General features: G+C 57.9%; 52 protein-coding genes, 2 tRNA genes and 1 pseudogene. 26 read left to right on the forward strand and 29 right to left on the reverse strand.

Annotation, left to right across the window (positions count from 1 at the left end; translation table 11 throughout):
• Positions 1-108: 108 nt before the first annotated feature.
• The 6 genes and pseudogenes from FJ145_20130 to FJ145_20155 all read left to right on the forward strand — a co-directional run bounded on the left by FJ145_20130 (position 109) and on the right by FJ145_20155 (position 4,771).
• Positions 109-291, forward strand: a pseudogene (locus FJ145_20130) (integron integrase).
• A 357-nt stretch (positions 292-648) separates the two neighbouring features.
• Complete coding sequence (locus FJ145_20135) at positions 649-1,497, forward strand: hypothetical protein (GenBank protein MBM4263720.1); 849 nt, start codon at positions 649-651, stop codon at positions 1,495-1,497.
• Positions 1,498-1,829: 332 nt separating this feature from the next.
• Positions 1,830-3,110 carry a DUF4185 domain-containing protein gene (locus FJ145_20140; protein ID MBM4263721.1) on the forward strand — a complete coding sequence of 427 codons (1,281 nt, stop codon included), beginning with the start codon at positions 1,830-1,832 and terminating at the stop codon, positions 3,108-3,110.
• Positions 3,111-3,326: 216 nt separating this feature from the next.
• Positions 3,327-3,794, forward strand: coding sequence for a GNAT family N-acetyltransferase (locus FJ145_20145; GenBank protein MBM4263722.1), 468 nt, complete (start codon positions 3,327-3,329; stop codon positions 3,792-3,794).
• Between the two features lie 158 nt (positions 3,795-3,952).
• Positions 3,953-4,075 carry a BrnT family toxin gene (locus FJ145_20150; protein MBM4263723.1) on the forward strand — a complete coding sequence of 41 codons (123 nt, stop codon included), beginning with the start codon at positions 3,953-3,955 and terminating at the stop codon, positions 4,073-4,075.
• A 246-nt stretch (positions 4,076-4,321) separates the two neighbouring features.
• Positions 4,322-4,771: a hypothetical protein gene (locus FJ145_20155; protein ID MBM4263724.1), complete on the forward strand. Its 450-nt coding sequence runs from the start codon at positions 4,322-4,324 to the stop codon at positions 4,769-4,771.
• 203 nt (positions 4,772-4,974) lie between these two features.
• Here FJ145_20155 and FJ145_20160 read toward each other — a convergent pair whose 3' ends face one another.
• From FJ145_20160 to FJ145_20170, 3 genes are read right to left on the reverse strand one after another with little or no spacing between them, the layout of a single operon-like run.
• A complete protein-coding gene (locus tag FJ145_20160) occupies positions 4,975-5,883 on the reverse strand; it encodes an aldo/keto reductase (protein MBM4263725.1) in 909 nt (302 codons plus the stop codon).
• Positions 5,884-5,892: 9 nt separating this feature from the next.
• Positions 5,893-6,288, reverse strand: a complete 396-nt coding sequence (locus FJ145_20165; GenBank protein MBM4263726.1) for a DoxX family protein — start codon at positions 6,286-6,288, stop codon at positions 5,893-5,895.
• A gap of 27 nt (positions 6,289-6,315) precedes the next feature.
• Complete coding sequence (locus FJ145_20170; GenBank protein ID MBM4263727.1) at positions 6,316-6,975, reverse strand: hypothetical protein; 660 nt, start codon at positions 6,973-6,975, stop codon at positions 6,316-6,318.
• 285 nt (positions 6,976-7,260) lie between these two features.
• Between FJ145_20170 and FJ145_20175 the strand changes: the two genes are divergently transcribed.
• A complete protein-coding gene (locus tag FJ145_20175) occupies positions 7,261-8,682 on the forward strand; it encodes a LysM peptidoglycan-binding domain-containing protein (GenBank protein ID MBM4263728.1) in 1,422 nt (473 codons plus the stop codon).
• 11 nt (positions 8,683-8,693) lie between these two features.
• Here FJ145_20175 and FJ145_20180 read toward each other — a convergent pair whose 3' ends face one another.
• Together FJ145_20180 and sixA are read right to left on the reverse strand one after the other, a co-directional pair.
• Positions 8,694-9,980 carry a citrate synthase gene (locus FJ145_20180; protein ID MBM4263729.1) on the reverse strand — a complete coding sequence of 429 codons (1,287 nt, stop codon included), beginning with the start codon at positions 9,978-9,980 and terminating at the stop codon, positions 8,694-8,696.
• Positions 9,981-10,049: 69 nt separating this feature from the next.
• Positions 10,050-10,685 (reverse strand): phosphohistidine phosphatase SixA, encoded by a 636-nt coding sequence (gene sixA, locus FJ145_20185; GenBank protein ID MBM4263730.1) that lies wholly within the window; start codon positions 10,683-10,685, stop codon positions 10,050-10,052.
• Here sixA and FJ145_20190 point away from each other — a divergent pair.
• The 9 genes from FJ145_20190 to FJ145_20230 all read left to right on the forward strand — a co-directional run bounded on the left by FJ145_20190 (position 10,676) and on the right by FJ145_20230 (position 21,670).
• The gene (locus tag FJ145_20190) at positions 10,676-11,404 is read left to right on the forward strand and encodes an amino acid ABC transporter ATP-binding protein (protein MBM4263731.1); all 729 of its coding nucleotides are present in this window, start codon (positions 10,676-10,678) and stop codon (positions 11,402-11,404) included. The two genes, sixA and FJ145_20190, sit on opposite strands and share 10 nt — an antisense overlap.
• An 11-nt stretch (positions 11,405-11,415) precedes the next feature.
• Complete coding sequence (locus FJ145_20195; GenBank protein ID MBM4263732.1) at positions 11,416-12,273, forward strand: transporter substrate-binding domain-containing protein; 858 nt, start codon at positions 11,416-11,418, stop codon at positions 12,271-12,273.
• Between the two features lie 78 nt (positions 12,274-12,351).
• Complete coding sequence (locus FJ145_20200; GenBank protein MBM4263733.1) at positions 12,352-13,077, forward strand: amino acid ABC transporter permease; 726 nt, start codon at positions 12,352-12,354, stop codon at positions 13,075-13,077.
• Position 13,078: 1 nt separating this feature from the next.
• Positions 13,079-13,753 carry an amino acid ABC transporter permease gene (locus FJ145_20205; GenBank protein MBM4263734.1) on the forward strand — a complete coding sequence of 225 codons (675 nt, stop codon included), beginning with the start codon at positions 13,079-13,081 and terminating at the stop codon, positions 13,751-13,753.
• Positions 13,754-14,070: 317 nt separating this feature from the next.
• Complete coding sequence (locus FJ145_20210; protein MBM4263735.1) at positions 14,071-15,513, forward strand: Si-specific NAD(P)(+) transhydrogenase; 1,443 nt, start codon at positions 14,071-14,073, stop codon at positions 15,511-15,513.
• Positions 15,514-15,798: 285 nt separating this feature from the next.
• On the forward strand, positions 15,799-15,990 hold the full coding sequence (locus FJ145_20215; GenBank protein ID MBM4263736.1) for a hypothetical protein: 192 nt from the start codon (positions 15,799-15,801) through the stop codon (positions 15,988-15,990).
• 475 nt (positions 15,991-16,465) lie between these two features.
• The gene (locus tag FJ145_20220; protein ID MBM4263737.1) at positions 16,466-17,926 is read left to right on the forward strand and encodes an MBOAT family protein; all 1,461 of its coding nucleotides are present in this window, start codon (positions 16,466-16,468) and stop codon (positions 17,924-17,926) included.
• A 16-nt stretch (positions 17,927-17,942) separates the two neighbouring features.
• Entirely contained in the window at positions 17,943-19,313 is a 1,371-nt protein-coding gene (locus FJ145_20225) for a hypothetical protein (protein MBM4263738.1), read from the forward strand.
• A 1,487-nt stretch (positions 19,314-20,800) separates the two neighbouring features.
• Positions 20,801-21,670 (forward strand): class I SAM-dependent methyltransferase, encoded by an 870-nt coding sequence (locus FJ145_20230; protein MBM4263739.1) that lies wholly within the window; start codon positions 20,801-20,803, stop codon positions 21,668-21,670.
• Positions 21,671-21,690: 20 nt separating this feature from the next.
• On the opposite strand, the gene FJ145_20235 is transcribed toward FJ145_20230, so the two are convergent.
• Positions 21,691-22,089, reverse strand: coding sequence for a PPOX class F420-dependent oxidoreductase (locus FJ145_20235; GenBank protein MBM4263740.1), 399 nt, complete (start codon positions 22,087-22,089; stop codon positions 21,691-21,693).
• Positions 22,090-22,119: 30 nt separating this feature from the next.
• Positions 22,120-22,767, reverse strand: a complete 648-nt coding sequence (locus FJ145_20240) for an HAD-IA family hydrolase (protein MBM4263741.1) — start codon at positions 22,765-22,767, stop codon at positions 22,120-22,122.
• Between the two features lie 75 nt (positions 22,768-22,842).
• On the opposite strand from FJ145_20240, the gene FJ145_20245 reads away from it, so the two are divergent.
• Positions 22,843-23,841: an ABC transporter substrate-binding protein gene (locus tag FJ145_20245; GenBank protein MBM4263742.1), complete on the forward strand. Its 999-nt coding sequence runs from the start codon at positions 22,843-22,845 to the stop codon at positions 23,839-23,841.
• Positions 23,842-23,962: 121 nt separating this feature from the next.
• Here the strand turns inward: FJ145_20245 and FJ145_20250 are convergent, their stop codons facing one another.
• The 12 genes from FJ145_20250 to FJ145_20305 form a co-directional block, all read right to left on the reverse strand.
• Positions 23,963-24,418, reverse strand: a complete 456-nt coding sequence (locus FJ145_20250) for a glycine/sarcosine/betaine reductase complex selenoprotein A (protein MBM4263743.1) — start codon at positions 24,416-24,418, stop codon at positions 23,963-23,965.
• Between the two features lie 236 nt (positions 24,419-24,654).
• A complete protein-coding gene (locus FJ145_20255) occupies positions 24,655-26,076 on the reverse strand; it encodes a glycine reductase (GenBank protein ID MBM4263744.1) in 1,422 nt (473 codons plus the stop codon).
• A 158-nt stretch (positions 26,077-26,234) separates the two neighbouring features.
• Positions 26,235-26,798: an O-acetyl-ADP-ribose deacetylase gene (locus tag FJ145_20260; protein ID MBM4263745.1), complete on the reverse strand. Its 564-nt coding sequence runs from the start codon at positions 26,796-26,798 to the stop codon at positions 26,235-26,237.
• An 8-nt stretch (positions 26,799-26,806) separates the two neighbouring features.
• Entirely contained in the window at positions 26,807-27,397 is a 591-nt protein-coding gene (locus FJ145_20265) for a glutathione S-transferase family protein (GenBank protein MBM4263746.1), read from the reverse strand.
• Positions 27,398-27,416: 19 nt separating this feature from the next.
• Positions 27,417-28,505: a hypothetical protein gene (locus FJ145_20270; protein ID MBM4263747.1), complete on the reverse strand. Its 1,089-nt coding sequence runs from the start codon at positions 28,503-28,505 to the stop codon at positions 27,417-27,419.
• A gap of 167 nt (positions 28,506-28,672) precedes the next feature.
• Complete coding sequence (locus tag FJ145_20275; protein MBM4263748.1) at positions 28,673-29,311, reverse strand: cysteine hydrolase; 639 nt, start codon at positions 29,309-29,311, stop codon at positions 28,673-28,675.
• A 40-nt stretch (positions 29,312-29,351) separates the two neighbouring features.
• The gene (locus FJ145_20280) at positions 29,352-30,137 is read right to left on the reverse strand and encodes an ABC transporter substrate-binding protein (GenBank protein ID MBM4263749.1); all 786 of its coding nucleotides are present in this window, start codon (positions 30,135-30,137) and stop codon (positions 29,352-29,354) included.
• A gap of 3 nt (positions 30,138-30,140) precedes the next feature.
• Positions 30,141-30,359, reverse strand: a complete 219-nt coding sequence (locus FJ145_20285; protein MBM4263750.1) for a hypothetical protein — start codon at positions 30,357-30,359, stop codon at positions 30,141-30,143.
• Between the two features lie 31 nt (positions 30,360-30,390).
• The gene (locus tag FJ145_20290) at positions 30,391-31,170 is read right to left on the reverse strand and encodes an RNA methyltransferase (GenBank protein MBM4263751.1); all 780 of its coding nucleotides are present in this window, start codon (positions 31,168-31,170) and stop codon (positions 30,391-30,393) included.
• 52 nt (positions 31,171-31,222) lie between these two features.
• Complete coding sequence (locus tag FJ145_20295) at positions 31,223-31,876, reverse strand: hypothetical protein (protein ID MBM4263752.1); 654 nt, start codon at positions 31,874-31,876, stop codon at positions 31,223-31,225.
• The gene (locus FJ145_20300; protein MBM4263753.1) at positions 31,839-33,353 is read right to left on the reverse strand and encodes a methyltransferase; all 1,515 of its coding nucleotides are present in this window, start codon (positions 33,351-33,353) and stop codon (positions 31,839-31,841) included. Before FJ145_20300 ends, FJ145_20295 begins: the two co-directional genes overlap by 38 nt.
• Before the next feature lie 3 nt (positions 33,354-33,356).
• Positions 33,357-35,357, reverse strand: coding sequence for an ATP-dependent helicase (locus FJ145_20305; protein MBM4263754.1), 2,001 nt, complete (start codon positions 35,355-35,357; stop codon positions 33,357-33,359).
• Positions 35,358-35,530: 173 nt separating this feature from the next.
• On the opposite strand from FJ145_20305, the gene FJ145_20310 reads away from it, so the two are divergent.
• The 4 genes from FJ145_20310 to FJ145_20325 all read left to right on the forward strand — a co-directional run bounded on the left by FJ145_20310 (position 35,531) and on the right by FJ145_20325 (position 36,326).
• Positions 35,531-35,606 (forward strand) — tRNA-Gln (locus tag FJ145_20310).
• Between the two features lies 1 nt (position 35,607).
• Positions 35,608-35,679, forward strand: a tRNA-Glu gene (locus FJ145_20315).
• Positions 35,671-36,051: a DUF4230 domain-containing protein gene (locus FJ145_20320; GenBank protein ID MBM4263755.1), complete on the forward strand. Its 381-nt coding sequence runs from the start codon at positions 35,671-35,673 to the stop codon at positions 36,049-36,051. The genes FJ145_20315 and FJ145_20320 overlap by 9 nt, the downstream gene beginning before the upstream one ends.
• The gene (locus tag FJ145_20325; GenBank protein ID MBM4263756.1) at positions 36,048-36,326 is read left to right on the forward strand and encodes a hypothetical protein; all 279 of its coding nucleotides are present in this window, start codon (positions 36,048-36,050) and stop codon (positions 36,324-36,326) included. Before FJ145_20320 ends, FJ145_20325 begins: the two co-directional genes overlap by 4 nt.
• 207 nt (positions 36,327-36,533) lie before the next feature.
• On the opposite strand, the gene FJ145_20330 is transcribed toward FJ145_20325, so the two are convergent.
• Positions 36,534-38,024 carry a biotin carboxyl carrier protein gene (locus tag FJ145_20330; protein ID MBM4263757.1) on the reverse strand — a complete coding sequence of 497 codons (1,491 nt, stop codon included), beginning with the start codon at positions 38,022-38,024 and terminating at the stop codon, positions 36,534-36,536.
• A gap of 150 nt (positions 38,025-38,174) precedes the next feature.
• On the opposite strand from FJ145_20330, the gene xth reads away from it, so the two are divergent.
• On the forward strand, positions 38,175-38,927 hold the full coding sequence (gene xth / locus FJ145_20335) for an exodeoxyribonuclease III (protein ID MBM4263758.1): 753 nt from the start codon (positions 38,175-38,177) through the stop codon (positions 38,925-38,927).
• Here the strand turns inward: xth and FJ145_20340 are convergent.
• The 8 genes from FJ145_20340 to FJ145_20375 form a co-directional block, all read right to left on the reverse strand.
• Positions 38,891-40,147, reverse strand: coding sequence for a hypothetical protein (locus FJ145_20340; protein MBM4263759.1), 1,257 nt, complete (start codon positions 40,145-40,147; stop codon positions 38,891-38,893). The two genes, xth and FJ145_20340, sit on opposite strands and share 37 nt — an antisense overlap.
• A gap of 142 nt (positions 40,148-40,289) precedes the next feature.
• On the reverse strand, positions 40,290-41,462 hold the full coding sequence (locus FJ145_20345; protein MBM4263760.1) for an LLM class flavin-dependent oxidoreductase: 1,173 nt from the start codon (positions 41,460-41,462) through the stop codon (positions 40,290-40,292).
• Between the two features lie 58 nt (positions 41,463-41,520).
• Entirely contained in the window at positions 41,521-42,405 is an 885-nt protein-coding gene (locus tag FJ145_20350) for an ABC transporter substrate-binding protein (protein ID MBM4263761.1), read from the reverse strand.
• A complete protein-coding gene (locus FJ145_20355) occupies positions 42,402-42,590 on the reverse strand; it encodes a hypothetical protein (GenBank protein ID MBM4263762.1) in 189 nt (62 codons plus the stop codon). The genes FJ145_20350 and FJ145_20355 overlap by 4 nt, the downstream gene beginning before the upstream one ends.
• Positions 42,591-42,698: 108 nt before the next feature.
• On the reverse strand, positions 42,699-42,953 hold the full coding sequence (locus tag FJ145_20360) for a peroxidase (protein ID MBM4263763.1): 255 nt from the start codon (positions 42,951-42,953) through the stop codon (positions 42,699-42,701).
• A 3-nt stretch (positions 42,954-42,956) separates the two neighbouring features.
• The gene (locus FJ145_20365; GenBank protein MBM4263764.1) at positions 42,957-43,160 is read right to left on the reverse strand and encodes a hypothetical protein; all 204 of its coding nucleotides are present in this window, start codon (positions 43,158-43,160) and stop codon (positions 42,957-42,959) included.
• 94 nt (positions 43,161-43,254) lie between these two features.
• The gene (locus FJ145_20370; protein MBM4263765.1) at positions 43,255-44,160 is read right to left on the reverse strand and encodes a 4Fe-4S dicluster domain-containing protein; all 906 of its coding nucleotides are present in this window, start codon (positions 44,158-44,160) and stop codon (positions 43,255-43,257) included.
• Between the two features lie 136 nt (positions 44,161-44,296).
• On the reverse strand, positions 44,297-44,671 hold the full coding sequence (locus tag FJ145_20375) for a cupin domain-containing protein (GenBank protein MBM4263766.1): 375 nt from the start codon (positions 44,669-44,671) through the stop codon (positions 44,297-44,299).
• A gap of 277 nt (positions 44,672-44,948) precedes the next feature.
• On the opposite strand from FJ145_20375, the gene FJ145_20380 reads away from it, so the two are divergent.
• The 3 genes from FJ145_20380 to FJ145_20390 all read left to right on the forward strand — a co-directional run bounded on the left by FJ145_20380 (position 44,949) and on the right by FJ145_20390 (position 48,639).
• Positions 44,949-45,410, forward strand: coding sequence for a DUF3574 domain-containing protein (locus FJ145_20380; GenBank protein MBM4263767.1), 462 nt, complete (start codon positions 44,949-44,951; stop codon positions 45,408-45,410).
• A gap of 265 nt (positions 45,411-45,675) precedes the next feature.
• Positions 45,676-46,641, forward strand: a complete 966-nt coding sequence (locus FJ145_20385; GenBank protein MBM4263768.1) for an ABC transporter substrate-binding protein — start codon at positions 45,676-45,678, stop codon at positions 46,639-46,641.
• A gap of 84 nt (positions 46,642-46,725) precedes the next feature.
• Positions 46,726-48,639, forward strand: a complete 1,914-nt coding sequence (locus FJ145_20390) for a radical SAM protein (GenBank protein ID MBM4263769.1) — start codon at positions 46,726-46,728, stop codon at positions 48,637-48,639.
• 23 nt (positions 48,640-48,662) lie between these two features.
• On the opposite strand, the gene FJ145_20395 is transcribed toward FJ145_20390, so the two are convergent.
• A complete protein-coding gene (locus tag FJ145_20395) occupies positions 48,663-49,430 on the reverse strand; it encodes a VOC family protein (protein ID MBM4263770.1) in 768 nt (255 codons plus the stop codon).
• Positions 49,431-49,576: 146 nt separating this feature from the next.
• Between FJ145_20395 and FJ145_20400 the strand changes: the two genes are divergently transcribed.
• The coding region (locus FJ145_20400; protein ID MBM4263771.1) for a hypothetical protein at positions 49,577-50,064 on the forward strand (488 nt) is incomplete at its 3' end.

Below are 50,064 nucleotides of genomic sequence, written 5' to 3' on the forward strand. Positions count from 1 at the left end.
ATCGGCGTATCCTTTCCTGCCTGCGCCAACAGGCAGCCTTTCGTTTTTAGATTCGCGAAAGGGTACGCCTACCTATTTCCTATTTCCACACGCTTTGATCATAGCTCGGCAACCTGTCATTCACTAAGGCATTCCTTCGCCACGCATCTTCTCGAAGATGGATACGACATTCGAACAGTCCAAGAATTACTCGGTCACCGCGACGTCAGCACCACCATGATTTACACTCATGTTTTAAACCGCGGTGGCCGCGGTGTTCAAAGCCCCGCCGATCGGCTTCTGAAGCCTTGACTCGTACTGTAATCGCCCGGAATAGGCTGCGGGCCAATAGTGGAATAGGCGGCCAAATTGGCCGTGTTTACTGCCATGGAAAATGTTGACTTTCAAACTCGAAGCGAGCGATATTACATCACAATGTTACTATTTGTGTTTTGTAATTTCGTCGGAGATAGACGGCGAAAGCGGGAGCGGTCTAAATCGCTCACTTAATAGTTAGGCCTCCGAATGAACGGACTCTGCCAGTCTTGCCGAAGGGAAACCGCTGAAGTTTCCGAACCCTGCGACAACAAGGATGCGCCGTACCTTGTTTGCCGAGGTTGTCATGCGAGACTGCTATCAAGATCGTTGAGGCCTGGAGAGTGGTTCAACTTGGCCGCAACGTATGGCTGGTGGCAGTACCTTCTGCACGATGACTTCTATGATGATGACGGCACCGCATCCCAGCCCGAGGATGTCGTCGAGGCTGCAGAACTACTTCCATGCCCGACCCTGTCGCAGGTCTCGAACGACTGCGAACGTCTACTTGACTACACAACTACGCGTTGGCGCATTGAAGACGAGCTCGCCGCCGCTTGGTGCCAGCTCCCACCTGCGGACGTCCAGCGCGTAGTTGTCCAGAGATTCGTCGGTGCACCCAACTCCGGTGTTCGGTCCGCCTGCCTGGATGTCCTGGCAATTGCACTCAAGTCGTCCGCTGGTGACTTCGTGGCGGAGGTATGGCAGAGGCACAAGGACCTCGTGGACATCAGTTCGCTGTTTCGAGCCACCGCTGCCTGCATGCCGGTGGATCAAGGTTTTCCGCTTGCAACCACGATGGTCGAATCACTTGACGGGCGTGAACGGCGGAACGCTATGGTGGCGCTCAGCTACTTTCAGTCCCCACGAGCTTTGCAGTGGATTGAGCAGCACGCGGCCGAGCCGACGACAGAAGATTGGGGCAACTTGGCAGCGGCCTCCTGCCTGAGTTGGTCTGAGGTGCGGTCGTGGCTCGCGCACGGTCGTCCCCTCAGTCTGATTGCGATTGATGCTTTACGCGCGATAGCGGACCCCAGGACGCCCCTACTTCGCGCAACGTCTCCAGCGCTACTGACACCGCCCCCGCAGGATGACTTCTTACGCGCACTTGCGGCTTACGAAGAGCAAGATCCGGTTCCCCGCGTCCGGCAGCGGATCGAATTCCTTCGGGCAGCAGGGCACAAGCTGTGCGCGGAGGCCTAACCCCTCGCTCAAGCTGACCCGCTACGGCAGGCTTTGTAAGCCCGGCCTGAGGTACTCTGTACATTTTCTCAGTCCGGGCTTACAAAGCCTGCCTCCGCGGGCAGCTTAGCTCGAACGTTAGCCCGCACACATGAGGGCTCTTGCTGCGTTCCCGAACTGCCTTGAACGCATGTCGGTGGTAGAGCGCGGTTTCGACGGATTGTGGTCCTGTATTTATTGCGAAGGCATTGGGCTCCCCCCGCTACGACGCGTCAGCGGTTGTGCGAACGCGTCCTTGTTGCTATGACACTCTCTTCGGTTCATTTGCGCGCCAGTTACACCCGGAGTATGACATGTCGTCGATATGGCTGATCGTATCCATGCTGCTTGGGTGCCAAGTTTGTTCGATACCGCTGACCAAAGCGGTCGCGACGCTCATCGCGCCCGCCGCGCACGCTGCGTCAACCGTTCCGGTCGTCCGTCAGTCGGGCTCTTCCTCGCCCAGGCTCACCTTCATCCCGGGCTCCACGCAGAAAGTGGAGCAGCTCATCGGGGATGTTGACCGCGAGACGAAGCGCCCCACCCTGAGCCGCACCGAGGAGCGCTTCGGCATCATCGGCACCGACCTCGGCTACTCCTTCGAGCACGAGGGCAAGCTGTTCTTCCTGTTCGGCGACACGATCGCCCGGGGCGGCACCGGCGATTCCATCGCGACCACCACCGCCCAGTCCGGCGAGGGCGGCGTGCGCCTCGACTTCGTCACCGGGGCCGACGGGCAGTGGCTTAAGGTGCGCCCGCCCGGCGTGAGCATGGAGACGAATGAGGTCCCGCTTGCTGGCCTGTCGATCGGCGGCCGGATCTATATGATGGTCAGGACGAATCGCACGGCGGGAGCATCCACGGGATCGGACATATCGAAGCTCGTCAGGTTCGACGAGCAGGCCCGCCGATTCGAGTTGCTCCGCGATGTCTCGCGCCTACCGCTCGGCCGCTTCATCCAGGTCAGCCTCTACCACGCGACCACCCCGGTCGCCGGACTCCCGAGTCAGGGCCCCGCGGTGCTGATGTGGGGGAACGGGGCCTATCGCAAAAGCAACGCGTACCTCGCGGTCACCCCCACGCAGAACTGGGTGACCGGCGAGGGGACGCGCTACTTCGCTGGCCTCGACGCGGCCGGCGAGCCGACTTGGGCCGCCGACGAGTCGCACGCGGCCCCGTTGTTCGAGCAACCGGTGATTGGCGACCACTCGGTGACGTATGTGCCGCAGGTGGGCCTATGGCTCATGCTCTATGACGCATGGCCCGGAAGACCCGACAGGCCGGACGCCGGCGTGCAGCTCCGGACTTCGATGACTCCCTGGGGACCGTGGAGCGCGCCCGAGCAGGTCCTGAGACCGGTCGACGCGGCGAAGGGCAGGCTCATGCACATGGCGAACACCGACGATGGGCTTGAATGGCCGCTGAAGAAGTTCAATGGCATGAGCCGAAGGTCGGAGCAGGGCGCCATCTACGCCCCGTACGTGATCGAGCGCTTCACTCGGGTCGAGGGCGACAGGCTGAAGCTGTACTACACCCTGTCGACCTGGAACCCTTACGTCGTCTTGCTGATGCGCTCCGAGTTCAAGGTGCAATGAGCGTTCCGAACATCGTTGAGCTCATCACTGACAGTAGTATGTCTCGCCGATGTCACTTGGTATCCGCCACATTAGCGGAGAAATGCGTTCTAACTTCAGTTCGAGCGGACGCGCCCGCAAGCGGCATCGTGCTTGCGCACATCAGTGGGACCATCGCTTTTGCGAACAGCGTCGCGGCGCGCCGCTCACCCTGAGCGTTCTGCTCAAAGGAGAAAGATGATCACGATCCGTTCAAGTTTGCCGGAGGACGCGGAGGGCATACGGCGGGTTTCTGAATCTGCGACCGCTACGCTCCGAAAGACCTACCGGCCCAATCAGAAGGCGCTGGAGAACCGGAAAAGCTTCTCCTCACAACTCAACCGCCTCGTTGCACTTGTTGACGGAGAGATTGCTGGAACGACCCAATTCTACCGTGACGGGGAAGCCCTCCGTATTATCGGTCTATTTGTCCACCCGGACTACCGGCGTCGAGGGGTCGCAAGGGCAATTGTTGATGAAGTGGTCGAAATCGCCCTGAAGCAAGGAATCGATCTGCTCGTAACTCGAACAGTCAAAGAGACGGGGAACGTTCCGATTTTCGAGAAGATGGGATTTGACGTGATGTCTGTCCACGCGGATGAGTACTCGGAGAGCGATGAATTCCGGCAATTGTCAGAGGTTGATTTGCAGAAGAAGATAACATGAGAAAGCAGAACCAGCACCTGCACTTTACCGGCGTTGACCGCGCCGGAAAGTGAGGTGCGCCGTTAGGCGACGCGACCGTGTTTCCCGACAACGTGCTTTTGCCCCCTATCTTGTGAGATAGTCCCTCAGTGGCATTTTAATATCAGTTTGAGTGGGACCTGGTGAAAGCCCGGCAAAATGCGCGAAAACATCGCGTCACCTTTGAACGTGGCGCCACGGTGTTTAAGGATCCAAACGCGTTGTCCTTGTTTGATGACGAGAAGCAATATCAGAGGAAGTAACTATGAGACGGGGGTACGATTTTTCGAAAGCCGTTCCGGGAAGAGTTTTACCCCAAAGGCGCAGAACTGCGGCTGTCCATTTATTCGAACAAGATCGGTAGAGCGATAAGCGTTGGGATGCGTGGTTTTGGAAATATCGTTTCCTAACCGCGCTGTTGGCACCGATGACGCCTAACCGCTTCAGCGAACGGCGCTCCGTGCCGGCGCTGGGCTTTGTCGTTCTCATTAAAAATAAGTGAGTGTTCAATGACACCGCTATTTAAGAAGCTCAACCTCGGTGACAACAAGACTATTCTCGTCCTCAATGCACCGGACTCATTTGAAATAGAACTATCGCAGATTTCCGGAGTGACCATTCAACGGAAAGTGTCGTCAACGTCGGCCTTCGCGCTCGGTTTCGCCATGACTCGGGAGCAGCTCGACCGAGTTTCGGCAACGCTTGTGAAGGTGTCTAAGGGCGACGCTATCGTGTGGGTCGCATACCTGAAAGCAACGTCGAAGCGCTACGCCGGCGAATTCAATCGGGACAACGGCTGGACCGTTCTCGGCAACGCTGGTTTTGAACCCGTGCGCCAGGTGTCGATTGACGCGGATTGGACGGCGCTTCGCTTCCGCAGGACGGCGCACATCAAGTCCTTCACTCGCAGCAATGCGATGGCCATATCGGCCGAAGGAAAACGCCGAACCAGGCGGTGAACTGGAGCCGCCTATTTGAAGTCCCTGAAGACGGACAGATGAAATTCACAAAGGCAATGTAGGATTCTGAACTAAACACCCCAAGTAGAATACCGCATGATCGGGATGTTCACATGAACAAACAAAGTCGACATAGAAGAATGCGCGCCAATGGAACCCAACAAAATCGCCACCGCTCTGCGCCGCTACGCGATGAACGGCTTTCAGAGCGCTTCGACGTGGCGGGCGATGTGCGCGCGCATGGCCTGATCGGGCAGCGCTCCGAAACCAGCCTGCATATTGTCGCGCAGATGCGCCACTTTGCTGGTTGCCGGAATCGCGCAGGTCACCGCGGGATGAGAAATCGCAAACTTAAGCAGCAATTGCGCCCAGCTTGAGCAATCGACTTGCGCGGCAAAACTCGGCAGCGGATAAGGCAACACCCGCTTGATCAAACCGCCGCCGCCAAAGGGACGATTGACCAGCACGGCGATTTTTCGCTCTGCCGCCAAGGCGAGCAGTCTTTTCTCCGCGCTGCGCTCGGCGATCGAATAGTTCAGCTGGACGAAATCGAGTGGCTCCGCTTTCATCACGCGTTCCAAGTCACCGTAGCCGCTCTCGGTGTAATGGGTCACGCCGATGTAGCGAAGCTTTCCTGGCTCTTTCCAACTGCGCAGCGTCGCAAGATGGGTGCGCCAATCGACGAGGTTGTGCACCTGCAATAAATCCATCCGCGGGGTGCGCAAACGGCGAAACGATTCTTCCATTTGGCGGATGCCGGGCTCACGCCCCTGCGTCCACACCTTGGTGGCGAAAAATATCTTGGCCGTAAGCGTAGCCTCGGCAATCAGGTCGCCGGCAACGCTTTCGGACCGACCATACATGGGCGACGAGTCGATGACGCTGCCGCCGTAGGCCGCGAATTCGCGCAGCACCGCACGCAGCGGCGCGCGCTCCGACTCCCCGCCAACGTCGAAGGTCTGCCAAGTGCCCAGACCGATCACCGGCAGAGTCTCGCCGCTCTGCGGTATGACTCGACGAATCATCGGCGTTGTGGTGGCAGCCATGGCGCTAGCGCATTTCATATAAAGCCCACTCGCCAAAAACGCGCGCAGCAGTTGACGTCGCGTCATAGCGTCTGTTCAGTTAAGCGCTTCGTCAATGCTCCAAACCCCGGCGCCGCGCGTCGCGATGTACAAAAACACAATACAATAGAGCACCGCCGCGACGCCTTTATTTTCCAGCGGCCAAAAACCTGCGGGGAAATGACCGATGAAGTAGGCCGCCGCCATCAGGCCGCTAGCGACGAAAGCTGCGTAGCCGGCCCAGAGCCCTAACGTAAGCAGCACACCAGCCACCAGCTCGATGGCACCGGCGACGCCAATCAGAGACGCCAACGCCGTCGCGCTGCCCTTGCCATCGATGCCGCCGAACCAGCCGAAGATTTTCTGCGCGCCATGGCAGAAGAACAACGCGCCGAGCACGATGCGCATGAGCGCATAGGCGTAGTCGCTATAAACGCCGAGAATTTTTTCCACGATCCCCTCCGCTCGCTGCTGGTTGACCTAGAAGCCGATGCCGACACCGACGGAGACGCCGCGCCGCAGCCGGCGGTCCCGGTCGTTCAGAAAGCGCTGTTCCTCGCGCCGTACCCGCTCGATCTCTTCTTCGATTTCTTTGCCGACCCATTCACCGTTGGTGAAGAGCGTCGGCAGATCGAAATCTCTGCCTTCGATCAACTGCAAGGTTTTCGCGATTTCGTTGCGAATCTGGCCTGTCGGGTCCCAGTAGCCCAGCGTCAAACGATGTGCAGCGGTGTATTCGATCCAATCGTAAAGGCCGCGCAAACCCACGGCCATCTCTTTGGCGCCGCGGTCCCGCTCAGCTGCGCGCGCCAATGTTAACCCGAGATAGAGACGCGCCATGGGATCTTGCGCATCGAGGACGAGCGCTCGCTCCAGCGATTGCCGCGCTTCCGCAAATCTGCCGGTGAGATATTGGCTGCGCCCCAAATAGGTCAGAACCCCTTGGCGAAACAGCGAATAGGTCGCAACGTAGCTCGGGTCTTGCGCTGCGGCTTGGGCGAAATAACCGAGCGCCGCTTCGGGATGATGGGTGAGCAAAGCTTGTCTGCCCGACTGGACTTGACCGGCGAGTCGGTAGGCTGCGCAGCCGGTCACCCAACCTGCGAGCAACAAGAGCGCCCCCGAGCGCGAGACTCTCATGTCAAAAGGCTAGAATTCACAACCGCCACTGTCAAGCATGGCAGCGTCGATGGCTACGATGGCCGACCCCCACGACAATCTGAACAAATGGCTTTGCCGATCGCGGCAGGAGACGCGCCAAAACCCATCCGCAAAAATATTGCGCGTCAACCTTGTGCGCCGTTCCATTGGTAAAAATATTTCGCTTGCGGCCCACGAGAAAGCGTCAAGATTTTGACCGTTTTTTTCCTTGCATCGACGGAACCGATCAAGTAGCCTGCCCGGACTCCAATCAAATGGTGCTCTATGTTTTTCAACGCAGCTATTGTTCTGCTGGGAATTCTTTTGTCTCTTGTGACCGGTTGCGTGCCGGCGCCCTTCCAGGCGCCGCCGCGCCCGGTTGCCGTCGTGCAACCTTTGCCCGCCGCCCCCGCGCCACCACCGCCGTTTACGCTCTCCGCAGAATTTCAAGCACTGGCGGAAGTTCAAGACGAACTGGACGATGAAGCCGCCAATGGCCTGGTTTGGCCCGCTGGCATGTTCGCTGCCGCGGTAAAGAAAGAACCGGAGAAGCCGGCCCAAGCCGCCAAACCCATCGACGATTCACCCACGGCTTTGCAAAGGGTTTCCGGACCGCTCGCCGACGACCGGCTGTTGGACCTGCTGGAGAAAGATCTTGACAAAGCGGTCAGCCAAGCGCCCGAGCGGCGCCGCTTGCAGCTCTCCAAAGCGGTGACCGACGACCCAAAGGTGCGCCACTACGTTACGCTGTTTTCAAAAACCACTCGTCCCTACTTTGCTCAGCTTTTGGCGCGCTCCGGGAAATATATGCCGATGATCGTGAAAACTTTGCGCGAAGCGGGACTGCCAGACGAGATGGGTTATCTGGCCCTGATCGAAAGCGCGTTTATCCCGCACGCGAAATCGCCGGCAGGCGCCGCGGGTTTGTGGCAGTTCGTGCCCGACACGGCGCGGATCTATGGGCTGCGCATCGACTCATGGGTCGACGAGCGTTTCGACCCGGCCAAATCGACACGCGCCGCAGCCTCCTACTTGAAAGATCTACACGAACGTTACGGCCGTTGGTTCTTCGCCACGGCGGCGTACAATTCCGGCCCCTCCATTCTCGACAACGCTCTGCAAAGAACCAAGAATCAAGATTTCCAGAGTCTCGGCGTCAATCGCCGGCTGAGCGCTGAGACGCGCAACTTCGTCCCGAAATTCGTCGCCGCGGCGCTCATCGCCACCGATCCGCGCAAATATGGCTTCGAGCAGCTGCGCTATGAAACGCCGTTGGAGTACGATGAGGTCGAAGTACGCGAGCCGATGAAATTGGAAACCATCGCGGCCATGACTGGCAGTGACCTCCGTTTGTTGACAGAGCTCAATCCCGCCTTGCTGCGCGGCCAGACGCCGCCGGGCGAACGCAACTACCGCGTCAAGATACCCGAAGGACGCAGCCTGATGTTAGCCAAAGCGATGGCGCCCAAGAAAGAAATCAGAGAAACCGTCGAACCGCCCAAAGAACCTAAGGAGACTAAGGATCAGCCTGAAACTGAAGTGATCACCTACGAGGTCAAACGCGGCGAGACACTCTATTCCATAGCACGCCGTTACGGTCAAACTGTGCGGAGCCTGATGGCGCTCAACGGCCTAACCAGCGCTAAAGTGCGCGCTGGCCAGCAGCTGAGAATCTTAGTCGACACGCTACGCGGCGCGCTGCGTTAGCTTGGGCGACGCTATTTTCGCTTGCTCATCGGCACGAAGTCACGCGGCGCAGCGCCAAGGTAGAGTTGTTTCGGCCTAGCAAGTTTTTGTTCAGGATCGGTGAGCATCTCTTCCCACTGGGCAATCCAACCGGAGGTGCGCGGAATCGCAAACAGCACCGGGAACATATCCATCGGCAGGCCCATCGATTGGTAGATCAAGCCGGAATAGAAGTCGACGTTCGGATAGAGTTTGCGCTTGATGAAATAGTCATCGGACAGCGCGATTCGTTCCAACTCGAGGGCGATGTCGAGTAACGGGTTGCGCCCGGTGACTTCAAAAACTTCGTCGGCGGTCTTTTTGATGATTTTCGCGCGCGGGTCGTAGTTCTTATACACCCGGTGGCCAAAGCCCATCAGCCGCCCATCGCCGCCTTTCACTTTCTTGATGAAATCGGGGACCTTATCCTTCGAGCCGATCTCCATCAGCATGCGCAGCACGGCTTCGTTGGCACCGCCATGCAGCGGGCCGTAAAGTGCGGCGGCGGCGCCCGCCACTGCTGAATAGGGATCGGGCTGGGAGCTGCCGATGCCGCGCATCGCATTGGTGCTGCAGTTTTGCTCGTGATCGGCGTGCAAAATAAACAGCAGGTCCAGTGCTTTTTCCAAGACCGCATTGGGTTTGTACTTTAACTCAGTCATCTTGAACAACATGTTCAAGAAGTTGCCGGTATAGCTCAGGTCGTTGTCCGGGTATGCGTACGGCTGCCCAAGGCTGTGCCGATAGGCGAACGCCGCCAAAGTCGGCATCTTGCTGATCAAGCGATAGGTCTGCATGCGCCGATTACCGGCATCGAAAATTTTCTTGGCGTCGGGATAAAACGTCGACAGCGCGCCCACGGTGCTGACGAGAATGCCCATGGGATGAGCGTCGTGATGGAAGCCGTCGATGAGTTTCTTGATATTCTCATGGATAATCGAGTGAAAAGTCACGTTGTGACTGAAGTCTGCCAGCTGTTTTTCGTTGGGCAACTCACCATTGAGAATCAAATACGCGGTCTCTAAATAGGTGCTTTGTTCGGCGATCTGCTCGATCGGATAGCCTCGGTAGCGCAGGATTCCCTTATCGCCATCTATATAAGTAATGCGGCTCTGGCACGAAGCAGTGTTCATGAACCCCGGGTCGTACACCACCAGCCCATCGTCCTCAGTGACCTTGATTTGGAACAAATCCGTCGCCTTCACGGCGCCATGTTTGATCGGAACTTCGTATGTCTTACCGGTCCGGTTGTCCGTAATGGTCAATGTCTCTGAGGCCATTTGTGGTTACCTTTCGGGTTTCGTCAGATTCTATTTAGACCATCCCTATCCGCCGGTCAACCGAGTGCTTTACGGCGCCAAAGACCATTGGACACCCCAACGCGGCGCTTGTTTGGCCAGACAAACCAAAGTAGCCGGTGCGAAGTCGACCACGATGCGTTCGGCGTTGCCCTTGACGAGCAACCCCACGATCCGGTTCATGAAGGGCAGATGGCCCACCAACATGATCGAGTCCGTGGCGAGCTCCAACATGGCAGCGGTTCCCGCCGGATCGGCCATCGGCTGGAGACCGTCCATTGGTGCCATGCCCCGGGCTGGGCGCAGCTGTTCGCTCATGATCTCGGCGGTTTGGCGGGCGCGCAGTATGCCGGAATGGTAAATGACCGCCGGCTGCACACCCTTTGCCGCGGCCTGCTGCGCCAGCCGTGCCACCTGAACCCGACCCATTTCGCTGAGCGGTCGCTCAACATCGACCAGCTCGGAAACCGCATCCCCATGCCTGACAAGATAGAAATCTACCACCGTAGCATCCTTGCTGTGGTATCCCGAAACCTGCCGGCCGATGGCCAACGCAGCGGGACGTTGCTCTTGAAAGTGGCCCGGCCGCACACACTGCTGCACGCGAAAAATCGGTTGCAAAATGTTTTTGTTGATATAGTATGCGACCGTCTTAGTTTCAATCCGATTTTCCCAACGTGATCGAATTTCGCAACCTCAACAAATGGTTTGGCGCGCTTCAGGTGTTGAAAAACGTCAACCTAACCATCGCCGGCGGCGAAGTCGTCGTGGTTTGCGGCCCCAGCGGCAGCGGCAAGAGTACGCTGATCCGCTGCATCAACCGTCTTGAGCCTTTCCAGTCCGGCGAGTTGATCGTCGACGGCATGTCGCTCACCGATGCCAATCTCGACGCTGCCAAGCTGCGCACCAACGTCGGCATGGTGTTTCAATCGTTCAATCTCTATCCGCACATGACCGTGCTGCGCAACATCACCCTGGCACCGGTCAAGGTCAAAAAAATCGCCGATGGCGAAGCCGAAAAAATCGCCCGCCAGCTGCTCGAACGGGTGGGCATTCCCGACAAAGCCGACGTCTATCCGGCCAATCTCTCCGGCGGCCAACAGCAGCGCGTCGCCATCGCCCGCGCCCTGGCGATGAAGCCTAAAGTCATGCTTTTCGACGAGCCGACCTCGGCGCTCGATCCGGAAATGATCAACGAAGTGCTCGAAGTGATGACCGACCTGGCGCGCGACGGCATGACGATGATCGTCGTCACCCACGAGATGGGCTTTGCCCGCCGGGTTTCTCACCGGGTGGTTTTCATGGATGGTGGACAGGTGATCGAAGAAGCCGCGCCGGAGCAGTTTTTCGCGGCGCCGGAGTCGGAGCGAGCCAAACAGTTTCTCAGCAAAATACTTTCACACTAAGGAGATCGCGGATGAAAAATTTTATCTGGCTCTGTGCCGTCATCGTAGCGCTGGCTGCCGGCGCGACTAGTGCGCGCGGTCAATCGACCTTGGAGAAAATCGACAAGAGCGGCGTCCTCGTCATCGGCACGCGCACCGGTTCGCCGCCGTTTGCCTACGTCAACAAGAATAACGAATGGGTCGGCTTCTCCATCGACTTGGTCGAACAGGCGATCATTCCGGTGTTGAACAAGAAGCTCAACAAGACCATAAAAGTCGAAAAGAAAGAATCGGCGCCGGCGACGCGCATTCCGCTGCTAACCTCGAACGCCGTCGATTTGATCGCTGAAACCATGACCGATACACAGGCGCGCCGCGACAGCGTCGATTTCAGCATCACCTTCTTCGCCACCGGCGCGCAGTTTCTGGTGCGAAAAGGCAGCCCGATCAAAGGCATTCAAACCATCGCCAACCGGCGCATCGCGGCACAGCAGGGCTCGACCAACGCCAAGATCGTCCGCGAGCGCGTGCCCAACGCCAAGCTCGTCGAATTCCCCGATCAGCCCGCTGCGTTTCAAGCGCTGGCACAAAAGCAAGTCGATGCTTATACCAACGACGGCATTCAGCTCGCCGGCCTGAGAGCCAAAGCGCCCAAGCCCGACGAGTGGGCCGTGGTCGGTGAATTTTTTTCCTATGAACCCTATGGCATGGCGATGCGCAGGAACGACTCGGACTTTCGCCAGGTCGTCAACGTCGGTCTGATGGACGCCATCTCTTCCGGTTTATACTTGACCATCTACGACAAATGGTTCGGCATCAAGGGCGAAGTGCCCTATTTGCTGGCACCGGAAACTAAACGGTTCCTAGAGATGCAGGTGGTGCCGAAATAGAACGAGGCAAGAGGCAACAGGCATTAGGCAATAGTTTCGGATTCCGAACTGTGTCTATTGCCTCTTGCCTAATGCCGATTGCCTGTGAACTACCAATTCAACTGGAGCGTGCTGTGGAGCGGCCAGACCGGCGGCTGGCTGCTCCAGGGGCTCCTTACCACTTTACAGATATCGCTGCTCGGTTGGCTCCTCGCGGTCGCGCTCGGCATCGTCTCTGGTGCGCTGCGCACGGTGCCCTTTCCTCCACTGCGCTGGTTGGCCACCTTCTACGTTGAGTTTTTCCGCAATGTGCCGCTCTTGGTCTGGATGTTTTTTTGGTACTTCGGCGTGCCGCCGCTGCTGCCTGAAGCGGTGCGCAATTGGCTCTTCGATCATGGCGTCGAGTTTTGGGCCGGCCTTTGCGCTCTCGGCGTCTATCACGGCGCGCGTTTCTCCGAGGTGATCCGCAGCGGTATCCAGTCGATTCCGAAGACCCAATTCGAAGCCGCCATCTCCACCGGACTGACGGTGGCGCAGTCCTATCGCTTGATCATCATTCCGATCGCGCTGCGCTTGATCGTGCCGCCGGCGACCAATGAATCGCTGAATCTCCTCAAGAACTCTTCGGTGGCACTGACCATCGGCGTTGCCGAACTGACTTTTCAAACACGTCAAATCGAAACCTACACCGCCAAAGCCTTTGAAGCGCTGGCGGCCGGCACGATTGTTTATCTCATTCTATGTCTGAGCATCGCGGCGCTGATGGCGCGCGTCGAAAAACGCTTCGCGATTCCCGGCATGATCGCCCAGGGCACGGGCGACTGACATGGACCTGCAGGTCATCACCAACAATTTTGCCTTCTTGATGCAGCAGGGCTTTTTCGGCATTGGCAACTTCGTCGGCGGCACGCTGCGCTTGGCCGTGCCGGCGATGGTCCTCGGCTTTTTGTTGGGCATCTTGATCGGCCTGGCGCGTTTATCGCGCTTGCGTTGGCTGCGTTGGTCGGCAACCGTTTACGTCGAATTTTTCCGCGGCGTGCCGTTGGTGATGGTGATCTTTTGGTTCTGGTTCATCATTCCGAACCTGCTCGGCAAATCGCTGCCGGAGTACAGCGTCGCGCTCACTGCGTTTGTTATCTTTGAAGCTGCTTATCTGGGCGAGATTATTCGCGCCGGTATTCAGTCCGTGCCCAAGGGCCAGGTCGAAGCCGCGACCGCGACGGGTTTGGCGCGCGCGCAGATGATGCGCTGGGTGATTTTGCCGCAGGCGTTGCGCAACATGCTGCCGGCGCTGGTGACGCAATTTATTGTCCTATTGAAAGATACCTCCCTCGCCTCGATCATCGGCTACGTCGACTTGACCAAAGCCGCGCAGATCGTCAACAACCGCGAAATCCGCCCCTTCGAGCTTTACCTCTTCATAGCGGTCATCTACTGGCTCTGCAGCTACGCGATGTCGAGCTACGCGCGCCATTTGGAAAAAAACCTGGCGCGAAGCTGAGATACTTCCGCCTCCGGGTTCCTAACCCGAACTATTCACGCCACGCGACACTGTGTAGGAGCGAAGGCCAAGCCGCCTTGTAGGGGCGACCGGCTGGTCGCCCTGTTCTGCCTTCGCTCCGGAATGGTTGCACCTCGATCGACTTTGTCACCGTCGACATTTTGACGCCCGGCGAATTCACGAAAAAAAAGCACGCTTTGAAGCGATCCTTGCAACCGTTGCTGAAGAAGCGACAGCGGTTGCCGATAGCGTCACTATGACGACCAACCGAGTCTGTGCGTCGGCTGGCACTGGATAACGAAGGAGACAAAACGACAATGGCCCACTATGACATGCTGGTGATCGGCTCCGGCCCCGCCGGCCAGAAAGCGGCGATTCAAGCCGCCAAGGTTGGCAAGAAAGTGGGTATCATCGAGAAAAAGAAAGTCGCCGGCGGCATCTGCATCAACATCGGCACCATCCCGAGCAAATCGCTGCGAGAAGCGGTGCTCTATCTCTCAGGCTATCGCCAACGCAACCTCTACGGCGCCAGCTACCGCGTCAAAAAAGACATCACCTTCGAAGATCTGGCTCAGCGCTGCGATCACGTCGTCAAAGCCGAACAGGAAGTCATCCAACACCAATTGATCCGCAACTACGTCGACTTCATCGTTGGCTCGGCTAACTTTGTCGATCCGCATCGAATTTCGATCACGCAAGGAAGCGAGAGCAACGAGCACACCGCCGACCACATCGTCCTCGCCGTCGGCACGGAAACCGCCCGCCCCGAGGGCATCCCGTTCGACGGGACTTCGGTCATCGACAGCGACGGCCTGCTGTATCTCAAAGAGCTGCCCAAAGCATTGACCATCGTCGGCGGCGGCGTCATCGGCTGCGAGTACGCTTCGATCTTGGCGACGCTCGGAATTCCAGTAACGCTTGTCGAGCGCCGGCCGCGATTATTGGAATTCGTCGATAGCGAAATCATTGAGTCGCTGCAGTATCAAATGCGCAGCATCGGCGTGACGCTTCGCTTCAACGAAGAAGTCGTCGGCGTCGAAAAATCGGCTGACAACTCCGTGTCGATCTTCCTTAAAAGCGGCAAGAAAATTGGCGCGCCGCTTTTGATGTACTCGGTCGGCCGTATCGGCGCGACGCGCACTCTCGGATTGGACAAAGTCGGCATTCAGCCTGACGAGCGCGGCCGCATCAAAGTCAACGAAAACTTTCAGACTGCCGTTCCGCATATTTATGCCGTCGGCGACGTCGTCGGCTTCCCGGCGCTGGCATCGACCTCGATGCAGCAAGGCCGCCACGCCGCCTGCCACGCTCTCGGTTTACGCTGCGAGACCACCACCCATTTGCTCCCTTACGGCATCTACACGATTCCCGAAATCTCCATGGTCGGTCGCAACGAAGATGAGCTCACCCGCGAAGGCATCCCCTACGAAATCGGCGTCGCCCGCTACCGAGAGATCGCCCGCGGCCAATTGATCGGCGATACCGTCGGCATGCTCAAACTGCTGTTCCATAGCGAGACGCGCCACCTCCTAGGCGTGCACGCCATCGGCGAAGGCGCGACGGAGCTCGTCCACATCGGCCAAGCCGTCATGGCGCTCGGCGGCAAGCTCGAATACTTCGTCGACACCGTCTTCAACTACCCAACATTGGCGGAATGCTATAAAGTCGCCGCCCTCGCGGCCCTCAACAAATTCGCCAGCAACGGCAGCTACGTCAGCGGCACGGCAAGCGCGGATGCGAACCATTTGGATGCACGCTAGCGGTAGTCCGAACCTGCGCCATACTGTTCATTCCACCGAACTTAGGCTAAAAGAAAGCCTGTCACGCAAATGGCAGGCTTCAACAATCTTCATAGCTCCAGCCCTCCTCTCCTAAACCGCACGCTGGCCTCGCCCAGTGAGAGAGGCGCGCAATATTATCATCGGAACGAAAGCAAAATGGGGTCAGGTCTCCGCTAAGCTCATAAGGAAGTTGATTCCGCGTCTCACGCGCTAGCGCGATTCTTAAAGAGCCGCCAACTCACGATGCAAGAGGAGAACGAAACCATGCAACAAGAAAACTGGAAGCTCAGAGCGAGAGAATACCGGCGCATCATGTACGGCGTTATGGCCGGTGCGCTGTTGTTCGCTCCGGCGCTGGTCGATCACGGTCGCAGGACACCCTCGATATCTGAGCTGCCTTCCGGAAGCAGTCGATGGAAACAGATGCTTTTGTCAGTCAGCGGCGGCCTGCTGTAGAGACGGACTGAAAAGTTTTGCCATTACCTGCTCTCCGCGCACGGTGACAACGAGAAACTGATTGATCGGTGTCGCGGTAGGAGAAATATCTTTACATTGTCTTCAACATCGAGCCCCGTCAAGGGGATCTCGCTGCCGGCGGACGCATAATGGTAATAATTGAAGATCGTCAAGCCAGGAGCTTTCTGCGTTTTGAAACTCGGAGCAGCACTTGATCGAACAGTTGATAGCCCGTCGATGGCGAGGGTCGGCCGAAGATTGCCGCATTTCGTGCTCGTACTCCGCCAGTGCAGTAAGTTCTTCGCAAACGCGTTCCCGACACTCATCAGTCAGATAAATTCCATGGCCAAGCTGACCTGTAACAGTTCAGACCGCCCATAGTCTTCGATCCATTGAATTTTATTTTCGGTCTTGTTTGTTGAGCGATTTTCGATATGTAAAGAACTCACAGAGATAAGACCCGGGCGCATGCATCATGGTTTTCAGCTCTCATATTTTTATTTTCTATTTTTTGCCTCTCACGCTGCTGCTTTACTATACGATGACGCAGCGTTATCGGAACCTGCTCCTGACTCTGCTCAGTTACGTCTTCTACGGTTGGACTAATCCGCTATTTGGTCTGTTGATGTTGGGCTCTACGGCCATCGACTACGTCTGCGGCCTAATCATCTCGAACCAGCTAGGGTTCCGCACCTCAAAAGGACCGCCGCCGCTGTTGCCCCGAGGCGAGGCCCGCACGCGGACACAGCGAATCGCACTGATCGTCAGCATCGCCTCAAATCTGAGCCTGCTAGGCTTTTTCAAATATTTCAATTTTGCCGTTGAGAGCTGGACGGCGCTTGCGGCGGCGCTCGGACTGTCTCACTTGGGACTCGATCTTGCCTTCCAAATCGCGTTGCCGCTGGGTATTAGCTTCTACACGTTTCAATCCATGAGCTATGCCATCGACGTCTACCGCGGCGATGCCCGCGCCATTCGCAACGTCATCGATTTTGCCTGTTTCGTGGCAATGTTTCCGCAACTTGTCGCCGGCCCGATCATTCGCTTCGCCGATATTGCCGAACAACTGCAACAGCGTTCACACACGTTGACCAAGTTTGCCCGCGGCGTGGCCTTTTTCAGCGTTGGTCTGGCCAAAAAGGTGCTGTTCGCCAATCCCTGCGGCAAAGTCGCCGACACGGTTTTCGACGCGGCATCGGTCACGTTTCTCGATGCGTGGTATGGTGCCATCGCCTACGCGTTTCAGATTTACTTCGATTTTAGCGCCTATTCCGATATGGCGATTGGCCTCGGCTTGATGCTCGGATTTGTTTTCGCCAAGAATTTCGATTCGCCCTACGAGGCCCAGTCGATCACCGACTTCTGGCGCCGTTGGCACATTTCGCTGTCGACCTGGCTGCGCGATTACCTCTACATTCCCCTCGGGGGAAATCGCCTGGGGGCGCGGCGCACATACCTGAACCTGAGTATCGTTATGGTGCTCGGCGGACTCTGGCACGGCGCGTCATGGAACTTTGTCATCTGGGGCGCGCTCCACGGCGGGCTGCTCGCCTGTGAGCGCGCCTGCGGCAAACGGCCGATCTACTACGCGCTGCCCAAACCGCTCCGCGTTGGATGCACTTTCGTGATCGTCTTGTTCACCTGGGTTTTCTTTCGCGCCAAGGACTTGCCAACGGCGCTCAACTATTGCGCCACGATGCTCGGCTTGGGCTCGCCCGAGGCCTCAGCCTTACTGCTGTCCGGCATCATCGCCAAGCCGTACTATCTAGCCACCGTGGCCTTGTGCGCTTTGATTGTTTGGACATGCCCCCAGACCTGGGACTGGTCAAAGCAACTGAACACCGGCAAGGCCGCCACCGCTTTGATGCTGTTTGTCATCGCGGTGGCTGTGCTCTCCGCCCAAGCGTACAACCCATTTATCTATTTTATCTTCTGATCGTTTGAGCGCCGCCATGGGCACAGATAACTTGCCACCGAAAATGCTTGAACCGCACCGGCGCTCGCGCGAAGAAGCCGCCAAGGCCGAAATCGGCCACACCGATACTCGCCCTGGCGTTGCCCTGGTCTTAACTGTCTGCTTCCTCGTAATGATTTTCGCTCTGCCGGTCGGCCAACAGCTAGTCGAATTTTTCCACGGTCAGCTGGGAAATCGTCCCTCCAGCATGCCGCAAGCGTGGCATGTCGCTACGATCGTGGGCGATGCCGTCAGCGAACTCCGAAAAAACCGGCAAGCCCTGCGTCAAGTCCTCGCAGTCAATCGCGATGTGATGCGCAAGATTAAGCTCTATACCGACCGACTGGAGGAGGAATCTTGGTTCAACCAAAGGGCGTTGCCGCTAACCCAGGCCATGTTGTCCAACGTCTTGGGCGTAGGCAACGAGAAAGTCTATCTCGGGCGCGGCGACTGGTTATTTTATCGTCCGACCATCGACTATCTCATCGGCGATGGCTTCCTCGAACCGACCCAATATACCCGGCAGGCAAACTCGCAAGATGCCGATAAGCGTTCACGCCAGTCCGATCCAGTGAAAGCGATTGTCCAGTTCAAAAACCAGCTTGCAGCCCACGGGGTAGAGTTGGTGGTCATGCCGGTGCCGGTTAAGGCATCGTTGCATGGCGACAGGTTTGTCAAGGCACTGGCGCAGGACCGGCAGGTGCTCCACAACGCTTCCTACGAAGAGTTGCTGCAGGCGCTAAGCGCCACGGCGTTCGCTATTTCGATCCCACTGAGAATTTGGCGGCGTTCACGCGGCAGCACGCGGCGTCGGCGTACCTTGCTACCGACACCCATTGGGTGCCTGCAGCAATGGAGAGCGTCGCCCGCGCTCTGGCCACCGAACTGCAACCATTCTTGCCGCCTCCTCCGAACACCCCAGCGTTTCGCGGCGAAGCCGCGACGGTGCAAAACCGCGGCGATCTCGCCAGAATGCTCAAGCTGCCTGATGGCGCCCGCTGGCCCGCGCCGGAGAGTGTGGAGATTCATCCGGTTCGGTCCACGGCCAGCGGCGCGGCGGCAGTCATCGATCCGCGTGGCGAGGTGCTATTGCTCGGTGACAGCTTCGCAAACATCTACTCACTGGCATCCATGGGTTGGGGCACGTCAGCGGGTCTGGGCGAGCATTTGGCGCTGGCACTTAATCGGCCGGTGGATGCGTTGCGCCGCAATGACGCTGGGGCCTATGCCACGCGGGAGATGCTGGCGCACGAAGTGGCGCGCGGCTGCGGCCGACTGGCGGGCAAGAAGGTGGTCGTCTGGCAGTTTGCCGCGCGTGAGCTGGCTTACGGCGACTGGAAGATGCTCAACCTCAACCCAGGTGCGTTGATCGGCTCTCCGCTCTGCGGCGCAGACGGGCTGCGCACGCTCGTCGGTGCGCGCGCTCGCATGGTCTGGGTACGCGCGGTCGATCCGGCTTCCAAAGACGCTGGAGCTCGCCATGCCGGGTTCCATCTGATGGGCATCGATACGGAGGACGGCCGCGGCGTGCGCGAGATCCTGCGCGGCCCGATCTCGAGCCGCAAGCCACTGCTGACCCCCGACGGGCGCCGTGTTGTGTTCACCGACGTGCCCCTCGGTCGCATCGGCGTGGTCGATTGGGACGGAACCAATCTGCGTTATTTAGCCCACGGATTTGCCGCGAACGTATGGGCCGATCCTGAAACCGGACGCACCTGGGTCTACGCGGTCGAAGGGCCGATCAATCCGATACCCTTTAGCGGCAAGCCCCTGATCCGTTTTGACCTCGATCGCCCTAAGGTGCGCGAGGTGTTGTGGGATCGCACCGAGATCAGCCTTGACAACTTGCACATCTCTGCTGATAGCAGGCATATTTTTGGGCAATTTCCCTGGCCAAACGTTGGCATCGCCGACTTAACCAATGGCACATTGGAAGCGACGGGCGGCGGTTGCTGGACTTCCTGGTCCCCCGACAAAAGCAACGTTACCTGGATTTTTGACGGCCTGCATCGCAACCTGATCTTCGAGGACCCCGCCACCCGCCTCGCTTGGACTGTGCCGATTAATCAAGCCCCAGGAGTTGACGGCTTCGAAGTGTATCATCCGCGCTGGGCCAATCACCGCCAATTTTTTACCATGACCGGTCCATACAAAGAGGGCAAAGGAACCAACCGCATCGGCCAAGCGGGGCGAGAGGTAGAAATCTACGCGGGCCGGTTTAGCAAGGACCTGCGGCGAGTGGAGCGCTGGGTAAAAATAACCACCGATGCGGGACCGGATTTTTTCCCCGACCTCTGGATCGATCCCGCACAGCCGCCAGCGTTCGATCCCAACGATGTCGAGGCGCCGAGCGCCGCCACAGTGCGGGCGACTGGACCCGTTGTCGTCGATGCGCGGCTTTCTGCAGTCACATTGCCGCCGACTCTAGAATCCATCGCTCCCTACCGGCAGGCGCTCGTCGTCTACGCCTACGACGTCATGAAAGTCCACACCGGAGGCGATCCGGGCAAGCGTATCTTGGTGCAGCACTGGGCGCTCCGCAACGGCCGCACGGTGGCGCCGCTTACCCGCGTGGGCGATACGGTTCGTCTCACTCTGAATCCGTCGGATTCCCATCCCGAATTACAAGGGGAACGAGTCATCAAAGATATGACCGATACCGGGCGGCCGATGTACTACGCGCCGCCTGGCTAACCCACACAGTTCGACACCCTTGGCTGAAATAGTCAGCGTCTTTCGCAATTTTCACGCGCGCGGTGGATAGGATTGGCACAGACGACGGATTTTAAGAACCCCCGCGTATTGATCTCGCCCACCGAAACGGCTAACTCTTGCGAGATTCCTTGGAGACTCGTTATGCGTAAACTATTTTATTTCTTGGTTTTTCTTTGCGCCCTTTCCAGCACCGGCAGCGCCGGAGCCCAGGAACGTTTTTCGTTCTTCCAGGCGAGCACCCCGGAGGCGGTCGAGCGCTTGCTCAAGCTGGCCAATTTGCGCGACGACGACGTGGTCGTCGACCTGGGTTCGGGGAACGGGCTGATCGTGTTGATGGCGGCAAAACTGAATTCTAAGCTGCGTGGCTGGGGCGTCGACATCGATGCCAAGTTGGTCGCCGAATCGAACGGCGTCGCTGCGGCGCAAAAGGTTGACCAGCGCGTCAAGTTCTTTCACAAAAACGCCTTCGATGCCGACTTGCAGGACGCCACAGTAATCACCATGTGGCTGTTTCCCGAGCTAATGCGGCTGCTGCGGCCGATCATTCTCGAGCGCGCCCGCCCAGGAACGCGTGTGCTCACCAGCACCTGGGACCTTGGCAGTTGGCAGCCCGATGCAAAGGAAAGCGGCAATCCCGACGTCTTTCTCTGGGTTGTGCCGGCGCGCGTCGGCGGTTACTGGAATTGGGATCTCACGGTAGCCGGCCAGAAAGTCTCCTACGCCGCGGTGCTCGAGCAGCAGTTTCAGAACGCCGAAGGCGTCGTGCGCGCGGGCAGCAATCGCGAAGTGTTGAACGACGTCAAGCTCAACGGCGAGAACCTTTCGTTCAGCGTGGCTATAACGATCGAAGGCATCGGCCTGACGCGCCACGAGTTCACCGGCAAAGTGCGCGGTGAGCGCATCGAAGGCACGGTGCGCGTCGACTCGCCGGCCGGCACCCCGGTCACACTCCCCTGGCACGCGACGCGCACGACCAGGTCGGCGTACTTCGCGCCGACAGGAATGCCTTAAGCGACTCTCGCGTAACCCGATTAGCCCATGGTCGAAATCCTGTCGGGGCGGATTTTGTAGATCACCCGCACTTCGCCTGGTCCGCGAAACGGGTATTTGTCCTTGCCGAGATACTTTTTTGCCAACGCATCGATGTGCGCGTCGGCGCCATCTTCGGTGATCTCGACGATCTCCCCCTGCACCGCCAAATAGCGATAAGCATTGTCGGGATCTTGGATCGATAGCGCAACCTCTTTGTTGCGCCGCATGTTCTTGTCTTTGACTCGGCCCTTGGCTGAATTCACCCGAAAATACTCGCCGGCGAGGTCAAACCACACTGGCGTCACCTGCGGCCGGCCGTCGGCCATCAGCGTCGCCAGATGCGCATAGGATACTTTGTTGGTGATGTCTTTGAACTGATCCGGAATTTTTGCCGCCATAGAACCCTCCTCTCAGCTCTTACTATGAGGCTAGCAGAAATATTCGTAGAGTGTAGACAAATCATCAATCAAGAAATCCGGCTGGGCCGCGGCGACCGCTTCTCTTGCGCATAAGCCGTAGGTGACGCCGCAAGTAATGACGCCGGCGCGCCGGCCGGCCTCGACGTCGATCTCACCATCGCCGATCATGACGGCCCTTTGCGGCGCAATATGAAATCGCTCGACGGCGTGATTGATTAGCGCCGGATGGGGTTTCTTTTCGGCAACGCTGTCGCCGCCGAGAATCAAGTCGAATTCCTCGGCAATGCCCAAGCCGCGCACCACTTCGATGGTCAGGCGGTACATTTTGTTGCTCACCACGGCGCGTTTTTTATCGCGAAAATAATCGAGCACTTCGCGGGCATGCGGATACAGCGCCGTCGCGTCGAGCAGGTGATTCTGGTAGCGCTCGAGAAAAACGTCCATCACCTCCTTGAAATGCAGCGAGCGCTCCTCGGGCACCGCTTGCTGGAGCAGATGCTCGACGCCGCGGCCGACGTGGGAAATAACAACGGCATCCGGCAGCGCCGGCAGCTGAAAATGCGCGCGCGTGAAATTGACCGCGTCGGCCAGATCGCGCCCGGTGTTCGCCAGTGTGCCGTCGAGATCGAACATGACCAGATCCACCGAAGTTTTCATCGCTGTTAGACTTAAACTTGAAGTCCGGCGGTGTCAATGCGACAACGTAAACAGCCCGTCTATTGGAGGTGAATCATGAGTCGTCTGATCGCCGTAGGCCTGAGCGCCGTGATCAACTTTGCGCTCACTCTGGCCACGCTGTCCGCCAACGCTGCCGACAGAATCAACACAGCCTACATCTCCACCACGCCCGGCACCTCGACGGTCATTCAAGTCGCCAAAGACACCAAGATCTTCGACAAGCACGGCATCGACGCCACCGTGATTTTCATCTCAGGCAGCGTGCGCGGCATCCAAGCCATTCTCGCCGGCGAGATCCCCATCGGCGAAGGCGGTGGTCCAGGGTTAGCCAGCGCCAGGTTAGCGGGCGGCGACGTGGTCGCCATCGCCGGCAACGTCAATGTCCTGCCCTACTATCTAGTCTCCCATCCGAGCATCAAGCGCCACGAAGATTTGCGCGGCAAAATCGGCGGCAATCACATCGCCGGCACCACCGCCGAGTTCGCCATGAAAGTCGGCCTGAAAAGAATTGGCATCGATCCGGTGAAGGACGTCAGCATGCGCGTCATCGGCGGCGCCATCGAGCGCATGATCGCGCTGCAGAAGGGCATCGTGCAATTCACGGTCGTCACCGAAGCCGGCAAGGTGCAGGCGGAACAGCTTGGCTATCCGACCGTGCTCGACATGGTGGCACTGCAGATCCCGTTTCCGCAAAACGGCATCTACACGTCGACCAAGCTAATCCGCGAGAATCCCGACCTGGTGCGCCGTTACATGCGCGCCTACACGGAAGCGATCTGGTTCTACAAGCGCAACAAAGAGGAAACCCAGCGAATTATGCGCAAGTACTCGCGGGTCGAAGACCGCAGAATCTTGGACGAAGCATGGGAATGGCACGCCAAGTTCATGCCCGACCATCCCTACCCGCCGACCGAAGGTTATCAGTTAGTCCTGCAAGACATGGCGGAGAAAAATCCCAAAGCGGCGCAAGCCAACGTGCGGGACTATATCGATGTGCGGTTTGTCAAGGAACTCGAGGATGCTGGTTTTGTGAGAGGACTCCAACGACGATAAACCGGAGTCCCCTCGATACGGCCCTACGGGCTTACTCGGGGAGTCGGACATCAAAAAACCCGGTTATCCTGAGTCGCGCGCAGCGCGTATCGAAGGGGGGTTAAACCACGCGAAAAACTCTTCAGAGTTTTTCGCGCGCCACCTGCAGTACTTGCTTCATCGGCTCGACGTCGATGACCATCGACGACAGTTCCAACTTTTCCTGGCGCAAATTTTCCGGCACCACGTCGACCACTTCCGGTTCGAGCACGTGATAGACGGGAATCTTGAGCGCCACACCGGCCAACGGACCAGCGAAACTCGGATCGCCCTGGGTTACCGTCTCAGCGAACACTTCGACACCGTTGGCTTCGCCGTTGCCCAACACCACCGCTAAATTTTCCGGACCATACTGGTCCGCCAGGCGCTTGATGACTCCTTGGTTCTCGAAGTTCATCGCGCCTGCGGCGGTTCAAACAAAGCACTCGGTGGCCTGAAAGACGACTTCCATGCCGGCGCCTTCGAGGCACTCGGCGATCACCGGGCCCGGGACGCCGTCGCGCTCGCCTATTGCTATGACTTTTTTGCCTTTGATCATTCTTTCCTCCGTTAACGTTTAGCGAAAGCCTCGATCGAGGTGGAACCCTGTAGGAGCGAAGGCATCAGCGCAAATCTTTTGGTTTGTTGGTCGATGCTAGCATGAGGTTCGCTACCCTACCGCCCGTCGCATGGCAGGGCGACCGGCCGGTCGCCCCTACACGCCGGCTTTGACACCGTGCCCTGTTGCCTTCGCTCCAGAAGGGTTTCACCTCGATCGACCACCCCGACCGGACACTATCCTTGATTGCGCTCGACCAAAAACGAGCAGCCGTCGGAAAGCTGCGTCATGCGGCCGAGAAACAAACTGCCCTTGGCAATAAACAAAGTATTGCGAATTTCACCGGCGCGCAACGCATCCAGAGCGTGGCCAAGATACGAAACCGCCGACGGGATATGCCCCTGCGTCGGCGCGTAGCCGACCATGCCGCGCGTGCGGGCGAAATCTTCCATCTGTTCCTTCTTTATATGGCCACGCATCACCGCCAATGCCGCCAACGTCCGGTAATTGGTGCGCGGCACATCGCCGCTGCCCGACGGCACGGTGATCTCGGGATTGTGCAGCTCCACCGCGTAGCGATCGACATCGGTAAATTTCATTCCCAACTTTGCCAGCGGCTTTTCGGCGAGGAACTCCGCCATCGCCTGCGGCGAGCCGCCGGCGCGCACCGGATGAAACGCCGCCGAATCGAGGCGAATGCTCGGCGCGTCTTTTTTCGCCGCGCTGAGCATAACGGCAAAGCTGCCAAGCATATCTTCAAGAATCGGCATGTTGCCTTTCACGTGGGACTCGAACTTCATACCGAGCTTGGCGAGCGAGCCGCCGGCAACCACCGCGACGTTGCGGACCACGCCCGATTGAATCAAGCTCGCGCCGTGCACCATGGCGTACATCGGCCCGGCGCAAAACGCTTTAGTGTCGGAGCCCGAAGCGTTCTCGCAGCCGACTTTTTCCGCGATTGCTTTCGCAAGATTGCCGCCGCCGCGATTGTAGCGATCGCCGATCGCTTCTTCGGAGCAGCTGATCACATAGTCGACTGCACTGGGCTTCATGTTCAAAGAATCTAACAGGCCGCGCAGCGAATGCGCCGCCGTCGCCTTCGCCGCAAGATTCTCCAGCAAGACATCCGGCGCAAGATTAGCGTCTTCGGCAAAGTCGGTATCAAAAGCGCCGACCAGCCGCTCGCCGGCATAGAGCGGTATCGCGGTTTTCTCGCACAGCGCTTTGATTTCAGCGAGGGTTTTTGCTTGGACCGTCGCGCCGTTCGCATATTTAGCGCCGACTTCCTGAAACCACTGGTCCTCCAGTGTGACAAGCTTAAAATCGTCCGCGGCCGCCAGCAGCGCATAGAGTCGATCTTGGCTGACGATATCGCCAAATTTCCCCTGCGCCCGCGCCCCTTCAATCAATTTGCCGTACCAAGGTGTCGGCAGATCGGCCAACTGTTGCGGCGTGATGGCGCCGATGAAAACCTGATGCGGCGCATAGCACACCGCATCGGTAAACTTTCGCAACTGTTTGTTGATTTCACCCAGCCGCGCGCCGCTGGCGGCAATCTCACGCGACGGCTTAGAGCCGTAGCGCACCAAATCCGGCGCATGGGTCAGCGAGTAATAAACGCCGTCGATACTTATGTAAACCGGTGTTGCCGTAGTCACTTCGCTCAGGTCCTCCGCTCAACTTGCTCTAGCAGCGTGCGAAAAAAAGTGGCGCGTGCTTCGACGCACTCGGCACGAACGATCCTTTTCCTAACGATCTTCTTCCTTCCGTTCGTCCTGAGCCTGCCGAAGGACTCCGGGGGGTTTCGCAACGCCCGCTACGCTACCCTTTCTGAAAACGCGTGATGCTGCAAGAAGGCCTCGGCGTCGGCGGGCGCGAAAAACACCAAGCGGATTTCTTTGACTGAGGCATCGCTATCTATAAATTGTTCAATGGTGTGCGATGACACCTTGGCGGCCTCATGCTGGGGATAGCTATAGATGCCGGTTGATATAGCTGGAAATGCGACCGTGGCAAGCTTGTTCTCCACTGCCAAGCGCAGCGAATTGAAGTAGCACGCCGCCAAGAGATCGGCTTTATCCTGACCACCGTTGCCATAGACCGGCCCTACCGTATGAATCACATACTTCGCTGCCATCTTGCCGGCGGTCGTAATCACCGCCTGGCCGGTGGGCAAGCCGCCGGGATACTGCGTGCGGCGAATCTCCTTGCAGGCATCCAGAATCGCCGTTCCGCCGGCGCGATGAATCGCGCCGGCGACGCCGCCGCCGCCCATGAGCGATCCGTTGGCGGCGTTGACGATGGCGTCGGTGTTTTCCTGGGTGATGTCGCCGACCTTCACTAACACACGGCCCTGAAGAAAACTCTTGGCGGTACTCATAGAACGTCCTAGCCCATCGGCACGAAGTGGTCTTGCGCCCTTACACGCTCGATCCATGCTCGGATCTTTGGAAAGTCATCCAGCGCAAACCCGCCCTCGTCGGCCAAATGCGTGTAGGCGAACAACGCGATATCGGCGATCGAATAATCACCAACCAAAAAATCGTTCTTAGTGAGCTGCTCTTCCATCACCTTCAACGCCGCCCAACCGCCGTCGCGCTTGGAAGCGAGCAATGCAGTCTTCTCCGGCGAGTCCGGTTTATGCTGCAGCCAGAACCGCGACGTCGCAATGAATGGCTCGTGGCTATACTGCTCGAAGAACATCCATTGAAAGACCAAGCCAAACTTCTGCCGATCGTCGGGAAGATATTTCGTGCCGCGCGCAAGATAGGCAAGGATCGCGTTGGACTCGGCAAGCACGAAGCCGTTGTCGTCGAGCACCGGCGTGCGGCCATTGGGATTGATCTGGAGAAATTCCGCCGTGCGGCTCTCGCCTTTCAAGATGTCGACTTCGACGATCTCGCAGGGGATTTTGAGGTGCGACAACAACAAGCGGGCTTTGTAAGAGTTGCCCGAATACGCGACGTTGTAGAGTTTCATGATCGAAAACAATCCGTCTTTAGACCTGCGGTTCCAAAATCTCCAGCCCGTCGTAACGGTCCATCAAATAAAGCTTGCCGTCTTTGTCGTGGAACACGTCATTGCTCATGACCACGCTCTGGTCTTTGCCAGGGTTGGGCACATAGTAACCAACCTCTTTGGGTTGGTAGGGATTGGAAAAATCCACGGCGCGCAGGCCGCCGGCGAACCAGGTGACGTACAACGTGTTGCCGTAGACTTGTTCAGCCGGCTGGTGTGCGCCGAAGCGCTCCGTGTGCGTCGACTTGCCGTCGAACGGGACGATAAAAGTTGCCACTGGCAGCGGCAGGTCTTCCTTCGTAATATCGACCACCCAGAGAAAAGCATTGTGGGTTTCGTTGAGCTTCTCGCCGACCTCTTCGTCGGTGACGATCAGCCAGTCGCGCTCCATGATTTTGTTCAGCATCGGCAAAGTCGTGTGTGTTGGACAAGGATACGGCGGGCTCCAATCGAGCATGCTTACCGTTCTTGGTTTTGACATGTTCGAGATATCAACGATCGCAAAGCCGCCGTGCCAGTAGCTAATATAGAGCCGGTCGCCCCTGCGGATCGGATGATGACAGCGCGTCGCTGTGCCGTGCCAGGTCGGCGTTTCGCCGCCGGCGACCCATTGACCGGGCATCCACCAACGCATCGCCTCTTCCGGCTTTTCCGGATTCTTCAAATCGAGCATCATCGCGATGTTGCCTTGGTAACCTTCCACCGTCGGCGAAATGTAAGCGTAGCGGCCGTCGAAGGTGAAACGGTGCACGCCTTTTCCCGGTGTTTTGTGAAAGTGAATCTCGCGCGGCTTCGACTTGTTCGAGATATCAAAAATTTTTAGCCCTGCCTCAGGCGGATTCTTCGACTTATACTGCTCATAGTTGATCAACATGATGTCGCCGTGCACACGCACTTTGTGCGAGTGGACGCCTTCGGAAATCGGGATGTGCGCCACGAGTTTGGGATTTTTCGGGTCTCTGACATCGATGATCGACGTGCCATGCGGCGGGTCCATGTGGCCGACGTAGGCGTAGCCGTTTTCGACGACCACCGAGCCGCCGCCCGGCAGGTCCATTCGGCCGATCATTTTGATGTTCTTGCTGATGCCCACCGGGGCAGTGCCATTGGTTGCCATGGTCTTCTCCTAGAGTGTTCAACACCGCGCCACGAAGTAACGAAGGGCACGAAGATTCTAGGCTAACCGCTTCTCCGAACTTCGTGCTCTTGGTGTCTTCGTGGTGAATAATTTCTTTGTTATTTTTGCGCCTTTTCGATCAGCTCAATCACCTGTTCCGTCGTGCGCACGCGCGACATGCGCGGAAACACCAACTCCATCAATGTGTCGTGCGCCCGCTGATCGTGCGATGTGCCGCAGGCGTCGCTAACAACGATCGTGTGATAGTCCAGATCGCGCGCCGAGTACAACGTCGACGTGACCCCGACGTCGGTCGAACCGCCGGAGACGACTAACGTGTCGATGCCGCGCGTGCGCAGGGCTAGGTCGAGATAGGTCTGAAAAAAAGCGCTCCAGCGGTACTTGACGATATAATAATCGTCGGGCTTCGGCCCCAAATCGGCGAGCACGTCCGAGCTCTTGTCGCCGGCGATCACATGCATTTTGGTCTTGGTCACTTCGCCATTGGGCCAGGGCGTCAGTGAATTATTCGTGTCGGTGAGCAGCAAAGCCGTCGTCGCGTTATCCGGGCGATGATTTCCCTTGGCGAAAAATACCGGCAGACCCGCGGCCCTGCCCGCCTTGCTGAGCCGCACGGCGTTCTGAATCCACGGCTTTAATACTCTTGGCTTGCCCGGCTCAGGCTCGGGCACATAGCCATTGAGAATATCGAAAAACAACAAGCAGCTTTTCTTCAACTCGAAATCTTTGACGTTCATGGGCGCTCCGTGCCTCGTAGGCAAATTAGATCGCCGCACTCTAGCGCGGCTTGAGCATACGTTCCAGCTCCGTGTAGAGACCGCGCTGGTCTAAAATCTGCGCATAGCGGTTGTCGATGAAATCATTCGGATTGGCATTGAGCGCGGCTGGTGTCGTGTCGCCCATCTGGCGCAGTACGGTCTGGATCATCGGCGCGGTGGTGTAGAGCTTTTTCTGCAAGAATTGAGTCGCATGCAGCTCATAGCCGGCGTCGACGATCGCTTTGTCTTCCAGGCGCGACACTTTCTGGATCACTCTGGTGCTGAACGGCTTGTCGCTCATCATGCGATAAACCGCTTTCGACATGGCGCCTAGAAAACTCAGCGTTTCTTTTTCGTGGTTTTTGAGAAAGGATTTCTTGGCGGCAAATCCCGCGTGGGAAAACGGCACACCGTAGTCTTTGATCGCCACCAGTTCTCGCAGGCCGAGCTTCTTGCCTTCGAGCATGCCCACATCGGTGGTGATACCGGCGTGGACCTTGTTGCCGTTCACCGCCAACACGGTCGCCATGCCGCCGACAGTCTGAATCATCGCCACGTCTTTATTGGGAACAAGCTTGTGCCGCTCGAGCACCAAGCGCGCCGCGAAATCCGTGTTCGAGCCGAAGCGGCCGAAGCCGATGGACTTGCCCTTTAGGTCGTCGACCTTGTGAATTTCCGGCCGCGAAATCAGATAGAAAATCAACGTCGGTATCGTCGTCGCGATCATCATGACGTCGGCGCCGCGCAGGTCGGCCGCCACCACCGGTGCCGGCCCGATCATGGCGTAGTCGATTTCATCGGACAAAAGCTATTGAATCGCAACGGAACTGTTTTGAATGAACAAGGTCTCAACGCGCAGACCGGCTTCGGTGAAATAGTTGGCTTCGTTGGCGATCCACAGCGGCGCCTGGGGCAGACCGAGGCTTACGTAGGCGACGCGCAGAGACCGACCGTGCGAGGCCAAAACTGAAAATGGCAAGTTAAAAATTAAAAAACTCAGAATGGTAGCAACGAGAAGGTTTTTCATGCAGACCTCCCGGTGAACGATATAGATGGGTTTATTTAATCTTTATGCCCTTTCGCTCCTTTTCTTCAACCACCTTCCAGCCACCGTTAACGTACCATTCGATCTGGCGAAACATACCGGCGAGGATTTTCACGTCCCGTTCCTCCAGGCCGCCGCGGCCGAAAATGCGCCGCAGCGCCAATAGCATATGCTCGGGATTGTCCGGGTTGAGAAAACCGATCTTCAACAGCGACGGCCGCAGAATATCAAACAGCCGCTCCACCGATTCGGCTTTGGCGAGTTTTAGCTGCGCGGAGGGCGCCGGCTCGGAAGCCGCCAAGAAAATTTCGTACATGCAGACGACCACCGCCTGGGCAACGTTAAGCGACTGGTAGTCGGGATGGGACGGAATGGTCAACAACAATTGGCAATGCTCGATGTCTTTATTGCTGAGTCCGTGATCTTCCGGACCGAAGACAACGGCAACTTTGCCGGTTTGCGCCGCCGCGGCGATCTTCGGCGCCACTTCGCGTGCCGTTTGGCTGTGGCTGCGATAGAGCCCAGGACGACAAGTCGTACCAACCACCAAGGTACAATCGGCGATCGCTTCGCGAATCGACGCATAGCTCTGGACTTCGCTCAGTATGTCGCGCCCGTGCACCGCCATGGCCCGCGCCCAGAAACTCTTAGTGCGCGCCGGCCCGACAACCGCGAGCTCGCGCGCGCCAAAGTTTTTCATCGCGCGCGCCACCGAGCCGATGTTGCCCGAGCCGCGCGGACGTACCATCACGATCTTGACGTTGCCTAACATATTCGAGAAGTAGAGAGGCAAGAGGCAATAGTAAGAACGCTGCCGAACTGCTGCGTGCTTATTGCCTGCGAAATCATTTGGCAAACGCACAGATGCGATTCTTTTGAATCACGCTGCGATTCTTCATATCGAATTCGGTCCGGTAGCCAAAGTCCTCATGCATGATCGACGACGGGTTGGTCACGTGCTCCGCGCCGAAGACATGGCCCAGCTCATGAATCAAAGCTAGTAGATCATGGGTCGGCTCGCCGCTAACACCCTGGTAACGAAAAACTTCGTGGGCCGTGGTTACCACATAGTTGCTGAGACCTTGTTGGCAGTTGCCGATGCGGTCGACTCGCGGTCGACCGCTTGGTAGATAACGGCTCACCCCTTCCGCTGTAAACGCTACGAGAAGATCATAGCTGCCGTCGTTTCTTGCGGCGGGAAACTCCTGACGCAGTTTCACCAGCAGATTGGCAGTCGAGGGAATGCGCTCGTCCGCAGGCCACGCCGTCGTGCTTTGTGTCACTAAGCGGATGTCGAACTCACGCTCGTAGTAGTCCGAGGCGGCTTCGATGATGCCGCGCACCTCGACGTCCCACCTCGGGTTGCGCGCGCGAAAACTGGGATCGGCAAGAGCTTTGACGCGAACCGTGCGTTGGGACGAAACGCTATCGACCAGTTGGCACGACGCGATAAACAGCGCGCTAAGGATGCAGCAAATTATCCGTCGGCGCATAGTCATCGGTCAGCATAGGCACGTCCCCCTCGTTGAGCGGACCATCGTAATAGGCAACCGCAAGATCTTGGATCGTCGCCGGGAAAAGGCCCCGATCGAGCGCCGCGGCGCGTTTGACAATCTCTCGGATATCGACGCGCTGCTTGTCTTTGGTCGCGACCAAGATCACGTTCTGCACGGTCTCCAAACTCACGTTGTCCGGACGACGCGCGGCAAAGACATAGACCTGCGGAAAGATCGGCCGCTTGGTTTTGATGATCGAGCGCGCGATCTTGCCCGAGCGGCCCGTGACGGCGCTAATCAAGTTCGCAACGATAATGCCGTTGGGCGCTAGCTTCTTGTGCGCCAGCTGGAAAAATTCCTTGGTCGCCAGATGAAAAGGCATCGCATCGGAGTAGTAGGCGTCCATCAGGATGATGTCGTATTGGTGCGGCGAGCGAGCCAAGAAGAGCCGGCCATCTTGGGCGTGGAGACGGAGATTTTTCGATTCCTTTACATTGAAATGTTCCTTGGCGATCTTGATCACTTCCGGGTCGATCTCGACCACATCCATTTCCAGATTGGGAAACTCCTTCTCCAGCTTTTTCGGGATCGAGCCGCCGCCCAGACCGATGATCAGCATCTTCTTGGCGTCGGGCCGAAAAGTGAAGCCCAGCGAAGTATAACGTGAGTAGACCAACCGCAACGCGGTCGGGTCTTTTAAGTTCATCGAGCTTTGCAGCGTCCGATCGAAATAGATATGGCGCGCGTCGCCGTCTTCTTCGACCCGGATGCGATGGTAGAAAGTATCTTTTTCCAAAATCGTTCTCAGTCTGGCCCACGCCGCCGTCGGCCACGACGCAGCGATCGAGCCGATCAACGACAGCGCCGTTACCGCCCGCCCCACAGCCATCGGCCGCAGCCGCGCCAACGGTAGCACAAGCAGCGACAAACAAACCAGGGTGATACCCAGGCCGTGAATGATATTGGTAACACCCGCCACCGGGATCAGATAAAAGGACGTCAACAAGGTGCCGCAAATGCTGCCAAAGGTCGACACCGCGTAGAGTGTACCCGCCGTGCTACCCACAGAGTTTAACGTCGTCGCCGCGAGCCGTATGACGTAGGGCGATATGGTACCGATGAATACCCCGGGCGGCAAGAAATAAATCGAGCAGGCGATCAGCGGGTTGAGTCGTATGCCGAAATCTTTGGCGGCGATCCATTCATTGACCGGCGTGTAGACGTAGGGCAGAAAATAAATCATGATGCCGGGTATCATCAGCAGCATCAGCAATCTGCCATACGAAGGCTCCCGCGCCGACAGCCAACCGCCCCAGTAATAACCGGCGCTGAGCGCCATCATCACCACGGAGATCAGGCTGCCCCAGACAAAAATCGAGCTGCCGAAATAGGGCGCGAGTACGCGGCTGCCGACGATTTCCAGCCCCATGAGCACCCCGCCGCTGATAAAAACGACCGTGTAGAGCAATAACGACACCATAGTTTATCTCTCCCAACCCCAGTTACTTTCTTCGTCGACGAGCGACGCCGGCTCGAGCAGCTCCTCCGAAATGCCTTCGATAAACTGCGAAGGCCGCGAAAGGATCATGCGCGAGCTGCGGTCGAAAACCCGCGTCGGATAACTGATGTATAAATTTTCCTTGGCCCGAGTGGCGGCCACGTAAAGCAGCCGCCTTTCTTCTTCGAGATCATCGGTGGAACTGATGTTGTACAGCGACGGGAAGCGCCCTTCGAGCGCCCAAATAATAAACACCGAGTGCCATTCCAACCCTTTGGCCGAGTGAATCGTCGAGAGAATCAACGGCCCTTCGTCGGGATCCACCGCCAGCACACCGGCAACGCTGTCGTTGGGCGGCTCCAACGCCATGTCGCTCAACAGGCGGTCTAGGTTGCGGTAGCGTTCGATGATGCCCTGAAAATGTTCCAGGTCCTTCATCCGCTTGGGGTGATCTTCGGGATGGTTGTGTTTGAGAATCGGCAAATAGTACTGCAAAAGATACTGCGCCTGCTCCACCGGCTGCTCCGCCTCGGCGGCCGCTTGAAATACTTGCGCGAGGGTTTTTAGTCCGTGCGCGACTTTGCCCTTGGCATCATAGGAGCGCAGCCGCTCGACGGGATGGCTGCCGCCCAACAGGTACTTGATAATCTTTTGGCTCGCCTGCGCGCCAACGCCTTCGATCAGCATCAGTACTCGGTTCCACGAAATCGAATCCTGCGGGTTGGCGAGAATGCGCAGGTGCGCGAGCAGGTCTTTGATATGCGTGGTTTCCATGAATTGAAACCCGCCGCGCTTGACGAACGGAATATTATTGCGCGTCAACTCGATTTCTAAATCGAAGGAATGAAAGCTCGACCGGAACAGCACCGCCATGTCCCATAGCGGCACGCCCTCTTCATGCAGCTCGAGAATTTTCTGGCAGACAAAACGCGACTGCATCTGCTCACTGTCGGCCTGCACGAGCAACGGCGTCTCGCCTGCACCCTTGCTGGTGAAAAGCTTTTTCTCGTATCGGTCCGCCGCGCGCGCGATGATTTCGTTGGTGAGATTGAGAATCGGCTGGGTGCTGCGATAGTTCTCTTCGAGCTTGATGATGCGCGTGCCGGGGAACGCCGTCGGAAAGTCCATGATATTGCGGAAGTCGGCGCCGCGGAAAGAATAGATGCTCTGGGCGTCGTCGCCGACCACCGCGACGTTATCGTGATCGGTGGCGAGCAAGCGCACGATGCGCGACTGCAGCGGATTGGTGTCCTGGTACTCATCGACCATGATGTAGCGGTAGATCTGCGACAAGCGGTGGCGCGCTTCTTCGTGGTTGGCGAGCAAATCTTTCAGCTTGGTCAAAAGATCGTCGTAGTCGACCAGGGTCTGCGCGGCTTTGTATTTGATGTACTGGCCGTGCAAACGAACCAGGTCGTCCAGCGACTCGTAAAGATGCGGATATTCTTCATCGACCAACTCTTCCACGGTGGTCTGCTTGTTGACCGCCATGCTGAAGATCTCCGATACGGTCTGCTTGCGCGGGAAACGTTTGTCCTTGGTGTTTAATCCCATTTGGTTACGCAACAGCGCAATGGCGTCCTCGCTATCGGCGCGGTCCATGATCGTAAACGACGGCAGCAAGTCAATGCGCCGGCCAAACTCGCGCAGCACCAGATTGGCAAACGAGTGAAACGTGCCGCCGGCCACCTGGCTGCAGCGATTGTCGATCAACAAACTGGCGCGCCGCAGCATTTCTTCCGCCGCCCGCCGCGTAAAGGTCAAAAGCAAAATCGCCCGCGGCTCGATGCCATGGTCGATCATGTAAGCGACCCGATGCACCAGCGTGCGGGTCTTGCCGGTGCCCGCGCCCGCAACGATCAAGAGCGGCCCGTCGAGGGTCGTCGCCGCTCGGTACTGGGCGTCGTTGAGTTCGGCTCGGTAATCGAGAGTGCTGGGTCGGACAGGGCTCGGCGCACTGTTTTTGAGTACGTATTGCTTGGCCAAAAGGAACTCCGTGTGCCGGTAAATTACCTATTTTCCCGTACCTGAGCAAGGGAATCGCGGCCAGCTCAATGGCGTGGCCGCAGGCGCAGTGGCATCGATGACCGCGCTCGCAGCGGCCGATTCACCTTGACTCTCCAAACCAATTCTTTTAGTTTAACAACTCTACCAAACACTGAGGAGTCGGCTAATTGGTAAGCCACCTGACTCTGGATCAGGCGATTGAAGGTTCGAGTCCTTCCTCCTCAGCCACGGTCCCATCGTCTAGCGGTTAGGACACCGGCCTCTCACGTCGGGAACACGGGTTCGAGTCCCGTTGGGACCATACAGAAATACCTTTTGCATTAGCTACTTTGCGCAATCGGGCGCTTTCTGCCTGACTATCTGCCTCACTTTTGGTGGCCACGCTTTCGATGTAGATGCCGTAGTGGCGTTCCAAAGTGGTGAGCGAAATGCCTGCTTCTTAAGCGACTTTCTTGATGTTCACGCCAGCCATTATGTCGAGGCTGATCGCCGTGTCCTTGCACGCATAGAAGCCGCGCGGTCGGATCGCGACATGACGATCTTCCGCGAATTGCTGCGCGAACAAATCGAAGCGGCGGCGCGCGGCGGTGAACTGCTTGCCATGGTGCGCGACCGGGCAGAGAATCAAGTGATCAACTTCGTCACCACCGAGTGGAAAGGCAGCGAGGATTGATCGACCGAGTGTTAGGTGTGCACATGATCGTCGATTGCGATAGTCACTTTATGCCGCTGGATGCTTTTCAGCATGTGCCGAAGAAGTTTTGCGACTTGGTGCCGCAGCTCAGGTTCGACAGCGAAGGTACTCTCACCGGCATCGACTTTCCCCGCGCGCCGCCACCCGTGCCAGGAACGACGCCGCTGCGGGCTCCGACGCGCACTGCACTGGCAATTGCGATATGGCGGCGCGGCTGGCGCAGTATCGGGAGATGGGGATTGACGCGCAGTTGACCCTACCGCAGTTCACTGGCTGGTGGTCGCCGCAACCAGAAAATGACGGATTATTCACCACAGAGTGGTTCAGGTTCTGGCGCACGCCTCCAGACGATTAAATCGCCCTCACCCCAACCCTCCCAGGGGACTGGGCGAGGGAGTTCTCCTCCCTAATTTGATTTTCTTCTCTTACCTTCGTGGACTTCGTGCCTTCGTGGTGAGTCCCTAATTCGCCGCCCTCTCGATCCGCAGGGCGAAGCCGTTTTTCTCCAAAAACACCTGACTGCAATCCTTGCGCTTCGACAGCTCGCCAATCAATCTAACCAAAGGCTGCGTCACCGTCAGATATTCTTTGGGACGGCCGGCGGCGAGCATGGCGTCGACGGCATCGCTGCCGGCGATGACGCGCAAGACCAATTCTTCATCGGATACATTCGCGCCAAATTTCTTCCGCACTTCGGCCAGTGTCAGTTCCGGCGGCGACCATTTCTCCCAGTCCTTCGCCCGCGGGCGGTTGAGAATCTTGTCTTTCACATTCGGGTCCATCACCTGGGGCCCCTCTTTGCCCCATTGACCCAGCGCGTATTGGATCGCTTGATCGGTCACTTCTTTGTAGCGCTCGCCCGTGATCACGTTGACCGCCGCTTGGCTGCCGACAAACTGCGCCAGTGGCGTCACCATGATCGGATAACCGAACTCAGCGCGCACCCGGGCGCACTCTTCCAAGGTTTCTTGAATCTTGTGCCCCATGCCCAACTTCGTGAGCTGATAATGCAGGTTGGAAATCATGCCGCCGGGCACTTGGTGCAGATACTGCGCGGCATCGTATTCCCGTTGAGCACCGAACGGGTGGCCTTCCCGCTTGGCGATGAAACGAAAGTGATCGCTCACCGGCTTCACGGCATCGAGGTTGATCAGCGGTTTGTAACCCAAGGCTTTGGCATTGGCGGCGACGTTGAAAATCGACGGCTGCCCGGAGCCGTTGGCCAACGGTGGAATGCCGGTGTGGACTTTCGTAACGCCCAGCTTCATCGCTTCCAGGTAATTAAACGGCGCCATGCCGTTGTTGCAGTGGGCGTGAAATTCCAAAGGAACGTTGCCGATATTTTTCTGAATCAGCGGAATCAAAGTCTGCGTCCGCTCGGGCGTCAACAAGCCCGCAACGTCTTTAAAGCAAATCCCCGCCGGCTTGATCGCCGCCGCCTGGCGTGCCCTTGAGGCGAAGTATTCGTCGGTGTGGCGCGGTGAAACCGAATAGATGATATTGACGATCACTTCCATGCCGAGGTTCTGCAGCGAAGCAATCTCCACCGCCGCGGCATCGTAGTCGTTCCACGGATCGGACGAGCGCGTCAGCGTGATGCCGTGACTGACAACCCGCTCGATCATCAACAAGCGCACTGAACGCGGGATTTTCTCAAAGCCCGAGGCAAGCCCGCCATGATAACGCAGCCGAGTTTTGCGAAATTTCTTGGCTCCCTCGCCCATCCAGGTCCAAGGGTTTTCTTTGTGCTCCTTGACGTACTTGATGTAGCCGGCAAAGCCGAAGAACTCCATGGATTCAAAACCGCACTGGTCCATCTGCTCGGCGATCGCCAGCATCGCGCCCGTGCGCATGCCCAACGCCCACAGACTCAGCGAACCGTCGCGCACGGTCGTATCGACAAATTTGATTTCGTTCATGCTGTGACTCTCCTGTTCTCGGATGGTTACCATAGGTCGAGCTTGCTAGTCGAGAGCGCAGACGCATCGGATTCGGATTTGCCTCGCGCAGAGGCGCAGAGCACGCAGAGGAAAAGTTTTTCCGAAACGTTGCGCCCTTTGCGCCTTTGCGCGAGATAATTTACTTGTAAATCTATGGCTCAACTGAAATTCGCCACCTGGAACGTCAACGGCATCCGTGCCCGCGAAAAAGATGTCGCCGCGTGGCTCGAACAGGAACAACCCGACGTCATCTGCTTGCAGGAACTAAAGTCGACCACCGCTCAGATTCCCGAAGCGCTCTGCAATTTACAGGGATATGACTGTTACTGGCATGGCGAGCGCGCCTACTCCGGCGTCGGGTTGCACATTCGCCGCGAGGCCTTCTCACAACCGGCGCGCTTTTATCACCCCGACTTTGATTTCGAAACGCGCATTGTCGTCGCGCAGATCACCGACCTGCATTGCATTTCGGTCTATGTTCCCAACGGAGGTAAAGAATTTGCCGCGAAGATGGATTTTCTCCATGCGCTGAAAGGCTTCATTGCCGGGGTGCATAGTGCTGGTTCTCGGGTGATTCTCGGCGGCGACCTAAATATTGCACGCACGCCGATGGATGTGCACCCCAAAGAGCGCAACGAAAAGAAAGTCGGCCAACTTCCCGAAGAACGAGAATTGTTCGAAGACATTCTAAAGCAAGGCTTGGTCGACGTCGGCCGGGCCCTCGATCCTAATAACGAAAATCTCTTCACCTGGTGGGCGCCGTGGCGGCAACTGCGCCAGCGTAACATCGGCTGGCGAATAGACTACGTGCTTGCCAGCGAATCGTTGGCCGCCAACGCCGTGCAATGCGCGGCCCACCGGGAGATCGGCACCAGCGATCATGGTCCAGTAGTAGCGACTTTCACCCTCGACTGATCGCTTCTGGTTGCCGCAACCCGGCGGCAGATCTCCGCGATCCGCTCGATATCGACCAGGTCCACTTCGGGGCCACAGGGCAATTCCACGAGATCGGACCACAGTCGCTCGGTGTTGGGCAGCCAGTCCCAAACGCATTGCGGAAAAGCTTCGAGCAGGTGTATCGGCACGAAACTGCCTTGCACTTCGTAGCCCGCGGCCTTGAGCTCGGCAATCACTCTTGCCGCCGCGTCGTCCTTAAAATGCGCCGGCACAATGCGCACAACTTGCGTCAAACACGCTGAGCCCGCAGCGTGCGGGATCAGCTCGATGCTGTTGGCTTTACTTAAAAGCAGCCGGTAGAGCTCAACCCGCTCGCGCCGCGCCGCGATATTTTCTTCCAGTGTGCGCAGCAAACTGAGGGCCACGGCAGCGTTCAGATTCGTGAACTTTTCTTGGCGATAGGGTGCCGGCGCTTCATCCGGATTCGCTACCCGCCGCAAGTGAGGTTCGGCGCGCAACGTCCAGCGCCGCCAACGGCGCCAGACAAGGACCTGCGCAAGCTGTGAAACGATTGCCGACCATCGCGGTGTCGCAAGGTCGATCCCAGATTTTTCCCGGGAGCTGGTGTCGCGCGCCAGCAAGACGCCGCCGCCCAGCCCAGCGCAAACTTTCTCTGGGCCAAAGCTCACAATGCCGCAATCGCCCAAACTGCCGACCGGCTTGCCATCGACGACGGCGCCCAATGCTTGCGCCGCATCGTCGACTACACGCACACCCTTCGCTCGCGCAAGTTCGACAATCGCGCCGATCGCCGCCGCCGGGTTGCCGAAGAGGTGCGGTACAACGATGGCTCTAGTCTTGCCGGTCAGCGCCGCGTTGACGGCATGAGCGGTTAGATTTAGCTCATTGCCAACATCGGCCAACACCGGCACCGCACCGACTGCCAGAATGGGCGGCACGACCGCACTGCAACAGAACGATGGAATAACGACTTCATCGCCCGCGTGTATGTCGCATTGGCGCAGCGCCAACTCCAACGCAAGACTGCCCGAACCACAGAGCAACGCTCGGCCAACGCTAAAAAATTCACCAATTCTCGTCGCCAATAGCGCGAGATCGGGTCCATTGCGCACCCGCAGCAACAACAAACAGCGCACGATGCTGCGAAAGGTCGCGCGGTTCCAAAATGGCACGCCGAGAGGAACAATCGGAAAGAAGTAGCGAGGGCGATCGTTCAAGAGAGGGAGGCTCGATCGTTATTGTGATTAAACGGGGCGCTCCATCGCGCCCCGACAGTTCCAAGTTCTGCGCGCTCAGCGCCGCTGCGCGAGACATTCCGACAGTTTTGATTTTGCGTCTCTTGCTTTTTTGCGGCCATTCCTATTTGGCACCGTTGTGCAGTGCGAGATTACTATATGACGCGCTCGTCTCAGCAAATCCACCGTTGGCGTTAGCCGCCTGAATGCGCCGCCACTCGTCGTGATAGCCCGCGGTATGGCCGCGGAAATGTGGAATGACGTAGCGGGCAAACAGTTCGTAGGACCGGCGCATCTTGTCGGTGCCGACCCACTCGTGCGTGGTCAGCATCAAGCCGCCGAAGCCGCCGACTTCTGCCTGCATCCGTTCGATATGCGCAATCGCATCGTCGGGCGTGCCGATGATCCAATCGCGCCGGTCGGCCCCGGAGCGCGCGGTGATTTCGCTCATAGGTTGGCCAGGATACGATTCGTACGGCGCCTTAAGTCCGATCGCCGCGAAATATTGCATGTCGCGCGCGATCGCCGCCTCGACATCGCGCCAGGCCTCCTCCTTGCTGTCGGCAAGATACACGCAAGTGGCGATGCGCCAGTTGTCGCGCGAGGTCGGCCGGCCATGCTTGGCGGCGATCGCTTCGACCTTGTTCCACTGCTCGGCTTTGGTTTGGTTGTTGCGGACGTTTTTTCCGGCGGGCGAGAGAAAGAGCATGCCGTGCTTGCCGGCCAATTCCAGGCTGACTGGATTCCCCGACGACGCAATCGCCAGTGGCAGCCGCGGCTGCTGGTACGAAGGGAGCTGCAGGCGCATCTGTTTGATCTTCCAGAATTCACCGTCGTAGTCGATGGGACTGTCGGATTCCAGCAGCTTCACGATAATTTCCACCGACTCGGCCATCATCGGATAGAGTTTAGAAGTCGGTAGACCGAAAAGAACTTTGTCGGTCACGAGCGCGCACGGCCCCACCCCCAAAATCGCCCGCCCGCGCGTCAAGTGATCGAGAAACGCCATGCGTTCGGCGACCTGAAACGGATGATGAAACGGCACACTGATCACCGAAGTCCCAAGCCGAATCCGGTGCGCCCGGGCCGAGGCTTTGGCTAGCGCCATCTCCGGCGCCGGCATGGTCTCCCAGCCACCCGAGTGATGCTCACCGATAAAAAATTCATCGAAGCCCAACTCATCGGCATACTCAATTAGGCCGATATCCCGGTCAAACGCCAAGGATGGATTCTCCGTAGGGTGGTGCAAAGGCATCATGAAAACCGAAAATTTCATAAGACCTCCTGGATTCATCATTCTCTACTGCGGAAGCGGGATCGGGAGCAAGAGGAAACTGCGACGCGCGTGTATAAAGTTAGCGCATTGGCACAACGAAAGACTGCGCTGAAAGATTCCCCGCCCGGGCATCCTGCAGCGTCACTTCCCGTAGTGCCGCGTCAATCGACGACACCGAGGCCGTCAACGAAGGCTCGAACCCCGCGGCGAAAACGTCGTAACATTTGGCCAGAACCGCGGGATGTTTTTGCATGACCGGAAGCTGGCGGGAGATTTCTTCACAAGCCTTCCCCCTCTCACGCCGGTAGTAGGCAATGCTCTCCACGTACACAGCCGCGACTTTCTTTACCAACTCACCGTGCTGCGCGAGAAATCTCCGCGTGGTCACCAGTGGCACCCAGTGACAATCGAGATCGTGGCTATCAGCCACGATCTTGAAACCCTGCGCTTCGGCGAAAAAGGCCTTTTCAGGCGGCAGCAGCGCGGCGACGATGTCGCTCTTTTGCAGCGCTTCGAAGGTACGATCGTTAACACCTCCGTCAACCAGCGTGAGATCGCGCTGCCCATCGATCCCCCAGCGGCGCAGGAGCGCCAACATGACCATGCCCGCCATGCGGCGCGGCTGGTTAATGCCGATCTTTTTGCCTTTCAGATCGGCGATGGTTCGTATGCTTGAAGTGGCCGCGAGAAAAAATGCCGGCCGATTGAGCACGCCGCCAACGATGACGAGATCGTTGTCTTCGAGCAGAGAAAAAATCAGCGACGGCGCGTTGGGCGTGCCGATCGGCGTTTCACCGGAAACAATATCAGTGACAACTTTTTCTTCATCGAGTTGATTGACGATCTCGACGGCCAGGCCGGCTTGTTCGAAGAGGCCGGCGGCCTGGCCGATGTAAGGCAAGAAGCGCCCGATGCTGGAGGTGCCGATGCCAATCTTGATCTTATCCATGTTCAAATACGTCACGCGAAAAAATCGTGCGCCTTGATCCCGGTGGCGTCCGCCAGCCGGTCGTTAAAGTTGTAGAGGCAAATCACATAGACAATGTCGAGGATATCGCGGTCGGTGAAGCCATGGGAACGCAGCTTCACAACATCCGCTTCACCGACGCTCGATGGTGCATTGGTTAGCTTTACCGCATAGTCGAGCATCGCCCGCTCCGCCGCAGGCAAATCGACCTTGGTGTAGTCCTGCTTCAGTGCTTCGACAAACGGATCGTCGTGGGTTTCGGTACGGAGAGCCTCTCCGTGCGCCGCGGTTCAATAGCTGCAATGATTCGTCGTCGAGACGACCGTGGCGATCATCTCGCGCTGGCGCCGCGTCAAGCCCGATGGTCCGTGCATGATCGCCGCGCCAAGGTCGCTCCAAGCCGCCAGCGCGTCGGGATGGAGGCTCTGCACCTGGCGCACCATGGCGACTTTTCCCTTGGCGGCCGAAGGGCCGCCGGCCACACTGTAGACTTCTGTGAGCTTGCCAGCGGCCTCGGCGGGCGGGATCGTTTTGATGTAAGGCATCGTCTACTCCTTGGCAAAGGATCTCGTGGATTGTTTTTCGGCCAAAACATGACGCACGGCTTCGACGATCTCGTATCGATAAGCCGTTCGCTCCGGATTAGCTCGCAACTTGTCGGCCGCCCTTTCTGCCTCTGGCTGAGAATAGAACAGTCCGAGCGTGCTCACCGTGCCGTCCGGCGCGATTTCGTTGACGTAGAGTTTTTCCATACTGTTCTTAGGTATCCAAATTCCCGGTGCGCACGGCGCACCCTGCGATTAGGATTCGGTTTTGCGCTTTTTGCGTCTTTTGCTGCTATTCTTGCTAATAGGTCTTCGGCGTCTTATAGCCGACTTTTCTGCGCTCTTTCATGAATGACCGATACGTCTCGGGATTCGATTTCACGTTATACGGACAGACGTCGACGCACAGATGGCAGTACTCGTCGCGCAGGCGCGAGTAGGGATAACATTTCTCCAAATCAATCAACCAGCGCTTGATCCCGTGGGTCATGACGTAATCTTGCGGGATCGCATCGCCCGGGCAGTTGCGCTGGCAGACGTTGCAGTTCATGCAGAAGTCTTGCACGCCAAACGCGCGTGGCTGGTCTTCGACCATGGGCAAATCCGTCGTGACGAAGCCCGGACGAAAGCTGGCACCATATTTTTCGTTGATCAAGCTACCATGGCGGCCCAGCTCGCCGAAGCCAACCTGGTAAAAAATTGGAATCGCTTGCACCTCGCTGGCGCCATTGTGATGGGCGATGGCGGGATAACCGAGGTCGCGTATGTGCGCAGCCAGCGCGGTAGCGATCTCCGTGCATTTCGCATAGGTCCGCATCGCTTCCTCTTCCACCGCGTCCGGTCCCTGCATGACTTTCTCATAGTCTTCCGCAACGCAGCAGGCGATCACGAACTCGTGCGACAGTTCAGCGCCAAGATCGATCATCTGCGGCTGCAAGCGGCAGACGCCCACCAAGTTGGCGCCCAACTCCGTTGCTTTAGCCTTAATCTGCGCAGTTATTGCCGCAGGATCGTCGACTGGCGCGCGCTTCGCATTGACCAAACCGTCGCGAAAAGGCGCAAGCTCCACCCACCTTCGGCGATAAGCTTGAATCACCGGCTTTACCGCCGCGTAGTGGCGTGACTCCGTTGCACCGGTGGCGTGCACCATTTCCGCCAAGACCGGATCAGCCATGCCCTGTTCGCGTCTTGGGGTTATACCACGCATGTACTTATCCTTTCAGAGACGCCCAGGCCGTTGAGAAAAAATCTCCCCATGTCCTCTCTCACACGGTTCGTACTTTAAGCCAGATTCTTTACTTGAGAGTTAAAACGGGTACCGGTTTTCCGCTTTCATAATTGTTTCAGTGTTTCGACGTGCTGCCGGGCGTCGTCACGGTGATATGCGACAGCTGCGTCGTTTCCGATGCGCCGTGCCAGTGGCGCTCGCCGGCTTTGATATGGACGATGTCACCGACAGCGATCTCGCGCCGTTCCGTTTCCGTCGCGGCGAACCCTTTGCCCGCCGTCACGACGAGAATCTGATCACAGTCGTGCACATGCCAGCCGGTGGTGCAGCCGACACCGAAATTGACCACGTTGCAGCGAAAATCATTGGACTGGCCGTCGCCAATGACCGCCTGCCGGCTACGGCTCACCGGCCCGCCCTTCCAACCGTCGATCGGCGTCGCGGTATCCATCGGTTTTTGTTGTAGCTCGCTGATTCTTAGCACACGCATGTTCGCCTCCTATTTCGGCCACAACTACACCCGGCGCAGCCAAAGGGTCAAGCGCGTTTTGCCGATCGGCCCGATACGCGGCCCGCGGACGAGCCTTCTTGCTACACCCCTGAGCAAGAAGTTTACAGTTGGCTGCCGGCTGCCCGTCGTGCAACTGGCTTTCGGGCTCTTTGTTTGGCTATTGCCAGCTCGGACCAGCCATACAGGCTGGCACTTCGGTTGCCTATCCAATTGTTAGGGTCTGGGAGCGTCCGCAGCCAAACGAAAGGAGCGCGTGATGTACAAGTATTGGGCTTCCCTTCTTCCTGTCGGTTTTTTCGTCATGAACCTGAGCTTCGCCGCCAGCGCCCTCGCGGAGGAATACGCCGAAACCCAACGCAGCGAAACCGCGATTTGCCGAGCGCGCTCGCGCAGCCAGATTTTCGCTCGCACCGAGTTGTTTTTTGGTCGCGCCAAGCCGGACGGAACGACGATATCCGATGGCGAGTTTTACCAATTTCTCGACGAAGTGATCACCCCGCGCTTCCCGCACGGACTTACCGCAGTGGCTGCCAGCGGGCAGTTTCGCGGCGCCAACGGCAGCGTCACGCGCGAGGGCGCGGTGTTCGTAATCCTGCTCTACCCGGTTGCCGAGACCGACAGCGACGCGCGCATCGAAGAGATCCGCACTACTTACCGTTCCCGGTTTAAGCAAGAATCGGTGCTGCGCATCGACGACCAGTCCTGCGTGTCGTTTTAGGGTGACAGTTGGTGAATCCGTCGAGACGGCCGAAAAATCCTCTCGGAGTCCTTCGACAGGCTCAGGACGAACGGAATCGGAGTTAGAATCTTGCGGAAGATCTCCGTTTAGCCGAAGAGCCTCGCATGACGAGTTCTTGCACCGGATGTCTATCCTCGATCCGTTCGCCCTCAGCCCAGTCGAAGGGCTCCGATGAACCCAGCAGCCGGCTATCGCGCGGGAATCATTGACACCTGGACCTCGAGACGGCTATTAGGTGTCTGCGATGTTTAAAATCACAAATCTTTGCGTAGCCTTCATCGTTGCCGCGTTCGCGCTCGCGCCCGCCGATGCCGTTGCGGAAAGAATCCGCATGTCGGTCTCGGGCAGCTACAACATGATTTTCCTCGCCGCTGGTGTGGCACATCACAAGGGGTTCTTCAAAGACGAAGGGCTCGAAGCCGATATCGTCGTGATGACCGCTCCTGCGTCACTCGCGGCGCTCAGCAATGGCGACATCGATTACACGCTGATCACCGGCTCGGTCATCCGCGGCGCCATCCGCGGCTTGCCGATGCGCATCGCCGCCGGCTTGATGACCAGCTCGGCGCATGTTTTTCTGGCGCGTCCTGAAATCAAGACGATCAAGGATCTCACCGGGAAACGCGTCGGGCTCGCCGGTTTCGGCGATGCAACCCATGTGCTGGCCCGCATGATTCTCGCAAAACAGGGAATCGATGCCGACAAAGACGTGCAGTTCATCGGCCTCGGCTCGGACTCGGGCCGCTTCAACGCGCTGCAACAAAATCTCGCCGACATGGTCGTCACCTCGCCGCCCTGGGACTTTGAAGGCAAGAAGCTCGGCTATAACATCCTGGCGCGCGCCTATGAGCATGTGAACTATCCGCTCGCGGGTCTCGGCGTCAATCTCAAAGCGCTGCAAAACAACCGCGCCCAGGTAAAGCGCGTGATCAAATCGCTGGTGCGCGCCAACCGCTTCATGCGCGACAATCGTGAAGAGTCGGTGAAAATTCTCGTCGCCTGGGGCAAGGGCAAGCCCGAACACGCCTACGCGTCCTACGACTCCACTGTGAAAGTCATCAGCCCCGACGGCGCCATCCCGGACGACGGGCTCAAATTGCTCATAGATCAGGCCAAGCGCGACTTGAAAGTGACGAAAGACATTCCGCTAAATGAAATCGTCGACTTCGGGCCGCTTAGAGAAGTGCAAAGAGAGCTCGGCTTGCGGTAGTTTTCCGCACGAAGGCGTCTAGCGTGTCACAACAACAATCACGTTTATTACTGAGACACTACACTAGTAGTTTGTAGACCCCAAATGCTGTCTCCGCTCCGCGTTCTCTCGCTCATCCCGCCGATGACGCAGCTCAATACGCCCTATCCGTCGACGGCGTATCTTACGGGGTTTCTACGGTCGCGGGGGATCAATGCCGTACAAGACGATCTGGCCCTCAAGCTGGTGTTGAGACTTTTCTCGATGGACGGACTATCCTCAATCCGCCACTGCATCGAAGCCATCGCCAAATCTAAGCGCTCTCCGATTGCAACCCGATTTTTGCGCGAGTTCGATCGCTACGTCACGACTATCGCGCCCACAATTGCATTCTTACAAAACCGCGATCCAACGCTTGCCTTTCGCATCTGCGGCCGGCAGTTCTTGCCGGAAGGACAACGCTTCACACCGCTCGACACCGATGGCGACTCGCGCGAAGACGACCCGTTGGCGTGGGCTTTTGGCAGCCTCGGCGCGCAGGATCGCGCGCGCCATTTGGCGACGCTCTATCTCGATGACATTGCCGACGTATTGCGTGATGCCATCGACCCGCGCTTTGAGTTTGTCCGCTACGCGGAATCGCTCGCCCAAAGCCAACCGACGTTTGAGCCGCTGGCGCAGGCCCTTGCAGCGCCACTTAACCTGGTCGACCAAACGCTGCGCGATCTGACTCTAAAGTCGCTGCAAAGGCACACACCCAAGGTCGTTTTGCTCTCTGTTCCTTTCCCCGGCTCGGTTTACGGCGCCTTCCGTATCGCGCAAGCAATCAAGGCGCACGCTGCGACGATCACAACCGTGCTCGGCGGCGGCTTTGTCAACACCGAGTTGCGCGAGTTGGGCGAGCCTCGGGTGTTTGATTATTTCGATTATGTCACTTTGGATGATGGCGAACGGCCGTTGCTCGCATTGCTGGAGCACTTAAACCGGCAGCGCCCCGAAGAGAAACTCGTGCGAACCTTTCTGCGTTCCGTCAATGACAAAGTTTGTTACATCGACCATAGTGAACCGGAAGTCCCTCTCGCCAAAACCGGCACACCGACGTGGGACGGGCTCCCGCTAGACAGCTACTTGTCGCTGCTCGACATGCTCAACCCGATGCACCGGCTATGGTCGGATGGGCGCTGGAACAAGCTTACGATCGCCCATGGCTGCTACTGGAAAAAGTGCAGCTTCTGCGATGTCGGTCTCGACTACATCTCGCGCTTCGACGCGGCTAATGCTTCGGTTCTTGTCGACCGCATCGAAGCGATCATCGGCGAGACCCAACAGACGGGGTTTCATTTTGTCGACGAGGCGGCGCCGCCGAAGTCTCTGAAGGCGCTGGCCGCAGAGATCAAGAAGCGCAAAGTGGCGATCTCCTGGTGGGGCAACATTCGCTTCGAAAAATCTTTTACGCCAGAGCTGTGCCAAGAGCTCGCCGATAGCGGCTGCATCGCCGTATCCGGAGGGCTCGAAGTCGCCTCCGATCGTTTGCTCAAGTTAATGAAGAAGGGCGTAACTGTAGAGCAAGTCGCGCGTGTGACGCACGCTTTTTCCGACGCCGGGATTTTGGTGCACGCTTACTTGATGTATGGGTTTCCGACCCAGACCGTCCAAGACACAGTCGATGCGCTGGAGTATGTGCGGCAGCTCTTCGCGGTGGGTTGTATCCAATCCGGCTTCTTTCACCGCTTTGTCTGCACCGTGCATTCGCCGGTGGGACAGAACCCTGGAGCCTATGGCGTCGAGCTCATGCCCCTACCGAAAGTGACTTTCGCGCAAAACGACGTGGGTTTCATCGATCCCACCGGCGTCGATCACGACGAGCTTGGTAGCTCTTTAAACAAAGCGCTCTACAATTACATGCATGGCATCGGCATCGACACCGACGCGCGCGAATGGTTCGCCGGACGTGTCCCAAAAACAAAAGTGCCCGGCGATTTCATCGCCCGGGCACTTTCCAAAACGCCTTACCCCTAACGTCTCACGCCATACGAGGCTTCTTAGTTGACCCAGCCTCGCTCCGACACTTCGACGCGATTGCCCTCTGGGTCGGTGAACTGAAGCTGTCCCGCACCGGCTTCGCTCACGGCGACGCCGCCTTCCTGCAAGCGTTTCTTCAATCCAGCAAGGTCGCCGACTTGGATGCCGAAATATTGCACACCGTTTTTCGGCCGCACTTGAGACTTGGTTAGCACGATTGCGCAGATCCCATCGCTTAGCCGAATATCGCCGTCCTTGCGGTCGACAACTTTGAGGTCGAACTGTTTTTGGTAAAACTCGCAGGTTTCGTCAGGGTTAGGCACTTGCACGACCAGCAAGCGCACGCCGGGGAGTTTGGTCTCTTCGCGGCCGAGATAGCCGCGCGCCGACAGATCGAAATTGTTGCCCCACGGATCGATCACTCGCATCTCCGCCGGCCGCGCCCCTTCCGGGCCGCCGACACCGGCCGAGGTTTGCGGACTGGCGCCGCGATTGAGACTAGCGGGCAACTTGGCAACCGCTTGGTTCAAATCATCGACCAGAAAACCGTAATGGTGGATCCCCGACTCGCGGACAATTTCCGCGCCGTCGGCTCGGTGCGTGCCGACCACCGCGCCGGCTTCATCGCCGCGGCTCTGGAGAAAAGCCAGATTGAAACGCGGGTCGATCACCATGCGCGAGCCGCTGGGGAAGACCTTGCATTCTTCGAAGCCAAAATATTTTTGGTAGAAGTCACTGAGGATTTTGGGCTGCTTCGAGATAAACGCGATATGTCTCAACTGGGCCATGATTCACCTCCGTTTAGTATCGGGTTCTTTATAATGCGGCGGCACATAAAGCGCAAAGGCCAGCGATCGAGCGAGCGCTACCACTCAGGCGCCGAAAAGCGCTATAGAAGAGAAAAACAATCATTCCATTTAGAAGGGAACCGACCATGAGAATCATGTTTTTGAACAAAGCGCCGAAAGCAGTTTACGACGTGACCGCGATCGAAACGCAGCTCAACAGCTACGCCTCGCCTGGCACTCGGGTCGAAGTCTGCTTTCCCGACAACTTCGAAGGCTCGCGCGTCGAAGACGTCCTGGGCGACCAGAAGATGCTCAACGGCCTCGATCACCTGATGGAGACTCCGGCTATCATTCGCAAGATCGTCTGGGCATCGGAGAACGGCTACGATGCCGTGATCCAGAGCAACACCTTCGACCCCGGCGTCGATGGCGGCCGACTTTGCGTTTCGATGCCTGTCATCGGTCCGTTTCGCACGACCATTCACATGGTCGCCAACCTGGTCGATCGCATCGGCATCACCGTGCCGCTGCCGTCGCACATCCCTTACACCTGGCGGCTCCTCCGCACCATGGGCATGGACGGTTTTGTCACGGGCATCAAGACGCTCTCCACCTATGGTTCCGACCTGAAACA

Source organism: Deltaproteobacteria bacterium (assembly GCA_016874755.1).
Classification (GTDB): domain Bacteria; phylum Desulfobacterota; class Binatia; order UBA9968; family UBA9968; genus DP-20.

Bases quoted from the DNA above. Each gene is read 5' to 3' on its own strand.
- FJ145_20140 (MBM4263721.1), top strand. From the start codon at position 1,830: ATGTCGTCGATATGGCTGATCGTATCCATGCTGCTTGGGTGCCAAGTT.
- FJ145_20145 (MBM4263722.1), top strand. From the start codon at position 3,327: ATGATCACGATCCGTTCAAGTTTGCCGGAGGACGCGGAGGGCATACGG.
- FJ145_20155 (MBM4263724.1), top strand. From the start codon at position 4,322: ATGACACCGCTATTTAAGAAGCTCAACCTCGGTGACAACAAGACTATT.
- FJ145_20160 (MBM4263725.1), bottom strand. From the start codon at position 5,883: ATGACGCGACGTCAACTGCTGCGCGCGTTTTTGGCGAGTGGGCTTTAT.
- FJ145_20170 (MBM4263727.1), bottom strand. From the start codon at position 6,975: ATGAGAGTCTCGCGCTCGGGGGCGCTCTTGTTGCTCGCAGGTTGGGTG.
- FJ145_20175 (MBM4263728.1), top strand. From the start codon at position 7,261: ATGTTTTTCAACGCAGCTATTGTTCTGCTGGGAATTCTTTTGTCTCTT.
- FJ145_20180 (MBM4263729.1), bottom strand. From the start codon at position 9,980: ATGGCCTCAGAGACATTGACCATTACGGACAACCGGACCGGTAAGACA.
- FJ145_20195 (MBM4263732.1), top strand. From the start codon at position 11,416: ATGAAAAATTTTATCTGGCTCTGTGCCGTCATCGTAGCGCTGGCTGCC.
- FJ145_20205 (MBM4263734.1), top strand. From the start codon at position 13,079: ATGGACCTGCAGGTCATCACCAACAATTTTGCCTTCTTGATGCAGCAG.
- FJ145_20210 (MBM4263735.1), top strand. From the start codon at position 14,071: ATGGCCCACTATGACATGCTGGTGATCGGCTCCGGCCCCGCCGGCCAG.
- FJ145_20215 (MBM4263736.1), top strand. From the start codon at position 15,799: ATGCAACAAGAAAACTGGAAGCTCAGAGCGAGAGAATACCGGCGCATC.
- FJ145_20220 (MBM4263737.1), top strand. From the start codon at position 16,466: ATGGTTTTCAGCTCTCATATTTTTATTTTCTATTTTTTGCCTCTCACG.
- FJ145_20225 (MBM4263738.1), top strand. From the start codon at position 17,943: ATGGGCACAGATAACTTGCCACCGAAAATGCTTGAACCGCACCGGCGC.
- FJ145_20230 (MBM4263739.1), top strand. From the start codon at position 20,801: ATGCGTAAACTATTTTATTTCTTGGTTTTTCTTTGCGCCCTTTCCAGC.
- FJ145_20235 (MBM4263740.1), bottom strand. From the start codon at position 22,089: ATGGCGGCAAAAATTCCGGATCAGTTCAAAGACATCACCAACAAAGTA.
- FJ145_20240 (MBM4263741.1), bottom strand. From the start codon at position 22,767: ATGAAAACTTCGGTGGATCTGGTCATGTTCGATCTCGACGGCACACTG.
- FJ145_20245 (MBM4263742.1), top strand. From the start codon at position 22,843: ATGAGTCGTCTGATCGCCGTAGGCCTGAGCGCCGTGATCAACTTTGCG.
- FJ145_20260 (MBM4263745.1), bottom strand. From the start codon at position 26,798: ATGAGTACCGCCAAGAGTTTTCTTCAGGGCCGTGTGTTAGTGAAGGTC.
- FJ145_20265 (MBM4263746.1), bottom strand. From the start codon at position 27,397: ATGAAACTCTACAACGTCGCGTATTCGGGCAACTCTTACAAAGCCCGC.
- FJ145_20270 (MBM4263747.1), bottom strand. From the start codon at position 28,505: ATGATCGGCCGAATGGACCTGCCGGGCGGCGGCTCGGTGGTCGTCGAA.
- FJ145_20275 (MBM4263748.1), bottom strand. From the start codon at position 29,311: ATGAACGTCAAAGATTTCGAGTTGAAGAAAAGCTGCTTGTTGTTTTTC.
- FJ145_20285 (MBM4263750.1), bottom strand. From the start codon at position 30,359: ATGAAAAACCTTCTCGTTGCTACCATTCTGAGTTTTTTAATTTTTAAC.
- FJ145_20295 (MBM4263752.1), bottom strand. From the start codon at position 31,876: ATGACTATGCGCCGACGGATAATTTGCTGCATCCTTAGCGCGCTGTTT.
- FJ145_20300 (MBM4263753.1), bottom strand. From the start codon at position 33,353: ATGGTGTCGTTATTGCTCTACACGGTCGTTTTTATCAGCGGCGGGGTG.
- FJ145_20330 (MBM4263757.1), bottom strand. From the start codon at position 38,024: ATGGTAACCATCCGAGAACAGGAGAGTCACAGCATGAACGAAATCAAA.
- FJ145_20345 (MBM4263760.1), bottom strand. From the start codon at position 41,462: ATGATGAATCCAGGAGGTCTTATGAAATTTTCGGTTTTCATGATGCCT.
- FJ145_20355 (MBM4263762.1), bottom strand. From the start codon at position 42,590: ATGCTCGACTATGCGGTAAAGCTAACCAATGCACCATCGAGCGTCGGT.
- FJ145_20360 (MBM4263763.1), bottom strand. From the start codon at position 42,953: ATGCCTTACATCAAAACGATCCCGCCCGCCGAGGCCGCTGGCAAGCTC.
- FJ145_20365 (MBM4263764.1), bottom strand. From the start codon at position 43,160: ATGGAAAAACTCTACGTCAACGAAATCGCGCCGGACGGCACGGTGAGC.
- FJ145_20370 (MBM4263765.1), bottom strand. From the start codon at position 44,160: ATGCGTGGTATAACCCCAAGACGCGAACAGGGCATGGCTGATCCGGTC.
- FJ145_20375 (MBM4263766.1), bottom strand. From the start codon at position 44,671: ATGCGTGTGCTAAGAATCAGCGAGCTACAACAAAAACCGATGGATACC.
- FJ145_20380 (MBM4263767.1), top strand. From the start codon at position 44,949: ATGTACAAGTATTGGGCTTCCCTTCTTCCTGTCGGTTTTTTCGTCATG.
- FJ145_20385 (MBM4263768.1), top strand. From the start codon at position 45,676: ATGTTTAAAATCACAAATCTTTGCGTAGCCTTCATCGTTGCCGCGTTC.
- FJ145_20390 (MBM4263769.1), top strand. From the start codon at position 46,726: ATGCTGTCTCCGCTCCGCGTTCTCTCGCTCATCCCGCCGATGACGCAG.
- FJ145_20395 (MBM4263770.1), bottom strand. From the start codon at position 49,430: ATGGCCCAGTTGAGACATATCGCGTTTATCTCGAAGCAGCCCAAAATC.